This window comes from Lentzea sp. NPDC006480, from assembly GCF_040611995.1.
Taxonomy (GTDB): Bacteria; Actinomycetota; Actinomycetes; order Mycobacteriales; family Pseudonocardiaceae; genus Lentzea.
The window spans coordinates 1-51,914 of sequence record NZ_JBEXPJ010000048.1 but is presented as its reverse complement, the minus strand read 5'-3'; the positions used below and the strand labels follow the sequence as shown (position 1 = coordinate 51,914).

At 67.4% G+C, this 51,914-nt stretch carries 59 protein-coding genes; 31 read left to right on the top strand and 28 right to left on the bottom strand.

Translation table 11 applies throughout. From position 1 onward, the window contains the following. Nucleotides 1-89: 89 nt before the first annotated feature. The 3 genes from ABZX92_RS20800 to ABZX92_RS20790 all read right to left on the bottom strand — a co-directional run bounded on the left by ABZX92_RS20800 (nucleotide 90) and on the right by ABZX92_RS20790 (nucleotide 1,810). A complete protein-coding gene (locus ABZX92_RS20800; RefSeq protein WP_355561637.1) occupies nucleotides 90-722 on the bottom strand; it encodes a lamin tail domain-containing protein in 633 nt (210 codons plus the stop codon). A 113-nt stretch (nucleotides 723-835) separates the two neighbouring features. After that, on the bottom strand, nucleotides 836-1,342 hold the full coding sequence (locus ABZX92_RS20795) for a lamin tail domain-containing protein (protein ID WP_355561634.1): 507 nt from the start codon (nucleotides 1,340-1,342) through the stop codon (nucleotides 836-838). A 159-nt stretch (nucleotides 1,343-1,501) separates the two neighbouring features. Next, nucleotides 1,502-1,810: a helix-turn-helix transcriptional regulator gene (locus tag ABZX92_RS20790; RefSeq protein WP_355561631.1), complete on the bottom strand. Its 309-nt coding sequence runs from the start codon at nucleotides 1,808-1,810 to the stop codon at nucleotides 1,502-1,504. 254 nt (nucleotides 1,811-2,064) lie between these two features. Between ABZX92_RS20790 and ABZX92_RS20785 the strand changes: the two genes are divergently transcribed. The 5 genes from ABZX92_RS20785 to ABZX92_RS20765 all read left to right on the top strand — a co-directional run bounded on the left by ABZX92_RS20785 (nucleotide 2,065) and on the right by ABZX92_RS20765 (nucleotide 6,260). Beyond that, nucleotides 2,065-2,475 carry a nuclear transport factor 2 family protein gene (locus tag ABZX92_RS20785; RefSeq protein WP_355561628.1) on the top strand — a complete coding sequence of 137 codons (411 nt, stop codon included), beginning with the start codon at nucleotides 2,065-2,067 and terminating at the stop codon, nucleotides 2,473-2,475. Beyond that, on the top strand, nucleotides 2,472-3,089 hold the full coding sequence (locus ABZX92_RS20780; protein WP_355561625.1) for a ScbR family autoregulator-binding transcription factor: 618 nt from the start codon (nucleotides 2,472-2,474) through the stop codon (nucleotides 3,087-3,089). The genes ABZX92_RS20785 and ABZX92_RS20780 overlap by 4 nt, the downstream gene beginning before the upstream one ends. A gap of 98 nt (nucleotides 3,090-3,187) precedes the next feature. After that, complete coding sequence (locus ABZX92_RS20775) at nucleotides 3,188-4,420, top strand: ATP-grasp domain-containing protein (RefSeq protein WP_355561622.1); 1,233 nt, start codon at nucleotides 3,188-3,190, stop codon at nucleotides 4,418-4,420. A gap of 69 nt (nucleotides 4,421-4,489) precedes the next feature. Beyond that, complete coding sequence (locus ABZX92_RS20770; RefSeq protein ID WP_355561620.1) at nucleotides 4,490-5,770, top strand: serine/threonine-protein kinase; 1,281 nt, start codon at nucleotides 4,490-4,492, stop codon at nucleotides 5,768-5,770. Nucleotides 5,771-5,849: 79 nt separating this feature from the next. Further along, on the top strand, nucleotides 5,850-6,260 hold the full coding sequence (locus tag ABZX92_RS20765; protein WP_355561617.1) for a DUF1232 domain-containing protein: 411 nt from the start codon (nucleotides 5,850-5,852) through the stop codon (nucleotides 6,258-6,260). Here ABZX92_RS20765 and ABZX92_RS20760 read toward each other — a convergent pair. From ABZX92_RS20760 to ABZX92_RS20745, 4 genes are all read right to left on the bottom strand, one after another. Beyond that, nucleotides 6,257-6,922, bottom strand: coding sequence for an HAD family hydrolase (locus ABZX92_RS20760; RefSeq protein ID WP_355561614.1), 666 nt, complete (start codon nucleotides 6,920-6,922; stop codon nucleotides 6,257-6,259). The two genes, ABZX92_RS20765 and ABZX92_RS20760, sit on opposite strands and share 4 nt — an antisense overlap. Before the next feature lie 22 nt (nucleotides 6,923-6,944). Next, nucleotides 6,945-8,246, bottom strand: a complete 1,302-nt coding sequence (locus ABZX92_RS20755; RefSeq protein ID WP_355561611.1) for a wax ester/triacylglycerol synthase family O-acyltransferase — start codon at nucleotides 8,244-8,246, stop codon at nucleotides 6,945-6,947. A gap of 61 nt (nucleotides 8,247-8,307) precedes the next feature. Continuing rightward, nucleotides 8,308-9,207 (bottom strand): anti-sigma factor RsbA family regulatory protein, encoded by a 900-nt coding sequence (locus tag ABZX92_RS20750; protein WP_355561608.1) that lies wholly within the window; start codon nucleotides 9,205-9,207, stop codon nucleotides 8,308-8,310. Nucleotides 9,208-9,312: 105 nt separating this feature from the next. Beyond that, on the bottom strand, nucleotides 9,313-10,131 hold the full coding sequence (locus ABZX92_RS20745; RefSeq protein WP_355561605.1) for a hypothetical protein: 819 nt from the start codon (nucleotides 10,129-10,131) through the stop codon (nucleotides 9,313-9,315). Between the two features lie 163 nt (nucleotides 10,132-10,294). Here ABZX92_RS20745 and ABZX92_RS20740 point away from each other — a divergent pair, with 163 nt between their 5' ends. Then, nucleotides 10,295-11,032: an alpha/beta fold hydrolase gene (locus ABZX92_RS20740; RefSeq protein ID WP_355561602.1), complete on the top strand. Its 738-nt coding sequence runs from the start codon at nucleotides 10,295-10,297 to the stop codon at nucleotides 11,030-11,032. Here ABZX92_RS20740 and ABZX92_RS20735 read toward each other — a convergent pair. The 3 genes from ABZX92_RS20735 to ABZX92_RS20725 form a co-directional block, all read right to left on the bottom strand. Next, nucleotides 11,029-11,205 (bottom strand): DUF397 domain-containing protein, encoded by a 177-nt coding sequence (locus ABZX92_RS20735; protein ID WP_355561599.1) that lies wholly within the window; start codon nucleotides 11,203-11,205, stop codon nucleotides 11,029-11,031. The two genes, ABZX92_RS20740 and ABZX92_RS20735, sit on opposite strands and share 4 nt — an antisense overlap. Further along, complete coding sequence (locus ABZX92_RS20730; protein WP_355561596.1) at nucleotides 11,180-12,031, bottom strand: helix-turn-helix transcriptional regulator; 852 nt, start codon at nucleotides 12,029-12,031, stop codon at nucleotides 11,180-11,182. The genes ABZX92_RS20735 and ABZX92_RS20730 overlap by 26 nt, the downstream gene beginning before the upstream one ends. Nucleotides 12,032-12,096: 65 nt before the next feature. Then, the gene (locus ABZX92_RS20725; protein ID WP_355561593.1) at nucleotides 12,097-12,636 is read right to left on the bottom strand and encodes an MOSC domain-containing protein; all 540 of its coding nucleotides are present in this window, start codon (nucleotides 12,634-12,636) and stop codon (nucleotides 12,097-12,099) included. 264 nt (nucleotides 12,637-12,900) lie between these two features. On the opposite strand from ABZX92_RS20725, the gene ABZX92_RS20720 reads away from it, so the two are divergent. The 9 genes from ABZX92_RS20720 to ABZX92_RS20680 all read left to right on the top strand — a co-directional run bounded on the left by ABZX92_RS20720 (nucleotide 12,901) and on the right by ABZX92_RS20680 (nucleotide 22,212). Beyond that, nucleotides 12,901-13,896 (top strand): LacI family DNA-binding transcriptional regulator, encoded by a 996-nt coding sequence (locus tag ABZX92_RS20720; protein ID WP_045315121.1) that lies wholly within the window; start codon nucleotides 12,901-12,903, stop codon nucleotides 13,894-13,896. Between the two features lie 118 nt (nucleotides 13,897-14,014). Then, on the top strand, nucleotides 14,015-15,655 hold the full coding sequence (locus tag ABZX92_RS20715) for an ABC transporter substrate-binding protein (protein WP_355561590.1): 1,641 nt from the start codon (nucleotides 14,015-14,017) through the stop codon (nucleotides 15,653-15,655). Then, the gene (locus tag ABZX92_RS20710; protein WP_355561587.1) at nucleotides 15,655-16,557 is read left to right on the top strand and encodes an ABC transporter ATP-binding protein; all 903 of its coding nucleotides are present in this window, start codon (nucleotides 15,655-15,657) and stop codon (nucleotides 16,555-16,557) included. Before ABZX92_RS20715 ends, ABZX92_RS20710 begins: the two co-directional genes overlap by 1 nt. Further along, nucleotides 16,554-17,534 (top strand): ABC transporter permease, encoded by a 981-nt coding sequence (locus tag ABZX92_RS20705; protein WP_355561585.1) that lies wholly within the window; start codon nucleotides 16,554-16,556, stop codon nucleotides 17,532-17,534. Before ABZX92_RS20710 ends, ABZX92_RS20705 begins: the two co-directional genes overlap by 4 nt. Before the next feature lie 3 nt (nucleotides 17,535-17,537). Next, complete coding sequence (locus ABZX92_RS20700; protein WP_355561582.1) at nucleotides 17,538-18,356, top strand: ABC transporter permease; 819 nt, start codon at nucleotides 17,538-17,540, stop codon at nucleotides 18,354-18,356. Continuing rightward, nucleotides 18,353-19,309, top strand: a complete 957-nt coding sequence (locus ABZX92_RS20695; RefSeq protein WP_355561579.1) for an ABC transporter ATP-binding protein — start codon at nucleotides 18,353-18,355, stop codon at nucleotides 19,307-19,309. The genes ABZX92_RS20700 and ABZX92_RS20695 overlap by 4 nt, the downstream gene beginning before the upstream one ends. Beyond that, on the top strand, nucleotides 19,302-20,630 hold the full coding sequence (locus ABZX92_RS20690) for a GH1 family beta-glucosidase (RefSeq protein WP_355561576.1): 1,329 nt from the start codon (nucleotides 19,302-19,304) through the stop codon (nucleotides 20,628-20,630). The genes ABZX92_RS20695 and ABZX92_RS20690 overlap by 8 nt, the downstream gene beginning before the upstream one ends. Nucleotides 20,631-20,758: 128 nt before the next feature. Next, the gene (locus ABZX92_RS20685) at nucleotides 20,759-22,003 is read left to right on the top strand and encodes a SidA/IucD/PvdA family monooxygenase (RefSeq protein ID WP_355561573.1); all 1,245 of its coding nucleotides are present in this window, start codon (nucleotides 20,759-20,761) and stop codon (nucleotides 22,001-22,003) included. A gap of 14 nt (nucleotides 22,004-22,017) precedes the next feature. After that, nucleotides 22,018-22,212: an MbtH family protein gene (locus ABZX92_RS20680; RefSeq protein ID WP_045313450.1), complete on the top strand. Its 195-nt coding sequence runs from the start codon at nucleotides 22,018-22,020 to the stop codon at nucleotides 22,210-22,212. Here ABZX92_RS20680 and ABZX92_RS20675 read toward each other — a convergent pair. Together ABZX92_RS20675 and ABZX92_RS20670 are read right to left on the bottom strand one after the other, a co-directional pair. Continuing rightward, nucleotides 22,202-22,882 (bottom strand): SDR family oxidoreductase, encoded by a 681-nt coding sequence (locus tag ABZX92_RS20675; RefSeq protein ID WP_355561570.1) that lies wholly within the window; start codon nucleotides 22,880-22,882, stop codon nucleotides 22,202-22,204. The two genes, ABZX92_RS20680 and ABZX92_RS20675, sit on opposite strands and share 11 nt — an antisense overlap. Beyond that, entirely contained in the window at nucleotides 22,879-23,697 is an 819-nt protein-coding gene (locus ABZX92_RS20670; protein WP_355561567.1) for a hypothetical protein, read from the bottom strand. The genes ABZX92_RS20675 and ABZX92_RS20670 overlap by 4 nt, the downstream gene beginning before the upstream one ends. Nucleotides 23,698-23,762: 65 nt before the next feature. Here ABZX92_RS20670 and ABZX92_RS20665 point away from each other — a divergent pair, with 65 nt between their 5' ends. From ABZX92_RS20665 to ABZX92_RS20655, 3 genes are read left to right on the top strand one after another with little or no spacing between them, the layout of a single operon-like run. After that, nucleotides 23,763-24,128 (top strand): GntR family transcriptional regulator, encoded by a 366-nt coding sequence (locus ABZX92_RS20665; protein ID WP_355561564.1) that lies wholly within the window; start codon nucleotides 23,763-23,765, stop codon nucleotides 24,126-24,128. Continuing rightward, nucleotides 24,128-25,003 carry an ABC transporter ATP-binding protein gene (locus tag ABZX92_RS20660; protein WP_355561561.1) on the top strand — a complete coding sequence of 292 codons (876 nt, stop codon included), beginning with the start codon at nucleotides 24,128-24,130 and terminating at the stop codon, nucleotides 25,001-25,003. Before ABZX92_RS20665 ends, ABZX92_RS20660 begins: the two co-directional genes overlap by 1 nt. Continuing rightward, nucleotides 25,000-25,659, top strand: coding sequence for a hypothetical protein (locus ABZX92_RS20655; protein WP_355561558.1), 660 nt, complete (start codon nucleotides 25,000-25,002; stop codon nucleotides 25,657-25,659). Before ABZX92_RS20660 ends, ABZX92_RS20655 begins: the two co-directional genes overlap by 4 nt. On the opposite strand, the gene ABZX92_RS20650 is transcribed toward ABZX92_RS20655, so the two are convergent. Further along, the gene (locus ABZX92_RS20650; RefSeq protein ID WP_355561555.1) at nucleotides 25,646-26,125 is read right to left on the bottom strand and encodes a hypothetical protein; all 480 of its coding nucleotides are present in this window, start codon (nucleotides 26,123-26,125) and stop codon (nucleotides 25,646-25,648) included. The two genes, ABZX92_RS20655 and ABZX92_RS20650, sit on opposite strands and share 14 nt — an antisense overlap. Continuing rightward, nucleotides 26,098-26,895 (bottom strand): DUF1996 domain-containing protein, encoded by a 798-nt coding sequence (locus ABZX92_RS20645; protein ID WP_355561552.1) that lies wholly within the window; start codon nucleotides 26,893-26,895, stop codon nucleotides 26,098-26,100. Before ABZX92_RS20645 ends, ABZX92_RS20650 begins: the two co-directional genes overlap by 28 nt. Nucleotides 26,896-27,131: 236 nt before the next feature. On the opposite strand from ABZX92_RS20645, the gene ABZX92_RS20640 reads away from it, so the two are divergent. Further along, complete coding sequence (locus ABZX92_RS20640; protein ID WP_355561549.1) at nucleotides 27,132-28,835, top strand: discoidin domain-containing protein; 1,704 nt, start codon at nucleotides 27,132-27,134, stop codon at nucleotides 28,833-28,835. Here the strand turns inward: ABZX92_RS20640 and ABZX92_RS20635 are convergent. Together ABZX92_RS20635 and ABZX92_RS20630 are read right to left on the bottom strand one after the other, a co-directional pair. Then, nucleotides 28,819-30,762, bottom strand: coding sequence for a hypothetical protein (locus ABZX92_RS20635; protein ID WP_355561546.1), 1,944 nt, complete (start codon nucleotides 30,760-30,762; stop codon nucleotides 28,819-28,821). The two genes, ABZX92_RS20640 and ABZX92_RS20635, sit on opposite strands and share 17 nt — an antisense overlap. A 4-nt stretch (nucleotides 30,763-30,766) precedes the next feature. Further along, nucleotides 30,767-31,954, bottom strand: a complete 1,188-nt coding sequence (locus tag ABZX92_RS20630) for a CoA transferase (RefSeq protein WP_355561544.1) — start codon at nucleotides 31,952-31,954, stop codon at nucleotides 30,767-30,769. An 89-nt stretch (nucleotides 31,955-32,043) separates the two neighbouring features. On the opposite strand from ABZX92_RS20630, the gene ABZX92_RS20625 reads away from it, so the two are divergent. Continuing rightward, a complete protein-coding gene (locus ABZX92_RS20625) occupies nucleotides 32,044-32,871 on the top strand; it encodes a dienelactone hydrolase family protein (RefSeq protein WP_355561542.1) in 828 nt (275 codons plus the stop codon). A 45-nt stretch (nucleotides 32,872-32,916) separates the two neighbouring features. On the opposite strand, the gene ABZX92_RS20620 is transcribed toward ABZX92_RS20625, so the two are convergent. After that, entirely contained in the window at nucleotides 32,917-33,351 is a 435-nt protein-coding gene (locus ABZX92_RS20620; protein ID WP_355561539.1) for a VOC family protein, read from the bottom strand. A 55-nt stretch (nucleotides 33,352-33,406) separates the two neighbouring features. Between ABZX92_RS20620 and ABZX92_RS20615 the strand changes: the two genes are divergently transcribed. Beyond that, entirely contained in the window at nucleotides 33,407-34,042 is a 636-nt protein-coding gene (locus ABZX92_RS20615) for a helix-turn-helix domain-containing protein (protein WP_355561536.1), read from the top strand. Here the strand turns inward: ABZX92_RS20615 and ABZX92_RS20610 are convergent. The 4 genes from ABZX92_RS20610 to ABZX92_RS20595 all read right to left on the bottom strand — a co-directional run bounded on the left by ABZX92_RS20610 (nucleotide 34,033) and on the right by ABZX92_RS20595 (nucleotide 39,034). Then, the gene (locus tag ABZX92_RS20610; protein WP_355561533.1) at nucleotides 34,033-36,552 is read right to left on the bottom strand and encodes an ABC transporter permease; all 2,520 of its coding nucleotides are present in this window, start codon (nucleotides 36,550-36,552) and stop codon (nucleotides 34,033-34,035) included. The two genes, ABZX92_RS20615 and ABZX92_RS20610, sit on opposite strands and share 10 nt — an antisense overlap. Further along, nucleotides 36,545-37,318 (bottom strand): ABC transporter ATP-binding protein, encoded by a 774-nt coding sequence (locus ABZX92_RS20605; RefSeq protein WP_355561530.1) that lies wholly within the window; start codon nucleotides 37,316-37,318, stop codon nucleotides 36,545-36,547. The genes ABZX92_RS20610 and ABZX92_RS20605 overlap by 8 nt, the downstream gene beginning before the upstream one ends. Nucleotides 37,319-37,581: 263 nt before the next feature. Beyond that, nucleotides 37,582-38,010, bottom strand: a complete 429-nt coding sequence (locus ABZX92_RS20600; RefSeq protein WP_355561528.1) for a hypothetical protein — start codon at nucleotides 38,008-38,010, stop codon at nucleotides 37,582-37,584. A gap of 46 nt (nucleotides 38,011-38,056) precedes the next feature. Further along, on the bottom strand, nucleotides 38,057-39,034 hold the full coding sequence (locus tag ABZX92_RS20595) for an LLM class flavin-dependent oxidoreductase (RefSeq protein WP_355561525.1): 978 nt from the start codon (nucleotides 39,032-39,034) through the stop codon (nucleotides 38,057-38,059). A 38-nt stretch (nucleotides 39,035-39,072) separates the two neighbouring features. On the opposite strand from ABZX92_RS20595, the gene ABZX92_RS20590 reads away from it, so the two are divergent. The 5 genes from ABZX92_RS20590 (at nucleotide 39,073) to ABZX92_RS20570 (ending at nucleotide 41,922) form a co-directional block, all read left to right on the top strand. Then, a complete protein-coding gene (locus tag ABZX92_RS20590) occupies nucleotides 39,073-39,342 on the top strand; it encodes a GNAT family N-acetyltransferase (RefSeq protein ID WP_355561522.1) in 270 nt (89 codons plus the stop codon). Between the two features lie 19 nt (nucleotides 39,343-39,361). Further along, nucleotides 39,362-40,375: an MBL fold metallo-hydrolase gene (locus tag ABZX92_RS20585; RefSeq protein ID WP_355561519.1), complete on the top strand. Its 1,014-nt coding sequence runs from the start codon at nucleotides 39,362-39,364 to the stop codon at nucleotides 40,373-40,375. Further along, on the top strand, nucleotides 40,362-41,087 hold the full coding sequence (locus ABZX92_RS20580) for a lysophospholipid acyltransferase family protein (RefSeq protein WP_355561516.1): 726 nt from the start codon (nucleotides 40,362-40,364) through the stop codon (nucleotides 41,085-41,087). The genes ABZX92_RS20585 and ABZX92_RS20580 overlap by 14 nt, the downstream gene beginning before the upstream one ends. Beyond that, nucleotides 41,084-41,236 (top strand): hypothetical protein, encoded by a 153-nt coding sequence (locus ABZX92_RS20575; RefSeq protein ID WP_355561513.1) that lies wholly within the window; start codon nucleotides 41,084-41,086, stop codon nucleotides 41,234-41,236. Before ABZX92_RS20580 ends, ABZX92_RS20575 begins: the two co-directional genes overlap by 4 nt. A gap of 245 nt (nucleotides 41,237-41,481) precedes the next feature. Continuing rightward, a complete protein-coding gene (locus ABZX92_RS20570; protein WP_355561510.1) occupies nucleotides 41,482-41,922 on the top strand; it encodes a ClpX C4-type zinc finger protein in 441 nt (146 codons plus the stop codon). On the opposite strand, the gene ABZX92_RS20565 is transcribed toward ABZX92_RS20570, so the two are convergent. The 3 genes from ABZX92_RS20565 to ABZX92_RS20555 are packed head-to-tail and all read right to left on the bottom strand — an operon-like array spanning nucleotide 41,897 to nucleotide 44,980. Continuing rightward, nucleotides 41,897-42,337: a response regulator gene (locus ABZX92_RS20565; RefSeq protein WP_355561507.1), complete on the bottom strand. Its 441-nt coding sequence runs from the start codon at nucleotides 42,335-42,337 to the stop codon at nucleotides 41,897-41,899. The genes ABZX92_RS20570 and ABZX92_RS20565 overlap by 26 nt on opposite strands. Continuing rightward, entirely contained in the window at nucleotides 42,330-43,838 is a 1,509-nt protein-coding gene (locus ABZX92_RS20560) for an ATP-binding protein (RefSeq protein ID WP_355561504.1), read from the bottom strand. Before ABZX92_RS20560 ends, ABZX92_RS20565 begins: the two co-directional genes overlap by 8 nt. After that, nucleotides 43,835-44,980 (bottom strand): SpoIIE family protein phosphatase, encoded by a 1,146-nt coding sequence (locus tag ABZX92_RS20555; RefSeq protein ID WP_355561501.1) that lies wholly within the window; start codon nucleotides 44,978-44,980, stop codon nucleotides 43,835-43,837. Before ABZX92_RS20555 ends, ABZX92_RS20560 begins: the two co-directional genes overlap by 4 nt. A gap of 62 nt (nucleotides 44,981-45,042) precedes the next feature. On the opposite strand from ABZX92_RS20555, the gene ABZX92_RS20550 reads away from it, so the two are divergent. Next, the gene (locus tag ABZX92_RS20550; protein ID WP_355561499.1) at nucleotides 45,043-45,531 is read left to right on the top strand and encodes a GNAT family N-acetyltransferase; all 489 of its coding nucleotides are present in this window, start codon (nucleotides 45,043-45,045) and stop codon (nucleotides 45,529-45,531) included. Here ABZX92_RS20550 and ABZX92_RS20545 read toward each other — a convergent pair. The 4 genes from ABZX92_RS20545 to ABZX92_RS20530 all read right to left on the bottom strand — a co-directional run bounded on the left by ABZX92_RS20545 (nucleotide 45,466) and on the right by ABZX92_RS20530 (nucleotide 47,750). Beyond that, nucleotides 45,466-45,936 carry a DUF1232 domain-containing protein gene (locus tag ABZX92_RS20545; RefSeq protein WP_355561496.1) on the bottom strand — a complete coding sequence of 157 codons (471 nt, stop codon included), beginning with the start codon at nucleotides 45,934-45,936 and terminating at the stop codon, nucleotides 45,466-45,468. The genes ABZX92_RS20550 and ABZX92_RS20545 overlap by 66 nt on opposite strands. A gap of 12 nt (nucleotides 45,937-45,948) precedes the next feature. Next, nucleotides 45,949-46,359, bottom strand: coding sequence for a hypothetical protein (locus ABZX92_RS20540; RefSeq protein WP_156213572.1), 411 nt, complete (start codon nucleotides 46,357-46,359; stop codon nucleotides 45,949-45,951). Nucleotides 46,360-46,440: 81 nt separating this feature from the next. Next, complete coding sequence (locus ABZX92_RS20535) at nucleotides 46,441-47,184, bottom strand: zf-HC2 domain-containing protein (protein ID WP_355561493.1); 744 nt, start codon at nucleotides 47,182-47,184, stop codon at nucleotides 46,441-46,443. Further along, nucleotides 47,181-47,750 (bottom strand): sigma-70 family RNA polymerase sigma factor, encoded by a 570-nt coding sequence (locus ABZX92_RS20530; protein ID WP_045315736.1) that lies wholly within the window; start codon nucleotides 47,748-47,750, stop codon nucleotides 47,181-47,183. The genes ABZX92_RS20535 and ABZX92_RS20530 overlap by 4 nt, the downstream gene beginning before the upstream one ends. Before the next feature lie 114 nt (nucleotides 47,751-47,864). On the opposite strand from ABZX92_RS20530, the gene ABZX92_RS20525 reads away from it, so the two are divergent. From ABZX92_RS20525 to ABZX92_RS20510, 4 genes are all read left to right on the top strand, one after another. Continuing rightward, entirely contained in the window at nucleotides 47,865-48,470 is a 606-nt protein-coding gene (locus ABZX92_RS20525) for a hypothetical protein (RefSeq protein ID WP_355561490.1), read from the top strand. A 37-nt stretch (nucleotides 48,471-48,507) separates the two neighbouring features. Beyond that, nucleotides 48,508-49,242 (top strand): DUF4142 domain-containing protein, encoded by a 735-nt coding sequence (locus ABZX92_RS20520; protein WP_355561487.1) that lies wholly within the window; start codon nucleotides 48,508-48,510, stop codon nucleotides 49,240-49,242. A gap of 161 nt (nucleotides 49,243-49,403) precedes the next feature. Continuing rightward, a complete protein-coding gene (locus tag ABZX92_RS20515) occupies nucleotides 49,404-50,231 on the top strand; it encodes a ferredoxin (protein WP_355561484.1) in 828 nt (275 codons plus the stop codon). Beyond that, complete coding sequence (locus ABZX92_RS20510) at nucleotides 50,228-51,607, top strand: FAD/NAD(P)-binding oxidoreductase (protein WP_355561481.1); 1,380 nt, start codon at nucleotides 50,228-50,230, stop codon at nucleotides 51,605-51,607. The genes ABZX92_RS20515 and ABZX92_RS20510 overlap by 4 nt, the downstream gene beginning before the upstream one ends. The last annotated feature ends 307 nt before the right edge of the window (nucleotides 51,608-51,914 follow it).

Sequence of the window (51,914 nt, the reverse complement as noted above, 5' to 3'; positions counted from 1 at the left end):
ACGAAGTTCTTCTGCAGTGAGTCTTGAAGTGCCCTGGCCGTCGAGGGGTGACGGCCAGGGCACGTGGGTGCACCCGGTGGATGGATCTCTTAGAAAGTGCGTTCCTGCAGCGAGAAGTCGCGCTGGTTGTTGTTGGTGTCCTGGTTCAGCAAGTTGCGCGTGTTCGAACCGGCGAGTTGCGCGGTGCGCTGGTTCTCCGGCTGCGCGTGCACGCCTTCCTTGGCGGCGTTGACGGGCGCCGAGAACGCGACGCCGTCGATCTTGAATGCGGTCGGCGAGGTGCCGCCGAAGATCGCGACGCCGCCGAGGGTCGGAATGCCCTCTGAGCCGAGGAAGCGCACCGGGAGAACGTTCGGCGTGGACGTCGTGCCGGAGAACTCGGCACCCGTCAGCACCAGCGTGTCACCGACGTTGTTCATCGGCGCCAGCGTGAGCGCCTGGCCGGTCACGTCGGTCAGCGGAATCGTCTGGATGACCTCGTTGCGCTGGTTGTAGATCCGGACCACCCAGTTGGTCAGCTCGATCTGCTCGCTCGTGGTGTTGATGATCTCGATCGCCTCGTCGAGCTGGCCGTTCGGCCCCATCGTGGAAACCTCGTTGATCAGCACTGCCGGCAGCTGCATGACCTCGGGAGCCTCGGGCTCGTCCGCGGCCGCCAGACCTGCGAACGCGATGGTGCTCGCGATTGCGAGTGCAGCGGCTCCGCCCAGCAGTTGACGCATTTCACTGTCCCTTCGAGAAGACAATCTCGGTGATTTCTCATGCGGCGTGTCTCGCCGCCGGGACTGACTTTGCTCGTTTTCCTTCGGCCCCGAAAGGGGCCACTAATGTTTAGCTACTGATTGGTTTCGCCGGGAGAGGGAATTCGGCAGGCGAAGTCGTCGGCGTTGTGATCACTGTCCCTGGAGGCGCTGTCGCGGCCGAGTGAAGAATCAGCACACGGTTTAGCGGGGCTGTCTTCGCGGCACGGTGAGGACGACGTCAGGCCCACGCTGTCCGTGTGCGCGCCGTGCCGGTTTCGAGTGATTACGCCAGAGCCGTCCACGGTGTCCACCACGAGACCCGCAGGAACGGTTCCGCTGAACGCGGCGCCCGCTATCACGAAGTATTCACCCGGAGGTAGGACCGTGTTAGGTGGGATGGTGGCGAGGATTCGCGCGGTGCCGCCCGAGCACGTCTGGACAGACCAACCTCCGACGTCTGCCGCGGTCGCGCCGGTGTTGCGCAGTTCGACGAATCCAGCGCTCCCGAACGAGATCTCGTTGACTTTGACGGCCGAGACGCCCGGCGAAGTGCCGACTGCGGTACCGGCGAGTAGCAAGAAGGCCAAGAAAGGTGTCACAAGACGAAGTCTGGCCCCCTGTACGTGGTCGCACAGGGGGCCAACAAGGGGCCAAAGACCCTTCCAGCCTGGGACTTATGGGGAGGGGCGGCGCCACGGCGCCCGCTGGCGCCGCCCCTCCCGCGGGCGGGCAGACCCCTGCCGTCTGCCCGCACTCCGCTAGTGGGAGTGGTCTTCGTGCCGTGTTCTGCGGGATTCCCGTTCGATCATCGCGGCCCGGTCGACCTCGGTGTGCGGCACATCGAGTGCCGCGCTGATCCAGGCACGCCAGTAGGGGCCGGGAATGCGTTTACCGCGTTCCCATCTCGACACTTCTTCACGGGTGACGCTGTCGTTTTGTGAGATCTCGCACAACAGGTCCGCGAGTTCGCGCTGGGTGAGGCCCTGCTCTCGCCGCGCCTGTGGAATCAAGGCGGTAATCGGCGGGACGTCCTGGTGCTCGCGGGCTTCACTGACTGCCTTGAGCACGGTTCTGCTCCGTTTCGGTGTGATGGCGGGTGCGTCAACCACCCTGCCCGATAGCTTCAGAGTTCGGTCCGTGCAAAGTGGTGATACCGACGGTCGTTGAAAGTTCAGGTACCACTGGAATCGCTCGATCGGATGTTTGGGGTAAACGCTGCTGGTCCATCGGGGTGTGTGGTCTCACATTTCGAGCACCTCGCTAGTGTGACCGCAGCCGGGATCGTTGCCGCAGCAATGACCGGGATGAGAAGGTGGAGAAAATGCTCTCGACGGTCGAAGTTGTGCAGGTGTTCCTGGCGCGTCTCGCGGCTCAGGACGCGCCAGGCATCGCGCGGTTGTGCGCACCGACCGTGGAATGGGAGGCGCCCGAACCCGGTGGCGCCAGATGGGCACTCGGCTCGCGTACCCGCCGTGAGGTCGAGGCCCGGTTCCTGACCCTCTTCGCCACCTTCGAGCTGGAGCAGCTCTCGGTGCGCCAAGTGATCGTCGACGGAGGTGACGCGGCCGTGGTCGGCTCGACGCGGTGGCGGGTCCCCGCCACCGGTGAACAGGCGGACGTGCGTTTCGTCGCCGTGCTCTCGGTGCACCTGGGGGAGATCGAGCAGTACTGGCAGATGCCGGACACGCTGGCCGTCGCGCTGGCGACCGGTGGCGCGCGGACAGAGGCATGAGCGTCAAAAGAGCGAGATCGACGCACACGAGGGCGAAGCTGCTGCGCGCGGCGGCCGAGGTGTTCGACCGCGACGGGTTCTCCGGATCCAGCCTCACCGCCGTGTGCGCGCGTGCCGATGTGTCGAAAGGTGCGCTGTATTGCCATTTTCGCTCCAAGGAAGCCCTTGGCGTCGCGATCATCGAGGAGCAGTCGCTGCTGTGGCACCGGTTGCGCGACGAGCAGATGGCGCTGCAGCCGTCCCCGATGCAGGCGCTGATCGCGATGTCGTTCGAGTTCGTCCGCATGCTGGAATCCGACCTCACCGTGCGGGTGAGCGCGAAGCTGTTGCGGGAGGCCGTGTTCTTCGACGTCGCGGCCGCCGCGCAGGTCGTCGGCTGGATCGCCGTCGTGCGCGAGCTGCTTTCGCTGGCGCAGCAACGCGGTGAGGTGAAGGCCGAGGTGAACGTGCGGCACGCGGCCGAGCAGATCGTCGCGGAGCTGCTCGGGCTGCAGTTCGTGGCGCAGGCGTTGAGCGGCGGAACGGACCTGCGCCTGCGGCTGCAGCGGGTGTGGCGCGCGTCCTCTGGCTGTCTGGTGACAACTTCCGTCTACGAGACGTTGCGATTCGAGTGACGGTCGTCTCGACCCAATCGAGACAGGAATGCCTGGTCACGCCGTTGCTGTTGTGCTCCTCGTTCGGAAGATTCCTTTACGATCTTGGAGGAGCAGCGGTGGCGCACATCGTCGTGGTGGATCCGTACTCGGCCGGCCAGGGCATCGCGCCCGCGTTCGCCGAGCGTGGCGTCGAGGCGATCGCGGTGCTGACCACCCCCGAGCCGCCCGCGGGGCTCGCCAAGTCGTGGGTCCCGGAGAACTACCGCGAGGTGCACGTCCTGTCGGACCTCGACGAGCTGGCCGCGAAGCTCGCCGTGCACTCGCCGATCGCCGTGGTGCCGGGAACTGAGACCGGTGTCGAGACGGCCGAGGCGCTGTCCGAGCTGATCACGCCGGGCCGTTCGAACGTGCTGTCGTTGTCGTCCGCCCGCCGCGACAAGTGGCAGATGGCCGTGGCGTTGCGGTCGGCCGGTGTCCCGCATCTGCGCCAGATCAGCTCCGACAACGTCGACGAGGTGGCCGCGTGGCTGCGGCGGGAGGAGCTGCTCGGCTCGCCGATCGTGCTGAAGCCGCAGGAAAGCGGTGGCACGGACGACGTGTTCGTCGCGCAGCCGGGTGAGGACTGGCGGGCGAAGTTCGGCCGGATTCTGGGCAGCGTCAACAAGCTCGGCCTGCGCAACGATCGCGTGCTGGTGCAGGAGCTCGCCGTCGGCACCGAGTACGAGGTCGACACCTACTCGATCGACGGCGCGCACGGGCTGGCCGCGGTGTGGCGTTACGCCAAGGAGTGCCGGGGCGATCGGCTCGGCATCTACCTGTCGAACACGCTGGTGCCCGCGGACGATCCGGTGGTCGACGTGTTGTTCGCCTACGTCTGCCAGGTGCTGGACGCGACCGGGGTGCGCAACGGGCCGGCGCACGTCGAGGTGATGATCACTCCCGACGGCCCGCGGTTGATCGAGATCGGCGCTCGGCTGGCCGGTGCCGAGCAGCAGGAGCTGACTCTCCTCGGTGCTCGGGAAAGCCAGATCACCCGAATGGTCCGCCACCGAGTGGATGACTCGTCCGACGTGTCTCGGTACACGCAGCATCAGCACGTGAAGTCGGTCTACCTGTCCTCACCCGCGGCCGGTGAGCTGGGCAACGCGGTGCGGCTCGATTCGCTGGACTCACTGCTGCCGAGCTTCCAACGTGCGGTTTTGCCGTACGGCGAGGGCTCGCAGGTGCCGCACACCATCGACCTGTGGACGTCGCTCGGTTACGTCGTGCTCGCGAACACCGATATCTCGGTACTGGAACGCGACGAGGCTCTCGTGCGCGAGATCGAGGCCGGGCTGATCGTAGTTTGATCTTCAGGTCGGCCGGGTAGCCGGAATTCCACGCGACCCGTTAGGTTGCTGCGCGACGAGCGGAGGCCAATGAGCGCACCTTGGGACGGCGACCTGACCGGCGCGGTGATCGACGACCGGTATGTCGTCGGCTCGCTGCTCGGCTCCGGTGGCATGGCCGAGGTCTACCGCGCCTTGGACCGCTCGACCACGTCCTCAGTTGCGATCAAGATCTTCAGCGGGCCCGGCCTGCCCGACGACGAGCTGCGGTTGCAGCGCGAGGCGTCGATGCTGCTGACGCTGGACTGTCCCGGCGTGATCCCGGTGTACGACTCGGGGATGCTCGCGCGCCGGCCGTACTTCGTGATGCGCGAGATCACCGGCGGCACGTTGCGGCAGCGCATGCGCGAGCCGCTGCCGCCTCGGTTCGTCGCGCGGATCGGTGGTCAGATCGCTTCGGTTCTGCACCACGTGCACGGGCTCGGCGTGGTGCACCGCGACATCAAGCCGTCGAACATCCTGCTGGACGACGAGGAGAAGCAGGCCTACCTGGCCGACTTCGGGCTGGCGCTGGTGGCCGAGGTGACTCGGGTGACCACCTCTGGCGTGCTGGTCGGGACCGCCGGGTACCTGTCGCCGGAGCAGGTGCGCGGCTCGACCGTCGGGCCTGCGTCTGATGTCTACGCCCTGGGCCTTGTGCTGCTGGAGTGTCTGACTGGACGGGCCGAATATCCCGGTGGCGATGCCGAGGCCGCGTTGGCCCGGTTGGCGCGGTCGCCCCGGATTCCGATCGACCTGCCGCTGGCTTGGGTGTCGTTGCTGTCGGCGATGACCGAGATGGATCCTCGCCGTCGTCCCACCGCTGAGATGTGTGCCCAGTCGCTGGCGGCCGCGCACGAGGTGAGCCGCGGGTTGCCGGCGTTGCTGCCGGACGCTGCGGTGTCGGCTGATCCGCTGGAGGTGCCGGAGCCGCGGGCTCAGTCCCGGTCTCGGCGGGGCAAGCGCTTGGCGATCAGCGGGGCAGCGGCGGTGGCTGTCGCGGCCGTGGCTGTCGCGGTGGCGAACTTCGGCGGGGGCGGGCCCGAGGCCCCTGCGGCGGACCAGCCGGTGGTGCCCGATGCGCAGACCCACGTGGTGACGGTGGGGGCCTCGACCGTGACGGTGACGCAGACGCCTGGGGCGCCTGGTGCGCCGCAGCCTGGGAACTCGTCGGTGGGGAGCACTTCGCCGAGTGCCCCTGGTTCTGCTGCGGCTTCGGAGTCGAGCGTGGTGCCGACGCAGGAGCCGACCAAGACCACGGACACGACCAGGCCGACCAAGGACCGGGACCCCGGCAAGCCGACCAAGAAGTCGGACGCCCCGAAGCCCTGAGCCCTGAGCGCGCCCACCACACACACGGGTCGCGCCGGGTACCCCCAATTTCGATTCTAGTGAGCAGGTCTGACAGCCGATGACCGGTTCGTTCTGGTGGGACCTGCTGATCGGCATCGCGGTCGCGCTGCTGGTGACCTGGCTCGTCCTGGTGATCGCGTTGGTCGTCGTCCGGCCGCGCGGTGGGCTGCTCAAGGAAGCGTTGTGCGTGCTTCCGGACGTGATGCGGCTGGTGCGGAGGCTCGCCGCGGACCAGGAGTTGCCGCGCGGTGTGCGGGTGCGGCTCTGGCTGTTGCTGCTCTACCTGGCCGTCCCGATCGACCTGATCCCGGACTTCATCCCCGTGCTCGGGTACGCCGACGACGCCATCATCGTCACGGCGGTGCTGCGTGGCGTCGTGCGGCGGGCCGGGCTCGAAGCGGTCCGAAAGCACTGGCCCGGCACCGACGACGGGTTCGCGGTGGTCGTGAGGCTGGCGGGGCTGCGTTAGGCGTGCGGGTCGGTGACCTCGGCGAAGGGCAGGTCGGACAGCTCGGCGCGCAGTGTGTCGAGGTCCGCGTAGACCGCTGAGGCGCCGCGGTCGACCAGTTCGTCCTCGCCGAAGCCGCCGGTGAGCAGGCCGATCGACGGCAGACCGGCGCGTCCGGCCGCCTCGCAGTCCCACACCGAGTCGCCGATCACGACCGCGCGCGAACCGTGCGCCTTCCGGAGGGCCACCTGGATCAGGTCCGGGGCCGGCTTCGAGTCGTCCACGTCGTCGGAGGAGGTCCAGTCGATGTCGCCGGGGTCGAGGAGCTTCAGGTAGTGCTCGACGTGCTTGCGCTTGCCCGACGACGCCAGCACCACCGCAAGACCCAGATCAGTGGCGGCGCGGATCAGGCGGTGCGCGCCTTCGAAGGGCTGGATCTCGTCGATCATCTCGTCGAAGTACCGCTCCCAGGCCGCGCGCAGCGCATCTCCGTGGTCCCGTTCCACCTGGTCGCCCGCTACGGCGGCGACCAGCTTGTCGCCACCCATGCCGATCGAGCGGTGCACCCTCCAGCCCGGCACGGTGACGTCGACGCTGCGGAAAGCGCGCAGCCACGCCACCGTGTGGTGGTAGTTGGTGTCGACCAGGGTGCCGTCCACGTCCAGGACCACGGTGTTGCTCATGGCCCAGGGTTTGCCCGGGCTCCTACCTCGGCAAACCCACCAGCTCGCGGGCGTCCTGAAGGGACGACACCTCGCGGCGCAGCACACCGTCGAGCCACTGCGCGTCGGACATCCACGACTGGTTGGTGTTCAGGCAGACGTGAACGGACGACCGGTACACGGACAGTGCGACGCCCACGGCGTGACCAGGGGCGACGGGCGCGACCGGGTACATCTCGCACAGAGCGGCGCCGTCCAGCGACAAAGGCACGGAAGGCAGCGGCACCGACGTCACCAGCGTGTCGAACAGCAGCGGCGCGCAGCGGGCGGCGACTGGCGCGGCCAGGCGGTGGACCAGTGGCGGCACCTTGTCGGCGAGCAGCGGCAACGCACCCGCGCCGCGGTCGGGACCGGCAGCCTTGGCCGACTCCATCTGGGCACGAACGCTCCGCAGCCGCTCCACCGGATCCGCGATCCCGACCGGCAGCGACAGCAAGAACCCGGAGATCGAGTTGCCGGACGAACCGTCACCAGAGCGTGAGCGCTGGTTAACCGGAATCAACGCCCGCACGACCGAGTCAGCGGAGGCGCTGTTGTGCGCGGAAAGCCAGTGCCGCAACGCACCCGTGACCAGCGCGAGCAGCACGTCGTTCACCGTGCCGCCGTGCGCACGCCGGATTCGGTGCACGTCCGCGAGATCCAGGCGCGACATCACCACCCGGCGTGGCCGCGTGGAAGCGGTGAGCACCGGCGAGTTCAACGTCGGCGGCCGCGTGTTCATCAACACCGACGAGGCGATGTCGATCGTGTCCTTGATCCCGCGCAACGACGGCAGCGAAGGAATGATCGACTTCGCGACCACCGGCGCCGAAACGTCCGCATTGGACAGACGCGACGGGTCGAACAGCTGAATCCCCAGGCCAACGGCCTTCATGCCGTCGCAGAGCGAGTGGTGCAGCTTCGCGACGACGGCGAACCGGCCGCCCGCGAGACCGGTCACGACGTGCAGCTCCCACGGCGGGCGCGCGAGGTCCAGCGGCTGCGCCATCAGGTGCGAAACCAAGGTGGCGAACCGTTCCCGGCCGCGCACGTGGTGGGTGAAGACGTGATCCTCAGGCGCGAAGCCGGGATCCTCCACCCAGCGCGCCCCGCCCAGCAACGACGTGCGAGCTCGTTGGCGCAGGCGAGAAATCTCGGAAGCGCGTTCGCAGAGCACGGCGGCGATGCGGGCCGGATGCACCGCAGTGGACGGTGCGAAGGTCGCGACCGCGCCGAGGTGCAACGGGTTCGCGTTGCCCTCCATGGCGAGGAAGGCGATGTCGAGGGGGGAGAGGTGGTCTGTCATAGGTGTGCCAGGTAAACAGGTTCGCGTGTCGAATGCATTTCGATGAGATGGCGGTGACTCTCTACCCGCCCAGATACACTCGAACGGTGGTACCGCTGTGACTCGTGTGGGTGCGAACCAGGTCACACAAGAGGTTCACCATCACGATCCCGAAGCCTGACAGGCCGGTGAACGACGGCGGGAAACCAGTGCCCGAGTCGCTCACCTCACACACGATGGTGTCGCCCTCGCGCCACATCCGCAGCACCCCGCGCCCCGACGCGTGCAGGATGCTGTTCGTCGCCAGCTCGTTCACCGCGAGCACCAGATCGTCGACCTGTTCGCGGCGCAGCCAGTTCGCGTACGCCGTCACGAGCTTGCGCATGTGCGCGAGCGATCCGATGGAGAAGCTGTGCTCCTCTGCGGAGGAGGGCGGCGGCGGTAACGGCACGTTGTAGACGTCGACGAGCCCGGCCGGATCGGTGTACCACTCGCTCGCGATCCGCCGGGACCCGTCGATCACCACCGGATGCGTGCGCCGCGCGTCCTCCAGCACGTGCTCGGGTAACAGGCGAGCGTCGTACGGGCACAGCAGAGTGCCGCTGCGCCCCTCGAACGCCGTGTTGATCAACGCCTCGTGCTGCACGCACGCCGGGTACTCCAACTCGCTGCGCCCCGGCCACACCGGCTCGCCCACCATGCGGACGCGCAGTGAGGGGGCGCTCGCGCTGAACGCCATCAGCACGCCGGGGATGATCCGGCCCGGGTTGCGGCCGGCCTCGGTCATGTCGATGAAGTGCACCTGGTCGGCCTCGACACCCAGCTCCCCGCGCAGCAGAGCGATGCTCGCCTCCGGTACCGCCACCAGCACGGGCTCGCCGCTGCGCACGCCGTCCGCGACGAATCTGGCCGTGCCGGCGAGGAAATCGTCCTCGTCCCGGTAGAACAGGGCCTCGTGTGCGAACGGAGTAGCGGAGTTCATCGGCTTCCCGGTGGGGTCGGCGGCTGAGCAAGCCTTCATTCTGCTACTCGTAACGGTGTTACGGCGGGGGCCAGGCCGGTGGTTTGTGGTAGCACGCGAAGCGGGTCAAAAGGTGAACGTGAAGTCCGCCGGACCCCCGTTCAGGCTGTTGCGCAGCTGCCATTCGCGGGTGCCGCCGACGATCCGCACGACGCCGATCGTGTCGATGCCGTCGCCGTTCCAGTCGCCGGTGAGCTGACAGTCGGTCTTGCCGTTGCCGAAGGTGAAGTTCCGGTTGGCACTTCCGGCGCTCGCGCTGTCGCGGAGCTTCCACTCCAGCCCGGTCGCGCGGTGCGTGGACCCGATGCCGTCCCCGTTCTTCCCGTCCCAGTCACCGGTCTGCGGCCCGTCGCCCTTCGCGCCGTGGCTGAAGATCGCGAACGGCGACCCGGCGTCGGGTGTCTGGCGCAGCTGCCACTGCAGGTTGTTGCCCGAGTTGCGCACGGCCCCGATGCCGTCCGGCCCCTTGCCGTCCCAGTTGCCGGTCACCGGGATGTCGGCCGCGCTGGTGCCGAACGAGAAGTCGGCGTCCGGAGCACCGAGCTCCAGTTTGTTCTTGAGCTGCCAGCGCAGGTTCTTCGCGGTGTTGAGCACGGCCCCGACGCCGTCCCCGCTCCTGCCGTCCCAGTCGCCGACGACCGGCATGGCGCCCTTGGGCCCGAACGAGAACTGGACGTCGGCGGCGCCGGAGCCGGGATCGTTGCGCAGGAACCACTCCAGCCCCGCGTCGGACTCCTGCACGATGCCGGGCCCGTCGACGCCGTCACCGTCCCAGTCGCCGCTGATCATCCACTGGTTGCCGAACCTGCAGAGACTGCTGAACGTGCTCACGTCGTCGGCCGGGGTGGGCGCGATGAGGATCATGGCCAGGATCAATGCTTTCATGGCCCTCATCAGAGCGCGTCTCAAGCGTCTTGCTTGGAGCTCTGGACGTAGGTGACACCCCGTCACGCGTACGGCCGAAGCCGTTCGGTGCCGTCTCATGTGGATTCAGAATGCGGCCTGGGGAAACTCCCATCAGACTCGCACAGTTGGGAGGTGGCGGCCGATGATCCCGCATCACACGCTGACCGGCCCGGACGACGCTCCGGTGCTGGTGCTGGGCAACGCACTCGGCACGACCACCGAGCTGTGGCGCGAGTTCTCGCCGCCGTTCCGGTTGCTGCGCTTCGACCACCGCGGGCACGGACTCTCGAACGCCGTGCCGGGCCCGTGTTCCATCGAGGCGCTGGCCGGCGACGTCGTGGAGCTGCTGGACCACTTGGGACTGCGCCAGGTGTACTACTGCGGCGTGTCACTCGGCGGCATGGTCGGCATGTGGCTCGCGGCGCACACCGATCGCGTTTCGCGGCTGGCGCTCGTGTGCACGGCGGCCTGGTATCCGGACAAGACCATGTGGGACGAACGGATTTCGCTCATCCGTTCGCTCGGGATGGAGCCGGCCGCGGACGGGATCGTGTCGCGCTGGTTCACGCCCTCGTTCTCGCCCGCGGTGGTCTCGCACTTCCGCTCGGAACTGCTGAAGGTCGACGTGCCGTCGTACCTGGCTTGTGCCGAGGCGATTCGGGACATGGACCTGCGCGCGGACCTGGCGAAGATCGACGTGCCGACCGTGGTGATCGCGGCGGCGCAGGACCACGCGACGCCGCCGGACGTGGTGCGGCACATCGCGGACGAGCTGCGCGACTCGGATCTCTACATCGTCGGGGATGCCGCGCATCTGGCCGTGGTCGAGGCACCGAGAACGATCTCGGTGATCCTCGACGGGCACTTCGGCACGGACTAGACCAGCCAGTTGACCAACGCGCGCCAGGCGGGAGTGGAGAACGCGAGCGCGGGACCTGTCGCGTTCTTGGAGTCCCGCACGAGGGCGTCCTGCGCGAGTGACACCTCCACGCAGTCGTCGTCGATCGTGCCACCGCTGTAGGTGCTCTTACGCCAGGTCCGGCATTGGGGCATGAGGTTCCTCCCGCAGTTCGCTGACGTACTCCATCAGCATCCTCCGAGATTGTTCCTCATCCAAGGCGACGGCATCCAAGCGCTCGAACACCTTCCGTGTCCGCTCGACGGCGGAGGTGTCCTGCGCGAAGACCTTGGCGGTGTCCGTGGAGCTGAAGACCACCGGGGATGCCTTCTTGAACTCGTACAGCGTGCACTTCGACAGCAGGGCCGTTTTCCTGTCGCTGGCAGGAACCACCCGCAGCACGTGTGTTTTGAAGAGCAGACGCAGGTACTGTTCCTCCATCAACTTGGCGTCGCCGAGCCGCGTCTGGAGCGCGAGCTCGTGGATGTAGAACACGCACTCGGGGCGGTTGTGCCGCCGCATGATCGCTTGCCGCTGCGCGCGGAACTCGACCGCCTTCTTGATGTTCTCCGGCGTCTCGATGCCGGTTGCGACGAAGAGTTCGTGCGCGTAGGCCTTTGTCTGCAGCAGACCTGTGATCCTGTGGATGTCGTAGACCGTGATCTTGGTGGCCATCGACTCCGTCATCGCGAGCGTGCGGAGGTTGTCCGGCACCTGGGCGAAGTACAGGTCGAACGCGTACCGGTAGCGGCGCTTGAACTCGTCGTAGTAGTCGTAGTCCTTGCCGCACGCTGTCAGGTACTGGATGAGGTCGAGCTCGTTCGCTCGGGCTTTGCCGTGCTCGATGGTCGACACCTTGCTTGGATCCCAGCCAAGTCGCGCGGCGAACGCGCGACCGTTTACGCCGGTGCAGGTTTCGCGCAGCAGCCGTAGTTCGTCGCCCAGGTCCCTGCTGTACGCGGTGGAGGTGATGGCCGTCATGACCTTGGACGCTAAGCCTTGGATTCAGTTCAAGGACCAGCTCGTTCGGGTGAAAACGGCTGCGGCTAAACCTTTTCGAGCGGCCGGTGCGGCTCGGGTGGCAACTCCACCCGGATCTCGTCACCGGGACTGACCACACCGCCGACGAGCACCACGGACATGATCCCAGCGCGCCGGACCAGCTCACCGTCCGCCCCCTTGCCCACGACTTCCCTGAGCAGCCCCTTCGAGAACCCGTCGATCTGCACGCACGGGTTGCGCAGCCCGGTCACCTCGACCACAGCGGTTGGTCCCAAGTGGAGCAACGTCCCGGTGGGCAGACCGAGCAGGTCGATGCCGCGCGTCGTGACGTTCTCGCCGATCTCGCCCGGCTCGACCGCGAACCCCTTGCCGCGCAGCTCGTCGAACAGCTCGGCGTGCATCAGGTGCACCTGCCGCAGGTTCGGCTGCGTCGGGTCGACCGCGACCCGGGAGCGGTGCTTGACCGTGACGCCCTGGTGGACATCGCCCTCGACACCGAGCCCTTCGAGCAGTGTGATGCTCTCTCGGACGGGCTTGGTGAACGTGTACTCCTCGCTGCGGCTTACCGCCGTGACAACCCCCATGCCCACGATTGTGCACGATCAGCGCGGAGCAGCTGAAGTGCTCCGTTCGGCGCAGCGATACCGGAAACGCGGACTCGATCAAGACGTCTTAATTCAGGTCACCGGATCGGGTCCCACCTGCGAGAACGACCACAGCCGTGGAAACGCTCCCACGAAGTTCCGGCAAGAGTCTTGACTAATACTCACGTCAGGCTGTTGACTCCGTCACACCTCGTCGGAACCGGTACCGAAACCGGTTTCAGAGGCGGCGGAAGGAAGTTCGGCATGCGTGTCACGATCGCAGAGGTCGCCCAACGCGCCCAGGTGTCCAAAGCGACCGTGTCACGTGTGCTGAACGGTAAGCCGGACGTGGACGCCTCCACCGCGCAGCGGGTTCGCAAGGTCATCGACGAGATCGGGTACGTGCCGAGTGCGCGTGCCGTGGGTCTGGCGCGGGGCCGGACTCGGACGGTCGGCATGCTCGCGCCGAGCCTCACCTGGCCGTGGATGGGCGAGGTGCTGCAGGGCATCGTCGACACGCTCGAGGCCGACGGGTACGGGCTGCTGCTCTACACGATCAACCGCGGGCCGGAGTCGCTGAACCAGTTCGCGAACCACGTGTCCGCCAACGCTTTCGACGGCCTGCTGGTGATAGAGCCGCCGGACACCCTGCACTACATCTCCACGCTCTACCGGGCGGGCCTGCCGGTCGTCATGATCGACGATCGCGGCTCGCACCCGGAGTTCCCCTCGGTGACGACGACCAACCGGCAGGGAGGCGCGGATGTCGCGAGGCATCTCGTCGCGGCCGGTCGCCGCAGGTTCGCCGTCGTCACCGGGCCACCGCACTTCGGGTGCACTCAGGCGAGGCTGGACGGGTTCCGGCTCGCTTTGGCGGAAGCGGGCCTGACGCTGCACCCGGACCTCATCGTCGACGGCGACTTCACCACCGAGGGCGGAGAGGTCGCCGTCGACAAGCTCCTCGCGAGCGGAATCCCGTTCGACGCGGTGTTCGCGCACAACGACCTCTCCGCGGTCGGCGTGCTCAGGGCACTGCGCGAGGCAGGCCGGTCCGTCCCCGAGGACGTGGCGGTGGTCGGCTTCGACGACGTCCCGGTCGCGGGACACACCGAACCCCGGCTGACGACGATCCGCCAGCCGTTGCAGGAGATGGGCGCCGCCGCCGCGCGGATGCTGCTCTCCACGCTCGAGGGACAGCCGATGCCCGACCACCCGCTGGTGCTGCCGACCTCGTTGATCGTGCGCGAATCCGCGCCCTGACCCACCTGCAACACCTCCACAACTGAACGGACCCGCCAGGCCACCGCACGCGGCCTGGCGAGTTCGCCGTACGTGTGGGAGAGCGCTCTCACACGCCGTCGTATCGGGAGATTCCCCCATGCGCAGAACAATCATCGTCGCAGTAGCACTGGCGCTCGCGGCGACAGGTTGCTCCTCCGGAAGTGCTACCAAGGCTTCCGGGGTGTTGACCGTGGGCATGCCCAACGGGCCGCTGACCGAGAACCACAACCCGTTCCTGCCCACGTCGGCGGCGGGTTCGCTCGGCTACCGGTACCAGATCTACGAGCCGCTCGCGTTCGTGAACAACACGCGGCCGGCCCAGGAGCCGGTGCCGTGGCTCGCGACGAAGTGGGACTGGTCGGACAACTACAAGAAGGTCACCTTCACGATCCGGGAGAACGTGAAGTGGTCCGACGGCAAGCCGCTCACGGCAGCTGACGTCGCCTTCTCGTACGAGATCCTGAAGAAGTGGCCGGCGCTCAACAACCGCGACTCGCTCAAGGTCGACACCGCGACGGCGACGCCGGACGGCAAGGTCGAGGTCACGTTCGCGAACCCGCAGTTCGTGACGCGCAACAAGGTCATCAGCGTGATGGTCGTGCCCCAGCACATCTGGAGCGGCGTCGCGGACCCGACGACCTTCACGAACCCGAACCCGGTCGGCACCGGTCCGTACCAGGTGAAGTCGTTCACCTCGCAGACCGTCACGATCGCGCGGCGTTCCGAGTACTGGCAGGACCTGCCGAAGGTGCCGGAGATCCAGTACACCTCGTACAACGACAACACGGCGCAGACCACCGCGCTGGCGTCGGGTGCGTCGCAGTGGTCGTACGTCTTCATCCCGGACTACCAGAAGCTTTACGTGGACAAGGACCCGAAGAACCACAAGCTGTGGTTCCCGGCCGGTCTCGGCATCCACGGCCTGTGGCTGAACAACACCGTGGCTCCCTTCGACAACCCGGCGTTGCGCGCGGCGATGAGCGACGTGATCGACCGCGAGGCGATCTTCGTCCGCGGTGAGGCCCGCCTGTTCCCGAAGCTGGAGTCGCCCACCGGCATGCCGTTGCCCGCCGGTGACTCATTCCTCGCGCCGGAGTACAAGGACGCGCGGTTCAAGGTCGACGTCGACAAGGCGAAGCAGAAGCTCGCCGCGGCCGGGTTCAAGCTGGAGGGCGACGTGCTCAAGGCGCCCGACGGCAAGCCGGTGACGCTGGAGCTCACCAACCCGTCCGGCTGGTCGGACTACCTGACGGTGCTGGACATCATCAAGAGCGACCTGAAGAAGATCGGCATCGAGGCGACCGTGCGCACGCAGACCGCGGACGCGTGGACCACCGACTTCGCGAACGGCGCGTTCCAGGGATCGCTGCGCTGGACCAACACCGGTGCCACGCCGTACGAGATGTACCAGAACATCATGGACGGCGCGGAGATCAAGGCGGTCGGGCAGACGGCCGCGGTGAACTTCGGCCGCTACAACAACCCCGAGGCGACGGCCGCGCTGGCCGAGTACGCGAACGCCACGGACGACGCGGCGCGCACCAAGAGCCTCGCGACGCTGCAGAAGATCATGGTCGAGCAGGTGCCGATGATCCCGACCTCCGCCGGGCCGATCGGTGCCGAGTACAGCACGAAGAGCTGGGTCGGCTGGCCGTCCGACGAGGACCCGTACGGTCCTCCGCAGGCGACGCTGCCGAACGCGCTGCAGATCGTCATGAAGCTGAAGCCGGCCGCGTAATGAACGAAGTCGCGCTGGAAGCGAAAGGTCTGGTCAAGACCTACAAGCGCGTGCGCGCGGTGCAGGACGTCTCCCTCGTCCTGCGCCGCGGGCGCGTGACCGCCCTCGTCGGCGAATCCGGTTCTGGCAAGTCGACGGTGGCGAAGCTGCTGGCGCGGCTGGTGGAGCCCACCGAGGGGGAGATCCTGCTGGACGGCAGGAAGGTGCGACGGGTCCGGGAGTACCGGCGCAAGGTCCAGATGGTGTTCCAGGACCCGTTCGCATCGCTCAACCCCGTCCACACGATCCGCTACCACCTGACCCGGCCGTTGAAGATCCACAAGCGGCCGGAGACGGTGGAGCAGTTGCTGGAGCGGGTGAACCTGCCCGCCGACTTCGCCGCGCGGTACCCGCACGAGCTTTCCGGTGGGCAACGGCAGCGCGTCGCCATCGCGCGAGCGCTTGCGGCCCATCCGGAAGTGCTGCTGGCGGACGAGCCGGTGTCCATGTTGGACGTCTCCATCCGACTTGGTGTGCTGAACCTGTTGCTGGACTTGAAGGAACGGCTGAAGCTCGCCGTTCTGTACATCACGCACGACATCGCGTCGGCGCGCTACTTCGCCGACGAGACGTTCGTGATGTACGGCGGGCAGATCGTCGAGGGCGGCGACAGCGAGTCCGTGACGCAGCAGCCTGCTCATCCCTACACGCAGCTGCTGATCGAGTCCGCGCCCGATCCGGAACGCGCGGTGGTGGCATTGGACGCACCCGTCGAGGAGGTCGCGGCGGTGTCCGCGGGCTGCCAGTTCGCGGCTCGGTGCCCGAAGGTCCAGGACCGGTGCTGGACCGACGCGCCACCCCGATCGGACGTCGGTGAGGGCCACTGGGCGGCCTGCTGGTTGTATGTGGAGGCGGCGGCATGACGTTCCTGCTGCGCCGCGGGTTGTTCTACCTGATCACGCTGTGGGCGGCGATCACGGCGAACTTCCTGCTCCCGCGCCTGCTGCCGGGCGACCCGGTGCAGGCGATGATCACCAAGCTCGGCGGTCGGCTGAACAGCGATGCGATGGCCTCGCTGTACATCCTGTTCGGGCTGGACGAGAAGAAGTCGATCTGGGAGCAGTACGTCGACTACTGGGGTGCGCTGGCCCGCGGTGACCTCGGGCTGTCGTTCACCTTCTTCCCGACGCCCGTCGCCGACGTGCTGTCGCAGTCGCTGCCGTGGACCTTGGGCCTGGTCGGCGTCACGACGGTCATCGCGTTCCTGCTGGGCACCCTGATGGGCGTCTACGCGGGGTGGAAGCGCGGTTCGTGGATGGACTCGCTGATCCCGGTGACGACGTTCCTGTCGTCGATCCCGTACTTCTGGCTCGGGCTGATCGCGATCTCGGTGTTCTCCGTGACGTTCCCGCTGCTGCCGGCCTCCGGCGGTTACGCGGCCGGGCTGGTGCCGGAGTGGTCCGGCGAGTTCATCGGCAGCGTGCTGGAACACGCCGTGCTGCCGGGGATCACGATCGTCGTGAGCTCGGTGGCGGGCTGGATCCTGGGCATGCGCAACATGATGGTGACCGTCACGGCCGAGGACTACGTGCTGGTCGCGCGGGCCAAGGGGCTGTCGCAGAAGCGGATCATGTTCGCCTACGCAGCGCGCAACGCCGTGCTGCCGTCGATCTCGGGTTTCGCGCTGTCGCTCGGGTTCATCGTCGGCGGTGCGCTGCTGGTGGAGATGGTGTTCTCGTATCCCGGCCTGGGCTACGTGCTGTTCCAGGGCATCGGTGCGAAGGACTATCCGCTGATGCAGGGAGTGTTCCTGGTGATCACGCTGGCGGTGCTGGTGGCGAACCTGCTCGCGGACATCGGCTATCTGCTGCTGGACCCGCGCACGCGGCGGGAGGGCTGACTCGTGAACTTCAAGACTCGGTTGGGCCTCGGGATTCTGGCCTTCTTCACGTTGATCGCCGTGATCGGTTCGTGGATCGCGCCGTACGACCCGTCCGCGATGGGCGACGACCTGCTGTCGCCGCCTTCCGGTGCGCACTGGTTCGGCACGACGATGACCGGGCAGGACATCTTCTCGCAGGTGCTCGTGGGCACTCGCGGGGTGATGGTCGTCGGGCTCGTCTGCGGTGTGCTGGCGACTTTTCTGTCCATTTTGGTCGGTGTGACCGCCGGGTTCCTCGGTGGTGCGGCCGACGAGGCGTTGTCGATGCTGTCGAACGTGTTCCTGGTGATCCCGGCGCTGCCGCTGATCATCATCGTGGCCTCGATGCTGCCGTCCGCGGACACGGTCCTGATCGCGGCGGTGATCAGCCTGACCGCGTGGGCGTGGGGCGCCCGGATCCTGCGCGCGCAAACGATGTCGTTGCGGCGCCGCGACTTCGTGGAGGCCGCGCGGGCGTCCGGTGAACGGACCTGGCGCATCATCGTGTTCGAGGTGCTGCCGAACCTGCTGGCCGTGATCGGCTCGGGCTTCGTCGGCACGGTGATCTTCGCGGTGATGCTGCAGATCACGCTGTCGTTCGTCGGCGTCGTGTCGCTCTCGACCTGGAACTGGGGCACGATCCTGTTCTGGGCGCAGAGCAACCAGGCTCTGGGACAGGGCGCTTGGTGGTGGTTCGTCCCCGCCGGCCTGTGCATCGCGTTGCTGGGCACCGCGCTGGCTTTGATCAACTTCGGGATCGACGAGTACGCGAATCCCCGGCTGCGGAAGGTGCGCGCATGAGCCCGGTGCTGGAGATCCGCGATCTCTCGGTGGACTACGGTTCGCTGCGAGCCGTGCACAACGTGTCGTTGTCGCTGGAGGCCGGGGAAGTCCTCGGCCTGGCGGGGGAGAGCGGCAGTGGCAAGTCCACTTTGGCCTATGCGGCTACCCGGTTGCTCCAGGCGCCCGGACACGTGCCGTCCGGTCAGGTGCTGTTCAAGGGGCAGGACCTGCTGGCGTTGACCGAGAAGCAGCTGCAGGTGCTGCGCTGGAGCGAGATCGCGATCGTGTTCCAGGGTGCGATGAACGCCCTGAACCCGGTGATCTCGGTGGCCACGCAGATCGACGACGTGCTGCGCACCCATCGGCCGGCGATGAAACGGCCGGAGCGCGTTTCTCGTGCCCGTGAGCTGCTGTCGCTGGTCGGCATTCCGGTGGATCGGCTGTCGGCGTACCCGCATCAGCTGTCCGGTGGCATGCGGCAGCGGGTGATGATCGCGATGGCTTTGGCGCTGGAGCCGGAGATCGTGATCATGGACGAGCCGACCACCGCGCTGGACGTGGTGGTGCAGCGGCAGATTCTCGGTCAGATGATGCGGCTGCGGGAGACGCTGGGCTTCTCGGTCGTCTTCATCACGCACGACATCTCGCTGCTGGTCGAGTTCTCGGACCGGATCGCGATCATGTACGGCGGTCGGGTGGTGGAGGAGGCGCCTGCCGCCGAGATCTACCGGGCCGCCAAGCATCCGTACAGCCAGGGGTTGCTCGGGTCGTTCCCGGCGTTGCGCGGGCCGCGGCGGGAGTTGCGGGGGATTCCCGGGTCGCCGCCGGATCTGCGGTCGATGCCGACCGGGTGCCCGTTCCACCCGCGTTGTCCTTCCGCCATGGATGTCTGCTCGGAGCGGATGCCCGCACTGGACGTGGTGGACGAGCGGCGCCGGGTGGCGTGCTGGCTGGAGGGCGTGCATGTCTGAGGTGACCGCTGGACTGCCTGCTGACTTCTTCTGGGGTGTCGCCACGTCGGCGTACCAGATCGAAGGGGCGTTCGACGAGGACGGACGGACACTGTCCATTTGGGACACCTTCGCGCGGCGGCCCGGGGCGGTCGTGAACGGCGAGACCGGTGACGTGGCCTGCGATCACTACCACCGGATGCCCGCTGATGTGGCGATGATCGCGCGGTTGGGCGTCGACAAGTACCGGTTCTCGGTGTCCTGGCCGCGGATTCAGCCGGGTGGGCGCGGGCCGGTCAATCCCAAGGGAATCGACTTCTACTCGCGGCTCGTGGACGAGTTGCTGGAGAAGGGGGTCGATCCCTGGTTGACGTTGTACCACTGGGACTTGCCGCAGGAGCTGGAGGATGCCGGTGGGTGGCCGCGGCGGGACACCGCCTACCGGTTCGCCGAGTTCGCCGGGCTGGTGCATGACGCGTTGGGCGACCGCGTGCCGACGTGGACGACGCTGAACGAACCCTGGTGCTCGGCGATGCTCGGGTACGACGTCGGCAGGCATGCTCCTGGCCGTACGAATTTCGGCGAGGCCATGTGGGCTGTTCACCACTTGCTGCTGGGGCACGGGCTGGCGGCTCAGGAGCTGCGGTCGCGCGGTGTGGCGTCGCTGGGCATCACGTTGAACATGGGCACGCACTCGGCCGCTTCGGACGACCCGCGCGACGTCGACGCGGCCCGGCGGGCGGACGGGCTGGGCACCCGGATCTACCTGGACCCGTTGGTGCACGGCCGATATCCCGAGGACGTGCTGGTCGACATCGCCGCGCGCGGTGCCGATCTCCCGGTCCGCTCCGGCGACCTGGAGATCATCTCCACGCCGATCGACGTGCTCGGGGTGAACTACTACACGTCTCATGTGCACAAGGCGACCGATGACCCGGCGGTGTCCGAGATGGTGTCGCAGGGACGACCGGTGACCGCCATGGGCTGGGAGATCGTGCCGGAAGGCTTCACGTCCCTGCTCGTGAGGTTGCAGCAGGACTACGGCGTGCCGATGGTGATCACCGAGAACGGGGCGGCGTTCGACGACCTGGACGTCGAGGACGGGTACGTCGCCGACGCCGACCGGGTCGCCTACCTCGCGTCGCACATCTCGGCTGTCGCGGCCGCGGTGCGGGCCGGCGCTGACGTGCGCGGATACCTGGCTTGGTCGTTGATGGACAACTTCGAGTGGGGATACGGGTACGCCAAGAGGTTCGGCATCGTCCGGGTCGACTACGGGACTCAGGAGCGCACGTTGAAGCAGAGCGCGCAGTGGTACCGGGAGCTGATCAGCCGGAAGTGACCTCGCATGGCTCTTGAGCCGTTGCCGAAGTACGCCCCAGCGACGTGGATCACGTCCGAATGCACTAGCTAAGGTATGCCTTAGTTAAGTTAGGGTTACTTTGGCTGCTGGTGCTTCGGGAGGATGCGATGGAACCGGTGTTGGACCTGGCCGGGATCGGCTTCGGGCCGTCCAACCTCGCTCTCGCGATCGCCGTGGAGGAGCATGCCAGGCCTGTGCGGGCGCGGTTCTTCGAACGGCAGGCACGGTTCGGGTGGCATCGGGGGATGCTGCTGGAGGACGCCACCATGCAGGTGTCGTTCCTCAAGGACCTGGTCACGCTGCGCAACCCGACCAGCGCCTTCAGCTTTCTGTGCTACCTGCGAGATCGCGGGCGGCTGATCGACTTCGTCAACCACAAGAACCTGTTTCCGCTGCGCAAGGAGTTCCACGACTACTTCGAGTGGGCGGCGGAGCGGGTGGGGCATCACGTGTCGTACGGGGCCGAGGTTTCGGCGGTGCGTGCGGACGGTGACGGGTTCGAGTTCAGTGCCCGTGGGGAGACGGTTCGGGCGCGGAACCTGGTGCTGGCCACCGGGCTCGAGGCGAACTTGCCTGAAGGGGTTGAGGCCGGTGAGCGGATTTGGCACAACAAGGACCTGCTGACCGAGGTCGACCGACTCAAGGATCCCCGGCAGGTCGTGGTGGTGGGGGCTGGGCAGAGTGCTGCTGAGGCGGTGGCGTTCTTCCACGACCGGTTCCCCGAGGTCGAGGTGCACGGGGTGTTCGCACGGTACGGGTACAGCCCTGCCGACGACAGTTCGTTTGCGAACCGGATCTTCGATCCTGCGGCCGTGGACGACTTCTACGGGGCGCCGGAGGAGGTCAAGCAGCGGCTGATGGGCTACCACGCCAACACGAACTACGGGGTGGTGGACGGGGAGCTCATCGAGGAGCTGTATCGGCGGGTGTACCGGGAGAAGGTTGTTGGGCGGCAGAGGTTGTTGCTGCACAACACATCCAGGCTGACGGACGTGAACGCGGACGGCAAGTGCGTGATCGAGTCGCTGGCTGATGGTGGACGGGTGCCGGTCGATGCGGACGTGATCGTTTATGCGACCGGGTATCGGCCGGCTGATCCGGTTCGGTTGCTCGGGGACCTCGCCGGGCATTGCGAGCGGGATGAGCGTGGGCGGTTGCGGGTGACGCGTGACTACCGGGTGGTCACGGATGACTCGGTTCGGGGTGGGATCTACCTGCAGGGCGGTACCGAGCACACGCACGGGATCACGTCGTCGTTGTTGTCGAACACGGCGGTGCGGGTGGGGGAGATTCTCGAGTCGGTGGTGCGGCGGGTGCGGCAGGCCGAGCCGGAGCTTCAGGTAGTCAAGTGAAGGGAGGAAGTGTCATGACCAACCCGTTCGAGGACCCGCAGGGGCGGTTCTTCGTGCTCGTCAACGAGGAGCAGCAGCACTCGCTGTGGCCGACGTTCGCGGAAGTGCCTGCCGGGTGGACGAAGGTCTTCGGTGAGGACGACCGCGAGGCGTGCTTGGCGTACGTGGAGGAGAACTGGACGGACCTGCGGCCCGCGTCTATCCGTTGAGGTAGTCGGCGAAGGTTCGTTCGCCTACCGCGCGGTCGGGGGTGAGGTTGCCGCCCGCGCGGTAGGCGCGGTAGGTGGCTCCGGGGGCTTTCAGAGGTACCAGCGTGCGTTGTTTTCCCGTTGCGGCCAGGTACGTGCGCGCGAAGTCGATCGCTTCGCGGATCTCGGGGCCGCCCATTTCAGGGGCCAGGCCCGCTGGGGCGGACTGGGCCAGTGCGGCCAGTTCCAGGGCGACCTCGGCCTCGTCCACCGGCTGGAAGCGGAAGCCCGGGACGAGCATCAGCGGGAGCTTGGAACTGCGGTCGAACATCTTGCGCAGCAACGAGTGGAACTGGGTGGCGCGCAGGATCGTGTGCGGCGTGGCGGAGTCGATGATCAACCGCTCGGTGAGCAGTTTTTGCTTGTAGTAGGGGAGCGGGACCTCGTTGCAGCCGACGATCGAGATGTAGACGAGATGGGCGGGCTTGGCTGCGAGTACCGCTCTGGCCATGGCCACCTCGTGACGGAACGAGGTGGCGCAGTGCACCACGACGTCTGCTCGCAGGGCGCCCAGGCCCTTGCCTCGCACCAGGTCTGTGCCGGTGGAGCGGGAGACTGAGCGGGCTCCCGGGAGCGCGGCTACCACGTGGCGGCCCAGCGCGCCGGTGCCGCCGGTGACTGCGAAGGTCATGCCTCCACCCTGACACGGTGGTAGTAGGCGAGCACGACGGTGCCGGTGACGGCGGCGACGGCGCTGATGACCAGGCCCGCTTGGGACAGCCCGCTCATGCCGGTGCCTTCGCCCACCAGTGTGATGCCGATCCAGGCGGCGACGATCGGGTTGACCACGGTCTGGCCCGCGACGACGAGGTCGGGTGGGCCGGCGGCGTAGCCGAGCTGGATGAACCAGGCGCCGGTCAGGAACGCCACGGCCAGGCCCGCCAGCGAGATCCATTCGACGATCGGCAGGGATGTGGTCACGTCCCGGACCAGCACTGCCACCAGGCCGTAGAGGATGCCCGCGCCCATCGACAGGGCGAAGGCGCGGATCGTGCCTGTGGTGAAGGTCGCGGCGACCACGCAGACGAGGACGCCGGCGACCACCAGCTGGCCCGCTTGCAGGGCGACTTTGGGGGAGATGACCGTGGGGACGGCGTGGCCCGCGGTGATGGAGACGAAGACGATGATGCCGGCGGTGGCGACGACTACCGCGACGGCCAGCAGGCCGGTCAGTTTGCGGGCGCGAGCCACGGCGATGATCGGGATGGCCAGGGCGTTCAACGGCGCCACCACTGAGACCGGGGCCAGTGCCAGGGCCAGGACCTGCAGGATCGCGCAGGCGACCAGGATCAGGAAGCCGTAGACCCAGCGTCTCGACGAGACCAGGCGGTGTGCCGAGGTCAGTTTCAGGCCTGGGGTTTCGCGGACGCCGGCGTGTTGCAGCATCGCGCCGAGTGCGCCGCACCCGGCCGCGAGCATCGCGCACAGGATCGCGACCCCGACCACGTGCCAATCGTACGCTCGCGCTGCTATGGTCCATTACATGAGTAACGAACCAAGGAAGTAACGCCATGTTCGACGACCGGAGCCCGATCTACCGGCAGATCGCCGACCGGATCAAGGCGGACGTGCTCAGCGGGGCGTTGCAGGCGGACGAGCAGGTCATGTCGACCAACCAGTACGCGGCGTACTACCGGATCAACCCGGCGACCGCGGCCAAGGCCTTTCAGCAGCTCGTGGACGAGAAGGTGCTCTACAAGAAGAGGGGGATCGGGATGTTCGTGAGCACGGAGGCTCGCGACATGCTGCGGACACAGGGGCGGGAGACCTTCTTCGGCGAGGTCGTGGACGCGATGGTGGCGGAGGCGCGGGCGATCGGCATTCCGCTCGCGGACGTCATCCGGCGGATCGAGCAGCACGAGAACGGGGGCGTGTGATGCGGGTCGACGTGCGGGGGCTGTCGGTGCGGTACGGGTCGGTGACGGCCGTGGACGACATGAGCTTCTCCTTGAGCGGCAACAAGATCTACGGGTTGCTCGGGCGCAACGGGTCGGGCAAGACGAGCCTGATGTCGGCGCTGGCCGGGTATCGCAAGCCGCTCGGGACGGTGACTTTGGACGGCGCGCCGGTGTTCGAGAACGCCGATGCGATGCGCCAGGTCTGCTTGGTGCGCCACACCGCCGATGCCGCGGAGAAGGGCGACAAGGTCTCGTACGTGCTGGAGTACGGGGCGGCGTGGCGGGAGACGTGGGACAACTCCTATGCGCTGGAGTTGGTCGACTTGTTCAAGATTCCGTTGAAGAGCAAGGTCGGCTCGCTGTCGCTGGGGCAGCGGTCGGCGCTGGGCGTGGTGGTCGGGCTGGCGAGCCGGTCGCCGTTGACGATGCTCGACGAGTCGCACCTGGGCATGGACACGCCGACCCGGTACGCGTTCTACGACACGCTGCTCAACGACTTCATGGCGCACCCGCGCACGATCATCATCTCCACGCACCTGATCGAGGAGCTGTCCTCGTTGCTGGAGGAGGTGGTGATCATCGACTCCGGCCGGTTGGTGCTGCAGGAGGAGGCGGACGTGCTCCGGTCGCGCGGCACCGAGGTCACCGGAAACGCCGCTGACGTAGATGAGTTCACGGCTGGGCTGACGGTGCTGAGTGAGAAGTCGTTGGGGCGCACCAAAGCCGCGATGGTCTACGGCGCGTTGGACGACTCGCGGCTGATCCGCGCGCGGCAGCTCGGGCTGGAGCTGGGGCCGATCGCGTTGCAGGACCTGTTCGTGCACCTCACCGAACCGGTCGGGGGGAAGCTGTGAAGATCTTCCGGCACCTGACGACGACGCTGGTCACGTACGGCGCGATCGTGGCCGCCTGCGTCTTCCTCATGAACCTCGCCGTGGCGTTCGTGATCTCGACTTTCGCCGAAGTCTCGTTCAGCGGGTGGATGCTCGTCACCGTGCAGATCGCGCGCTGGTTCGTGCTCTGGGTGGGCGTGTACACGATCCACAACGTGCTGCCGATCGCGGTCGCGCACGGACGCACCCGCCGCGAGTTCCTGGTCGCGGCGACCGGTTTCACCGCGGTCTTCGCTCTGGTGATGACGTTGCTGACGTGGCTCGGGTTTCTCGTCGAAGGTGCCGTCTACGCCGTGATGGACTGGAAGTCCACCCCGCACGGGTCGCCGCTCGCGTACTTCCTGATGTTCCTGGTGTGGAGCGCGGTCGGCATGTTCGTGACGGCGGCGTTCGATCGGTGGGGCTACGGCGGTGTCCTCGCGTTGCCCGTCGGACTGGCGCTGGTGCTCGTACCGGGCGTCACGATGCCCGGCACCGGGGACATGCCGTTCGTCAGGGACCTCCCGCTCGCGCTGGGCGACGGCTGGCACGTGGTCTCGGTGTTCGCGTGGGTGGTGGCCGTGGGCGTCACCTGGGCGATAGGACGAGCCATGCCGGTGCGGACTAAGGCCCTGTGAGGGTCAGCTCGGCCGTGCGGTGCTGTTCCATCAGCTTGACGACCTCGGCGGTCGGCGGGTGGGTGATCGCGGCGCCGGCCGAGCGCAGGACCTCCAGCTGTTCGGTGAGGTGCGCGTGCACGAACTGCTTGCGCGCGTCCGGGCTGGTAGCGGCGAGCTGGATCTCCGCATCCGTTGGCATGCCTGGCATGTCGTGCCCGGCGTGGTTGTTCACGTAGGGCGCGTCCAGCAGTGTGCGGAGCGCGGCGAGCTCGGCTTCCCGGTTCTCGACCAGCGAGGGGTTGTCGTCGAGGGTCACGAGCTTGAGCGCCTGTTCGTCGGTGGCGATCGAGAGTTCGACGAACGCGCGTTCCGTTGCGCCGTAACCGTTCTGGGGTGGCGGTGAGGGTGGTGCCTGCTGGCAGGCCGTGAGTGTCAGGCCTGCCAGCAGGAGCGCTGCTATCCGTGGTTGCCGTCGTGATCGCACTTCAGCACCACGTTGATGCAGTTGCGGACGCGGCGTTCCATCTCGGCGCGCGGCCACACGTTGAAGAAGTCGCCGTGCATGGTTTGGCCTGTGCCGGAAGAGAGCCTCAGTCCGGCCGGGTTGCCGTTGACCGGGTAGCGCAGGACCATTCGCAGTTTCGGCACCGGAACCGGGTGCGACGTCGGACATCCGCCCGCCACCGGGTAGGACATGTGGGACTTGTGGTCGGCGCTGTCCAGGTCGCGGCCGTTCCAGCACTGCGGGAAGTCCAGGTAGGTCTCCAGCATCGTGCCGGCCGGGCACTCCACGAAGTTCTTGGACGGGTTGACCTGCCCCGCGTGCAGGCACGACCAGCGGGCGATGCTGTCCGCGTCACCGGTGGCCTTCGCGTTGCCCGCCACGATCTTCAGCCCGTAGGGCGTCGGCTGGATCGCGGCTGGATTGTTCACGCCCTCGCCCAGGTAGTAGAAGGTGATGCCGGTCGGGGCGATCTCGGTGTTGTTCCGGTACATCGTCGGCACCCAGTACGAGGAGATGTCGACGGCCGGGTTGCAGTTGCCCGTCTGGCCTTCGAGGGACTGCTGGGTGGAACGGGCGTTGGTCGAGTGGTTGCCGAAGAAGTCGTGCGAGTGCGAGGCACCGGCCAGGTTCGGCAGGACGATCGGGTCGTCCGGGAGGCGGTGGCTGAGCTGGCAGTCCGCGACGAACTCGGCGACGCGGACCGGTTCTCCTTGCGCCGCAACGGGGATGCTGAGGGTGGCGGCGATCATGCTCAGGACGGCGGCTAGCTGTAAGGCTGGCTTCCTCATTGAAGCTTTCCTCTCCGCAGCAGGATTGGGGAGAGCGCTCTCACGCAGGTCGAGCATGGCGCAAGGCAACTTTCGTCGTCAATCCGCAAGAAACGTTCAGTAGTACCGGTTTTCTTGACAGCGCGTGCCTGCTGCGTTGACGCTCAGGTGCGGAGGGCGCTCTCACGGTCCCGTTCTCCGGCCCCAGGAGCACACTCATGTCAGGAAGCCTTCAACGCGGAAGACTCCCGCTGCTCGTCGCCGCGGTACTCGTGGCGGCCACCATCACCCCGGCGCACGCTGCCGGGCCACTGCTCTCGCAAGGTCGACCGGTCACCGCTTCCACCAGTGAGAACGCGGTGTTCGCGGCGACCGCCGCGGTCGACGGTGATCTGGGCACCCGCTGGTCCAGCGAGTTCCGCGATCCTCAGTGGATCCAGATAGATCTCGGCACCACGGCGAAGGTCGACCAGGTCGCGCTGGCCTGGGAGACCGCGAGCGCCAAGGCGTACACGCTCAGCATCTCCCCGGACGGCAACACGTGGCAGGAGCTGCGCCGGACGACCACCGGGCCGGGCGGCACCGAGACGCTCGCCGTCACCGGCACCGGCCGGTACGTGCGGCTCGACCTGACCCAGCGCGCGACGCAGTGGGGTTATTCGCTGTGGGAGTTCCAGGTGTTCGGCACCCGTGACACCGGCAACGCCGAAACCCTGCTCTCGTACGGCAAAACCGGTGCCGCGTCGACGTTCCAGGACGACGGCGCGTGCCCGCAGTGCAGTCCGGCCAAGGCGTTCGACCGGGATCCTGCCACCCGGTGGGCCACCAGCGCGACGAACGGCTGGGTCGATCCCGGCTGGATCTCCGTCGATCTCGGCGCGACCGCCACGATCTCGAAGGTCGTGCTGCAGTGGGATCCGGCTCATGCGACGGCTTACAAACTGGAAGTGTCCGACGACAACGCGAACTGGCGCCAGATGTACTCGACCACCACTGGACGCGGCTTCAAGGAGACGCTGACGGTCAGCGGCACCGGCCGGTACGTGCGGATGTACGGCACGGCCAGGTCGAACGGGTACGGCTACTCGTTGTGGGAGTTCCAGGTCTACGGCACCGGCGGCAACCCGACTCCCGCGCCGCCGCTGCCGCCGAACCCGACGTTCCCCGGCCGGCTGGTGTGGGCGGACGAGTTCAACGCGCCCGCGGGTACGGGGCCGGACGCCTCGAAGTGGCAGCCGGAAACGGGACCGGGCGTGAACAACGAGCTGCAGTACTACACGAACAACAACAACGCCCGGCACGACGGCAACGGCAACCTGGTGCTGCAAGCACGGCGCGAGGTCACGCCGGGCAGCGCGTGCCCGGTCGACCCGGTCAGCGGCAGCGGGACGTGCCAGTACACGTCAGCACGCCTCAACACGCACGGCAAGTTCGACTTCACCTACGGCCGGGTCGAGGCGCGGATCAAGGTGTCGTCGACGCAGGGGCTGTGGCCCGCGTTCTGGTTGCTGGGCGCGGACTTCTTCGACAAGCGCACGCCGTGGCCCGCGTGCGGCGAGATCGACATCATGGAGCACGTCGGGAAGGAGCCGAACAACGTCTACTCGACGCTGCACGCGCCCGGCTACTACGGCGCGGGCGGGTTCGGGTCGCCGCTCACCCTCGGGCAGCCCGCGTCGAGCGCGTTCCGGACGTTCGCGGTCGAGTGGGACTCCAGCCACATGACGTTCAGCGTCGACGGCAACAGGTTCTTCACCGTGGACCGCAACCAGCTGGAGTCGACCCGCGGGCCGTGGGTGTACGATCACCCGTTCTTCATCATCATCAACAACGCGGTCGGCGGCGACTGGCCCGGCCCGCCAGGAGCCGGGACGCAGTTGCCGCAGGACATGGTTCTCGACTACGTCAGGGTGTACCAGTGATCGACGCGCGGGCAGGCGGTGAGACGTCGAACGCCTCGCTGACGGCCTCGACCTCGATGCTCGCGGTCTCGCCGGCGTTGAGCGGGATCGCGGGCACGAAGTACGCGTCGTTCGTGGTGCCGCCGAGGAAGATCCGCTCGGTGCCGGTCCACTTGTAGACCCGGTACTGCCGCACCGTTCCGGGAGCGCGCGTCCAGGTGAGCCGTGCCGACACCGTCGTGGTGTCGGTGCGGCTCACCTGCTCGACCTGCACGTGCGACGGCGCCACCGGTGACGTCATCACCGGATCGGTGACGCTGATCCGGCCGATCGACGCCGTGACCGGACCACCTGGCAGCACTCGCAAGGAGATCTCGGTCAGCGTGGCGCCCGCGTGCTCGGCGAGCGGGAAGACGCTGCGCCGCCATGCACCCGAGACTCCGCCGAGGTCGAGGACCTTCTCGGTGGCGCCGATGCGCAGGATCGCCTGCAGCCGGGACGGGCCGGCGCCGGTGCGGTGGACGATCTCGAACTGGCTGTTGCCGGTCAGCTTCAACGAGGTCGCGAACAGCCGGACGTCGTTGGCGGACAAGGGAGTTCCGGTGATCTTGAGCGCCGTGCCGCCGTCGTACGGGTCGTCCCAGTCCAGTGACGGGGTCACCTTGGTGCCGGTTCCGGAGACGCTCCACCGCCAGGTCGGCAGCACGTCCTGCAGCGAGAGGTTGTTCCAGGCCTGCGTCGACCGCACCGCGCCGCCGATCGCGAACTTCTTGCCGTGCCCGGTGTTGAAGTTCGTCACGAACGGCAGAGTGGTGATCGGCGTCAGCTCGGTGATGTAGTGCGCGATGCCCTTCCAGTTCGCCGTCGTCGTGGTGTTCGACGGGTCTCCGTTCGGGCCGACCCAGAACCGGTTGTCGCGCGAGTAGAAGTCCGCCGGGCTGGACGCCGACTTGAAAGTCCACTCCGGACGGTAGAAGCCCAGCGACGTCGTGTGCGGCTTGCCCTCGGGGAACACCGAGGTCCAGCCGACGCTCGTGTTGTAACCGTTCGCCTCGACGTCCACACCGGACGCGAGGTCGTAGGGGCTGCGGTTCATCTGCTTCGCCAGGGCGGCCGAGTTCGCCAGCCCCTGCGTGCTCCACCAGAAGTTCAGGAACATCTCGTCGGACTGCTCGAAGAACATCTTGTTCCGCGCGGTCAACGCGTTCTGCCAGGAGACGCTGCCGGAGTCGGTCATCGCGTCGTACCAGATGACCCGCAGTCCGCTCTTGCGCAGGTAGACGATGAAGTCGCGCATGTCGTTCGCGAGCTGGGTGTTGCCGCCCGCGGTCTCCTGGTTGAGGAACCAGCCGTCGAACCCGTAGTGCTTCGCGACCTGGATCATCTTGTCCGCCACCGGGAACCGGTCGCCCTCGCGCTTCACGAAGTCGCGGACCCACTGGATCTGGCCGCCGTACGCGGTCGGCGGGAGGAACACGTTGCCGATCACGCGGACACCGTTGCGGTGCGCGGCATCGGTGACGGTCGGGTTCGGCGCGAGGATCAGGCCCTCGGACGCGGAACCGCCCCAGAACACCAGTTCGTCGATGTACTGCCAGTAGTTCGTGGCGTAGTAGTTCATGTCGAGCGAGCCCTGTGACGGGTTGTTGCTCGTCGGCGCGTACGCCACCAGCGCCTGCACGCGTGCCTCGTTGGCATGAGCGTGTGCGTTGGCCGGTCGGGCCGGGGTGACACGCTTGGCCAACGGAACCGTGCTGCGGTTGTACCGTGCGTCCCGGTCCGTCGCCGGATCCCAGTTGAGGATCGTCGCGGGGTGCCAATAGGACGCATAGGGCTGTGCCGGTCCTTCTTGGGCGACAGCCTCGGCGGCTGAGGCAGGGGTCTCGGACAGCAGGCTGGTCAAAGCCGCCGTCGAGCTCAGAACGAGGAACTGTCTCCGAGTGGCCACGCGATCACCCTTGTGTGCCACGAGATTCGCCGTATACCGCCTCTACGGTGACTAGATCGGACGACAATTCCTCGATCTGCTGCGCTGTGTAACCGAGTTCGGTCAGGATCTCGGTGTTGTGCTCACCCAGGCACGGCGCCTGCCTCCGAACGGACGCAGGCGTGTCCGAGAAGCGGACAGGCGGCGGCACAACGCGAATCGTGCCCTCGGTGGGATGCTCGGCCGTGTCCAATTGAGACACGGCTTCCTTCAGTGAGGTCACGCGTCCGAAGGGGATGCTGTACCGGGAACACAGCTCCTCCCACTCGTCGGTCGTGTGCTCCAGGGCGAGCTCCGCCATCAGCTCGTAGAACGCTTCGAAGTTCTCGTACAGCGCGTCGGGGGAGTCGAACCGCGGATCCACCGCCAGGTCGGGACGTCCGGCCACGGTGAAGAAGTCCGCGACGTTGCGCGCGCCGTACGTGGCGATGCAGGCGTACCCGTCCTTCGTGCGAACCGCGCGGTGGTTCGGCTGCAACGACCGCGCGAACCCCAACGGGCCGTGAGCGGGCACGAACGTTTCGCCGCCGACGTGTTCGAGGAGGTTGAACGCCAGCATGGTGTCCGTCATCGGCACCTCGACGTGCTGGCCGCGCCCGGTCCGTTCGCGGTGCATCAACGCCGCCAGCACGGAGTAGGCGATCGTCAGCGAGCTGACCTTGTCCGCCAGCACGGTCGGCACGTAGTCCGGAGCGCCCGTGGCCCGCATCATGAGGTCCACGGTTCCGGACGCGCCCTGCACGATCTCGTCGTAGGCGGCCCGGTCCCGCAGCTCCCCGGAGAATCCCTGTGCCTGGCAGTAGACGAGCCGGTCGTGCCCGATCGACTCGTAGTCGAGCCCGAGCCGTTCCAGCGCTTGCGGGCGCAGGTTGGTGACGAGCACGTCGGCTGACTCGATGAGGTCGCGGAAGATCTTCTTCCCGCGTTCATCCTTGAGATCAACAGCGATCGACCGCTTGTTGCGGTTGAGCGCGAGGGTCAGCGAGCTCATGCCGACGTGCTTGTACGGGGGAGGCACTCGCAGCGAGTCACCGGACGGGGACTCCACCTTGATCACGTCGGCACCGAGGTCACCGAGGATCTGGGTCGCGTACGGACCCATCACGACAGTCGAAAAATCGATAACACGAATGCCGTCAAGAGCACCATCCATGTGGCCGAACCCTAGTGCGGCTACTGAGCGGTAGCGTTAACACCGCTGTCGCAATTGGTACCCCTGCAACCAATTGAGGTGGATTCGTCGTGCGCATCAAAGTCGTGCTTGCGGCGCTGGTCCTGGCGCTGATCCCAGGCACCGCAAACGCTGTAGCCAACCCCTACGAACGAGGCCCTGCACCCACGGCCGCCTCCGTCGAGGCCTCCAGAGGCACCTTCGCCGTCACGTCCGCGGCCGTCGCCCGCCAGTCGAACTTCGGCGGCGGCACGGTCTACACCCCGACCAGTGATCTCAAGTTCGGCGCTGTCGCCATCTCGCCCGGCTTCACCGCCACCCAGTCGTCCGTCGCGCACTTCGGCCCGCGGCTCGCGTCCTACGGGTTCGTGGTGATCACCATCAACACCCTGTCCACCTGGGACGACCCGGACAGCCGGGGCGCTCAGCTGCTCGCCGCCCTCGACTACGTGGCCCGCACCAACCCGCGCGTCGACGCCTCACGCCTCGCCGTGATGGGCCACTCGATGGGCGGCGGCGGAGCGTTGCGCGCCGCCACCAGCCGTCCGACGCTGCAGGCCTCGATCCCGCTGGCCGGCTACCACACCACGAAGAACTGGTCGGGAGTCAAGGTGCCGACCATGCTGCTCGGCGGCCAGAGCGACCCCACCGCCCCCGACTCCCAGCACTCGATCCCGTTCTACAACTCGATCACGGCCGCGCCGGACAAGGCGTTCCTCGAACTGCGCGGCGGCGACCACTCGGCGCCCCGCAGCGACAACGTGACGGTGCGGAAGTACACGCTGTCGTGGCTCAAGCGGTTCGTGGACGACGACCTGCGCTACGACCAGTTCCTGTGTCCGGCCCCGACGCCGAACACGCTCATCTCGGCCTACAAGGACACCTGTCCGCACGCGTGATCTCGTGATGGTGCTGTGCCGGCGCGCGACAGCCCGGCACAGCGCTCACGACTCCCTGGTGAACGGGCGGGGCAGGCCCTCGGGCATTTCGAGCGGCACGGTGTAGAAGCGGACCTCGTGGCCGTCCGGGTCGTGCACGTCGAGGAGAACCCAGCCGACCGGCGTCCTGATGACCCCGCCGTGCGCGACTCCGCGGTCGGTGAGGTGCGCCGCGAGCGCCTCGATGGCCTCCTGGCCCGGCACGCCGATGGAGAAGTAGTCGAAGCCGGCCGACGCGGCCGCCTGGCCGGGGTTGAGCCGTAGTGCCAGCGGTGGCCCACCTCTGGCGTGGTCCATCGACACGCCCATCCGCACGCCCTGCTCGACGAAGTTCACCATCAGCTCGTAGCCGAGGTTCGTGGTGTACCAGTCCAGCGACTTGTCCAGGTCGGACACGGGCAGCTTCAGGTGGTGGATGCCGTCCAGCAACGGTGCGCTCATGATCGTTACCTCCTGGTTGCAGTGAGACTGCACTTATGCAGTTAGACTGCAACATGTGCCAGGAGACGTCAACAGGGATCTGCGAGCGGCGCGGCGGGCGGACACCGAGGTCCGGATCATCGAGGCGGCCACCGAGCTGTTCACCGAACGCGGTTACGTCGCCACGACGCTCGCCGATGTGGCGAAGCACGCGGGTGTGGGGGCCCGCACGGTGTACGTGCGGTTCGCGACGAAGGCCGTGCTGTTGCAGCGTTGCCTGGACGTGGCGATCGCGGGGGACTACCACCGCGTGGCCGTACCCGATCGGGACTGGTTCCAGCAGGCGATGAACGCGCCGACGGCGGAGGAACGCATCGCGCGCATGGCGGGGATCAGCGGGCAGCTGATGGCCCGCACGGGGTCGCTTCTGCAAGTGGCACAACAGGCCGAGGCGCTCGAACCCGAGATCGCCGAACGTGCTCAGGCGGCGCGCGAGATGACGCATCAGGCCATCGGCGGCTTCTTCCGGAAGCTGGCCGCCGATGGCCTGATCTCCAGCGAGAACATCGAGTGGGTGGCGGACACCGGTGCGGTGCTCGGTCAGGCTGAGACCTACCTGCTGCTCACCAAGACCACCGGGCAGACGATTGAGGCCTACGAGTCGTGGCTGGTCGAGACCTGGACACGACTCGTAGGAAGCACTCACTCGTAGGCGATCGCGTCCAGGACGTTCAACCGAGCAGCGCGGATCGCGGGCAGGATCGCCGCGATCACACCGACGAACGCCGCCACCACCAGGTACTGGACCATGGTCAGCCAGGGGAACCCGATCTCCGAGATGCCCTGGTCCTTCAGCGCCTGCACGGTCGCGAGCCCGAGCGCCACGCCGACCGCGAGGCCGAGCACCGCGCCGAACACCGAGATCACCACCGACTCGACGGTGATCATCCGCATCACCTGCGACCGCCGCATGCCGATGGCCCGCAGCAGGCCCAGCTCGCGGGTCCGCTCGATCACCGACAGCGCCAGGGTGTTGATGACGCCGAGGACCGCGATGAGGATCGCCAGCGCCAGCAGGATCTGGATCATCAGCAGGACCGTGTCGAACTGCGAGGTCGTCTGCTTCACGAACGCGCTGCGGTCCTGGACGGTGATCTCCGGGTTGTCGGAGAACAGCGGCTCGATGCGCTTCTGCACGTCCGTCGCCGACGCGCCGGGCTTGAGCTGCACGAACGCCTGGTTGATCTGGTCGGACCGGAAGCCCTTCGCCGCTGACTCCGGCAGCACCATCGCGCCCTGCAGCACCTGCGACTTGGCCCAGATGAACCCGACCGTGTAGGTCTTCGGCTGGGCCTTGGCCAGCTGCAGGGTCACCGTGGTGCCGGTCTGCCAGCCCTTCTCGGTCGCGAGGCCCTCGGGGATCGCGATCTGGTCGTCCTTCAGCGGCGCGATGTCACCGGACAACGGCTTGAGGCCGAACATCGTCTTCATCGCGGGCACGTCGGTGACCGCGACGGCGAACATCTGCGAGTCGCCCTGCAGCACCCCGTCCGAGGCCCAGCCGAACGCCGAGCTCACGCCGTCGGTCTTCTCGACCTGCGTCAGCACGTCCCGCTTGAAGCTCGCCTGCGCGCCCTCCATCTGGCCCTCGCCGGAGATGATCAGATCGGTCTGCAGCTGACCGGCGGCCAGCTTCTCGATCGACTTGGTCGCCGACGTCAGCACCACGCTCACGCCGGTGATCAGCGAGATGCCGACCATCAGCGCGGCCGCGGTGATCGCGGTGCGCCGCGGGTTGCGAGCGGAGTTCCTGCGCCCCAGCAACCCCGGCATCGACCACGACAGCAGCCGGCCGATCAGCGACACCATCGGCTTGGACAGCAACGGTGTCAGCAACGCGACACCGACGAACGCCACCAGGATGCCGCCGAAGATCAACGTCAGTGACTGCTGCCGGAACCCGAAGAGCAGGCTCGCGCCACCCAGCGCGGCCACGGCGGCACCGATGATCGTGATCTTCGTCAGCGGACGGTCCGGCGTCGCCGCCTCCCGCATCGCCGCGACCGGCGCGATCCGCGACGCCCGCAGCGCCGGCATGACGGCCGCGATGACCGTGACGATCATGCCCACCGCGAACGACGAGATGATCGCCGACAGCGGTACGCCGATGCCCGCCAGATGCAGGTTGCCACCGCCGAGCGTGCTGAAGATGTTGGCCAGCAACGCACCCACGCCGATGCCCGCGCCCAGGCCGACGATCGACGCGATCAGGCCGATCACCAACGCCTCCAGCACCACGGACCCGATGACCTGGCCGCGGGACGCACCCATCGACCGCAGCAGCGCGAGCTCGCGCGTGCGCTGGGCGACGATGATGGAGAACGTGTTGAGGATGATGAAGATGCCGACGAACAACGCGATGCCGGCGAACCCGAGCAGCACGTAGTTGAAGAACTTCAGGCCCTCGTTGATCTGGTCGGCCTGCTCCTTCGCCAGCGCGGCACCGGTCTTCACGTCGTAGCCGGAGCCGAGCTTGCTCGCCACGGCGTCGCGCAGCGCGTCCTCGGACGTGCCCTGCGCCGCCGTCACGGTGATCGACGAGTAGACGTCCTTCTTGCCCAGCAACAACTGTTGCGCCACGGGCTCGGTGAACGCCACCGACAGCTCGCCGCCCAGCGAGTCCCGGCCGCCCGCGTACTCGTAGACACCGGTGATCTTGAAGGTCTTCTTGGGCTCCAGCGTGAGCAGCGCGATGTCGTCGCCCACTTTGAAGTCGCCGGTCTTGGCGAGGTACGCGCCGACCACGACCTCGTTGTCCGCCTGCGGAGCCTTGCCGTCGCGGAGCTTCTCCAGGCCGGCGCCCGTCCAGTTGGAGCCGAACCGCGGCGCCCCGGACGTGGTCATGACCTTGCCGTTCTTGCCGATCGGCCGCGCTGACCCCTGCACGTCGCCCACGGCCTTGGCCACGCCCGGCACCGACTTCACGTCGGCGATCGCCTGGGGCGTCAGCGGTTCGGGCTGCTTGCCCTTCTCCTGGTGCGGCGACACCGAAACGTCCACATTGGCGTAAGCCGACGAGAACAAGTCGGTGAACGAACGCTGCAGCGTGTCGGTCAGCACGAACGAACCGGACACGAACATCACGCCCAGCACCACCGCGAGCGCGGACAGCACCAGCCGGAGCTTGCGCGACAGCAAGCTCTTGATGGTCGCCTTAAACATGGCGGCTACCACTGCTTTCGATCACCTTGACGGAGTCGAGGTGCTTCATGGTGTCCAGGACCTCTTCGGCGGACGGCGCCAGCAGCTCGCGGACGACGTGGCCGTCCTTGAGGAAGATGACGCGGTCGGCGTACGAAGCGGCGTTCGGGTCGTGCGTGACCATCACGATCGTCTGCCCGAACTCGCGGGCGGACCGCTGCAGGAAGCCCAGCACCTCGGCGCCGGACTGCGAGTCCAGGTTGCCGGTCGGCTCGTCCGCGAACACGACGTCGGGCCGCGACACCAGCGCCCGCGCGCACGCCACGCGCTGCTGCTGACCACCCGAGAGCTGTGTCGGCCGGTGGGTCAGCCTGTCCCTCAGACCCACCGTGTCGACGACGACGTCGAACCAAGCCCTGTCGATCTTCTTGCCGCCGATCGAGAGCGGCAGCGTGATGTTCTCCTCCGCGGTCAGCGTCGGCAGCAGGTTGAACTGCTGGAAGATGAAACCGACCTTGTCGCGCCGCAGCTCAGTGAGACCGCGGTCCTTCAGCCCGGTGACCTTCGTGTCTCCGATCCACACCTCGCCGCGGGTCACGTCGTCCAGCCCCGCGAGGCAGTGCATCAACGTCGACTTGCCCGAACCCGACGGCCCCATGATCGCCGTGAAGCGGGACCTCTCCAGCTCGACGCTCACCCCCGCGAGCGCGGTCACGGCAGCGTCGCCGGACCCGTATTCCTTCCACACGTCGACGGCTCTCGCCGCGACACCTTCGGACGCGCTCACTCTCGTTCCCCTCCTGTGGGCCTTTGTGCGCACCATCTTCGGCGACGCCAGCACACCGAAGGGTCAGGTTCTCCCCTGAGAGAACCCTGAAACCAGTGTGCACCTACCCCCGAGAGGACACGCTGAGAAACCTCTCAGCTTCACCGCGTGTGCGTCGTGCCGTGGTGGCGAGGAGAACGGTATTTCACTGCGGCGACAGCGTCTTGACACTTCCGGATCCGATTCGGTCAACTTCCGTCGCGATCGGAGGAACGCATCAGTCCTCAATGGATTCCAAGACGGGTGGGCTCCACCACGCGCAGTCCCGCACGGACCGCGTTCTCGGTGAGCCACGTGACGAGTCCGTCACCGTACGCACTCGCCGGCCGGATCCAGTCGTACATCCGCCGCGCGAACGAAGAGTTGAACGCGATCACGTCGTCCAGGACGAGCGTCGGGTCCTCCTCGGTGGCGACGTCCCGGAAGCCACCGAAGAGAACCCGACTCGCACCCAACTCACGGGCTTTGTCCGCCACCCCGAAAAAAGCCGACCCGCGCCCGTGTGCGCGCACCACCAGCTGATGCGCCCGGAAGTCGGTGTCGAGGAACTCATCGGCGTACGTGCCGTCATCGGCCAGCACCAGCACGTTCGTGCCGTCGGGGAGCGCCCCGACCTGCCCAGGATGCGTGATGCCGATGACGTTGATGCCCACGAAGCCGATCCTCGCGGAGTTGTGTTAACCCTCGGCAGCGCTGGCGTTAAACAAGTTTCGGCAGTACTTCCGCGCCGAACACGCGGATCGTCTCGACGACCGATTCGGGCGGCATGCCCCCGATGTCCACCATCACCAGATGCGTGTCGATGGTCAGCAGCTCGGCCAGCGCGTTCAGCCGGTCCGCCACCTCGTCCGGCGTCCCGCACACCGCCGCGCCGTCCATGATCGCGTCCACGTCGATGTCGCCGTCGCCGCGCCACGGGTCCGCGAACCGCGCGTACTCGGCGAGGTGCGGCCGCCAGCGTTCGCGAGCGTCTTCGTGCGCCACGAACACATGGCTCGGCACGCCGACGCGCCCAAGGGGAAACCGTTCGCGGTACCGCTGCACGACGTCCGCGTAGATCGACGGGTCCCGCAGCGTCGACGGCAGCATCAGCGGCATCTGCAACTCGGCCCCGAGATCGGCCGACACCGCCGACCCGGACCCGATCCACACGGTCGGTCGTGGCGTCTGCACCGGGCGTGGCGTCGTGGTCACGTGGGAGAGCGGGCCGCGGAACCTGCCGTCCCAGCTCACCTCCGGCTCCTCCAGCAGCTTGATGAGCAACCGCAGGTGCTCCTCGAACCGTTCCCGCAGCTGGCCCGGCTGCACCCCGAACGCCGCGTCCGTCTGCTGGTCGACCCCGCGCGCCACGATCAGCTCGGCGCGGCCGTTGGACAGCACGTCCAGCGTCGCCAGCGACTCCGCCACGAGCACCGGGTCGCGGTGGGCCAGCAAGGTCACGCCGGTCGAGAGCTTCAGCGTGGACGTCCGCGCCGCCACGCCCGCGAGCAGCAGTTCGGGTGCGGACACGATGTAGCGGGTGAAGTGGTGCTCGCCGATCGCGACGCCCGCGAACCCCGCCTCCTCGGCCACGACCGCCTGCTCCACCATCGCCCGCAGCCGGTCGGCCTGGGACACCTCCTCGCCCGTGCACGGGTTGGGCAAGTGGTCACCCAGGATCAGGAGGTAGACGTCCATGCGGGCCATTTTCCCTCTTCCGAGGCAAGATGGTTGACGTGGTCACCAACAACGAGGCCGAGAGCCGCTACGAGGTTCACGTCGACGGCGCGCTCGCCGGGTTCCTGGAGTACCGGATGATCGGGGACGTCATCGCCCTCGTGCACACCGAGGTCGACGAGGCCTACGCCGGGCAGGGGCTCGCGGGGCAGCTCGCGAAGTTCGCCCTGGATGACGCCATCGCCCGTGATATCAAGGTTTCGCCGCTGTGCCCGTTTGTGGCGAAGTACATCGACAAGCACCCCGAATACCGTGTTACCGTGCGGTAATTAGTTGCCATCGCTAACAATGAGGTGGGCGAGCGTGTGGAGTGAACCGGGCGCGTTCGAGGTGGCACCAGGAGTGCACCGGATCCCGCTGCCGCTGCCGAACGACGGCCTGCGCGCGGTCAACGTGTACGCGATCGAGGACGGCGACGGGCTGGTGCTCGTCGACTCCGGCTGGGCGCTGGACGAGGCCCGTGACCAGCTGGAAGCCGCGCTCGGCACGCTGAACAAGGGCTTCGAGGACATCAAGAGGTTCCTCGTCACGCACGTGCACCGCGACCACTTCACCATGGCCGTGGCGCTGCGCAGAATGTTCGGCAGCAAGATCGCGCTCGGCCTCGGCGAGCAGCCGTCACTGCGGCACATCCTGCACGGTCAGGAGGACCAGCACGTCGCCGACCTGCGCAAATGGGGTGCGGGCGAGCTGGCTGAGACGTGGATCAAGATCATGCACCACGTCAACCGCGACGACGCCCTGCGGGACTACGAAGAGCCGGACGAGTGGCTCGAACGCAGCACCGTCGAGCTCGAACACCGCACGCTCGAGGTCATCCCGACGCCCGGCCACACCCGCGGCCACGTCGTGTTCGTCGACCACACCGCGAAGGTGCTGTTCTCCGGCGACCACGTGCTGCCGCACATCACCCCGTCCATCGGCTTCGAGCCGCTGCGGCCAGAACTGCCGCTCGGCGACTACATGACGTCGTTGAAACTCACCCGCGAACTGCCGGACCTCACGCTGCTGCCCGCGCACGGGCCGGTGACGGACAGTTCGCACGCCCGCGTCGATGAGCTGCTGCACCACCACGAGCAGCGCCTGGAGGAGATCCTCAAGGCGGTCAGCGGCAGCGCGTTCGAGACCGCGCGCAAGATCGGCTGGACCCGCCGTCAGCGCCGGTTCGACGACCTCGACATGTTCAACCAGGTGCTGGCGATCGGTGAGACGGCCGCGCACCTCGACGTTCTGGTCGAACGTGGTGAATTGACCCGAACGGTGAACGCCGGCGTGCTCGAATACCAGAGTGACACCGCTTGAGCTGGCCGCCTGGACCTGGAGAATGCCCCGCAGAGGCCGGGGGTTCTGGTTCTCGCTGGCGATCGACGTGCTGTGGCCGATCGTCGTGCTGTTCGTGCGCCTCAACGTGCGCGGCAAGCAGCACGTGCCCGGCAACGGCGGCGTGATCCTCGCGTTCAACCACCTGTCGAACTCGGACACCGTCGCGGCGGTGGTGTTCGCGCTGATGTCGAACCGGGTGCCGCGGGTGCTGGCCAAGGCATCGCTGTGGCGCACGCCGGTCATCGGCTGGGTCATGCGGTCCGGCGGGCACATCCCGGTCGAACGCGGCTCGGTCAAGGCCGCCGAGGCCCTGCGGCCAGCAGTGGAAGCGCTCCAGGCGGGGGAGTGCGTGATGGTGTTCCCCGAGGGCACTTTCACCAACGACCCGGACAACTGGCCGATGAAGGGCAAGTCCGGCGTCGCGCGGATGGCCCTGGAGGCCCGCGTCCCGGTCGTGCCCGTCGCCGAGTGGGGCACGCAGGACCTGTTGCCCAGGGGCACGGTCCTGCCGAGGTTGTTGCCGCGCAAGAAGGTCGAGGTCGTGGCCGGTGCGCCGGTGGATCTGTCCGACCTGTACGACAGCGAGCTGACCGCGGAAGTGCTGGACGAGGCCACCAAGCGGGTCATGGAAGCCATCACGACCATGTTGTCGGGCATACGTTCCGGGCGAACGGGTAGCCCGAAGGCATGACTGCGTTAGAAGAGTTACTTGCCGCCAAGGAAGTTTCCCGCCCCGGTGGAGCCGGCATGTGGGCGCCGGTGATCCCGCCGCGCCGCGGTGACGAGGAATGGGTGGTCCAGGCCGACGAGGACCCCGCCATCGTCCGTGGTGCGGACTAGCGTCCAGCTGGTTGCTTCCAAGGCGCTGGCTCTGCCGGCGTCTGCAAGTACCACCAACTCTTGATCAAATCGAGAGCGCTCTCGGTGGGCAACCTGCCTGATGTGCCGGTATGCGCGGTCTGGCTGGTTCATGAAGGGAACCTTCATGAACCTGAGGCGGATGAATGCGCCGTTCATGGACGTGGGCCGGGCCCTTGGAATCAACTGTCTAGACGCACTAGACGCGTCTAGCTACCCTAGACGGTATGACCCTCGACGACGAACTGCTGGCGGCCGCGCGCAAGGCGGGCACTGCCTCGGCCTCTGCTCAGGAGCAGGCCGACATCGCGAAAGCCGCGTACCACCACAGCGTGCTGCGCCTGCACCGCGCCGGCGGGTCCATGCGCGAGATCGCCGAAGCGCTGAAGATGAGCCACCAGCGCGTGCACCAGATCGTCGAGCAGTCCAAGCGCACCGAGAAGTGCTGGTTCTGCGGTCGCGTCGCCGACGAGGTCGACAAGATGGTGGCCGGTCCGGCGGCGCTGATCTGCAACGTGTGCGTCGCGCAGGCTCAGGTCGGCGGGGTCGGCGACTGCTCGTTCTGCAGCGAGACCCGGCCTGTCCACGAAGGCGCGGACGCGAAGATCTGCCGGTCCTGTCTGGACTTCAGCGCTGCCGTGATCAGCGCGGCAGCTTCACCACGGTGACGAAGAAGTCGTCGATCTGACGGACGACCTCGATGAACCGGTCGAAGTCCACCGGCTTCGTGACGTAGGCGTTGGCGTGCAGGCTGTAGCTGCGCAGTATGTCCTCCTCCGCCTCCGACGTCGTCAGCACCACGACCGGGATGTGCCGCAGTTCCGGATCGCCCTTGACCTCGCTGAGCACCTCGCGCCCGTCCTTGCGCGGCAGGTTGAGGTCCAGCAGGATCAGGCCCGGCCGCGGCGCGTTCTCGTACTGGCCCTCGCGCCGCAGGAACTCCAGCGCCTCGACGCCGTCCTTCACCACGTGCAGGGTGTTGCGGATCTTGTGGTGCTCGAACGCTTCCTGAGTCATCAGGGCGTCGCCCGGATCGTCCTCGACGAGCAGGACGTCGATCACGTTCAGCGATGGATCAGACATGTACTTCCTCAACGTCGGCAACGAGTTCGGGTACCACGGGAAGGGTGAACTCGAAACTCGTGCCCGAGTCCACATCGGTTTTCAGCCAGATCGTGCCGCCGTGGTACTCGACGATCTTCCGGCACATCGCCAGTCCGATGCCCGTGCCCGGATACGCGTCCTTGGGGTGCAGGCGCTGGAAGATGACGAAGATCCGGTCAGCGTACTCCGGCTCGATCCCGATGCCGTTGTCGCGCACGGCGAACTTCCACATGTCGCCATCGCGTTCGACGTCCACGTGGATCACCGGGGCCTCGGCGCCCTTGAACTTCAACGCGTTGCTGATCAGGTTCTGGAAGACCGCGCTGAGCAGGGACGCCTCACCGCGCACGGACGGGAGCTCGGCGATCTCCACCCGCGCGCCGGTCTCCTCGATCCGGTCGGAGTAGCTGTCCAGCAGCTGGCGCACGACCTCGTTGAGATCCACCACCGTCTGCTCGCGGGTGATCCGGCCGACGCGGGAGAACGCCAGCAGGTCGTTGATCAGCACCTGCATGCGTTTCGCGCCGTCCACGGCGAAGTCGATGTACTGGTCGGCGCGTTCGTCGAGCTGCCCGCCGTAACGCCGTTGCAGCAGCTGGCAGAACGACGCCACCTTGCGCAGCGGCTCCTGCAGGTCGTGCGAGGCCACGTAGGCGAACTGCTCCAGCTCCGCGTTGGACCGCTGCAGCTCGGTCTTGGCCTCGTCGAGCGTCGCGAGCTCCTGCACGATCCGGTGGCGCATCAGGTCGACGTCCTCGCCGAGCATGACCGTCTCGCGTGGACCGTGCGCGTCGATCTCGTGCCGGAAGTCGCCGGACGCGACCTGCCTGACCTGTTCCGCGAGGCCTTCCAGCGGCGCGATCAGCAGGCGGTACAACAGCAACGTCAGCCCGCCGATCACCGCGACCAGCAGCACGCCCATGCCGATCACCAGCCACAGCACGAGTTTCGCCGCGTGGTCCAGGTCCTCGCGGGCCTGCCTGCCGAGTTCGCCGATGTCGGCCTGCAACATGTCGACCTCGGCGCGCAGCTGGTCGAACAGCTGCTTGCCCCGGTCGATGTCCTGGACCGGCGCGGACTTCCGGATGCCGGTGATCGTGGGCTCCGCGTACTGGTCCCGCCACTGCCGCGACAGGCCCTCGATGCGGTCCACGCGGCCGTTGACGTCGCGGAGGAGGGCGTGCACCGAGTCGGCGGCCTCGACCTCGGCCTTGCGACCGTCCAGATAGGGCTGGAGGAAGCTGTTCTCGGTGGTGAGCACGAAGCCGCGCACACCGGTCTCCTGGTCGAGCAGCGCGCGGCTCAGGTCCTTCGCGCGGCGTGCGGCCGGCTCGATCTGGTCGACCGACCGCGAACGTGCGTCGCCGAGCGCGTCCAGGGCGAGAACCGTCGACGCGATGGCCATCGCGGTCATGGCCAGCAGGATCGTCACGACACCGATGAGCACCCTGCCAGCGGGCAACCGGTCGGGCAGTTTCACTTTCCGTCCCTCAGCAGCAGAATGGCCACGTCGTCGTCGAGCGCGCCTCCGTTGAGCTCCGTCACCTCCGCGATGACGGAGTCCATCCAGTCGGGGCCCTCGGCCAGGTGCCTGCGGAGGATGTCGCACAGCCGCTCGACCCCGAGCCGGTCGGTGTCGCCGGGTACCCGGCCCTCGATCAGTCCATCCGTGTAGCAGGCGATCGCCCAGCCGGACGGCAGCGGCACGTCCACCCCGGTCCACGCGTAGTCGGGCAGCACGCCGAGCGGGACGCCGATCTTGGACTGGGGCAGGTCGACGATCTGGGTGCCCACCAGCAGCAACGGCTCTGGGTGCCCGGCGAGGAAGTAGCGCGCCGAACGCCGGTCCGGAGCCACGGTGACCATGCAGGCGGTGGTGAAGATGCCCTCGCCGTGCCGTTCCGCGACCAGCACCTGGTCCAGCGTCCGCAGCACCTTCTCCGGCGGCTCGCCTGCCAGCACCAGCGCGCGCCACGCGATCCGCAGGCAGACGCCCAGCGCGGCCTCGTCCGGGCCGTGCCCGCAGACGTCGCCGATGATCGCGTGCACGGTGCCGTCCGGCATGCCCACGGCGTCGTAGAAGTCGCCGCCGAGCAGCATCCGCTGGCCGCCGGGCTGGTAGCGGACCCCGAGGTTCACGTCCGAGTTCTGCAGCAGCGGGGGAGGCAGCAGGCCGCGTTCCAGGCGCGACCGTTCCGCGGCGAGCAGCTCGGCCTCGCGGAGCTGGCGCTGGGCGTCCTCGGCACGGCGGCGTTCGACCGCGTACCGGACGCCGCGCAGCAGCAGCTCGCCGTCGACCTGGCCCTTGATGAGGTAGTCCTCGGCGCCGGTGGCGACCGCGTCGATGCCCTCGCGCTCGTCGTCGAGGCCCGTCAGCACCAGGATCGCGGGCGCGTTCGGCTTCTTCAGCAGGCGGTGCAGACCGTCGAGGCCCTGCGAGTCGGGCAGGCCGAGGTCGAGCAGCACGCACTCGGCGTCGGCGAGCAGGCGCTCCGCCTCCGCCAGGGTGCGGGCGCGCGACAGGATGAACGGCGCCCTCGCCTCTTCGAGCAGCGCCTCGACGAGCAGAGCGTCGCCATCGTCGTCCTCGACGAGGAGGACGCGCACGGTCTTGGTTCGCATCAGGTCGGACTTTAACGTTATTCAGGTGCGGGGTTCGCGCCCGACCTACCAGGATTGCGGGCGTGTTGATCCGTCTCGCCCAACCAGCCGAACTCCCGTACCTCCAGGAGATCGAAAACGCCTCCGGGGAAGTGTTCCGCGAGGCCGGCCTGCCCGAGATCGCCGACGATGACCCGATGTCCCTGGAAGCCCTGGCGGACAACGAGGTCTGGGTCGCGGTGGGGGAGCGGGGCGTGCCCGTGGCGTTCATCGCGGTCGGTGACGTGGACGGTGGCGTGCACGTCCACCAGGTCAGCGTGCACCCCTCACACGCGCGCCGGGGAATCGGTGCGGCGTTGATCGAGCACGTCAGGCGGGCCGGGCGCGCGGTGACGCTGACGACGTTCCGGGACGTGCCGTGGAACCAGCCGTACTACGAGCGGCTCGGGTTCCGCGCCGTCACCGAGACCTCGCCCGGCGTGGCCGAAATCATGCGCGAGGAGGCCTCAAGGGGCCTCGATCCCGCGACTCGGGTCGCGATGGTCCTTCTCCCAGCGCAGGTACGACCCTGACGCGATCGAGAGGCTGCTGAGCAACCAGACCAGCACGCCCGCGTCGTCGGTCACACCGATCACCGGCAGGAACTCCGGCAGCACGTCGATCGGCGACACGAGGTAGACCAGCGACACCGCCCACAGCAGCACCTGGCTCTTCGGCAGGTCCGGGTACCGGCCGCCGCGCCAGGCCTTCCACAGGCGCGGCAACGCCTTCGCGCGCTGGATCGGGTTGCCGACCGGGCCGGGGCCCTTCAGGGCGCGCTTGCGCCGGTTGCGCAGCACGCCCACGCCGACGGACACCAGTCCGAGCGCGATCATCACCCAGCCGACGAGGGCCGGGCTGAGCCCGCCGATGTCCGCGGTGCGGAACAGCAGAACGGCCAGGCCGGACAGCGAGATGAGTGACCCGAAGACGACCATCTGCGGCTGCTCCTAGCTCGGCTCCTGGAAGAGCATCGTCGGAATGGCCTTGTGGGGCTGCTTGAGCTCCTGTGGTTCCGGTTCCCTCAGCTCGATCACGGCTTCGGGTTCCTCAACCGGCACCTCTTCAACCTTCGGTTTGCGCACTGCTTTGACCGGAGCCGGCGTGGGCTGGTCCAGGGCGGCGCGCGCCTTGGAGATCCACACCTTCTGCATGGCCTCGTCCTTGCTCCCGGCCGCCGTCGCGGTGAGTCCGGAGAGGACACCGCGAATGCGTGGAACCAGAGCTGGATGACGCCGGATCGCCTGCCACACAGCGTGATCACCCGGTAGCCGGGCGGACACGAGCCGCGTGACCTGAGCGCGCAGCTCCTCTGTGGACAGATCGAGCCAGCGCTCGACCGCTGACGGGCCTATCGCCACGTGCAAGCCTCCCCAAAACGACAACCGCCCCTACAGGATCTCACGGATCCCGCAGGGGCAGCCCTCTGGTGCCGGGAAGCGTCAGGACGCGACGACCTCGAGCAGGATCTTGCCGCTCTCGTCCTGGATCCGGAACGTCGCGATCTCGTGCCAGCGCATGGCCACGTTCGCCTGGAGCCGGATGGTCTTCCTGTCACCCGCGACCGGTTCGGGCGCGTACCAGGAGGTGACCTGGGCCACGCGGCCCGTGCGTCCGACGGCGACGAGAGATCCCTTGGTGGGGCCGGACATGCCGCTGACCTCGATGTCCATCGAGGTGCCCCACGCTTCGTCGGAGGCGGTGATCTTCGTGAAGACACCGCTGTTCGGGTCCTGCTGCTGCACCTTCATCGACGAGTCGGTGGAGTTCTGCGCCACCGGGGTCTGCGACGTCGTCGTGTTGGTGTTCGGGGGTGCGGCCGTGTTGGACCCGTCATCAGTGCCGCGCACGACCAGCGTCGTGACGACGGCCGTCACCGCCACGATGCCGGCGGCGGCGGCCGCGACACCCTGGGCGACGAACCACCGGCGGCGCTTCCTGCGCGCCGACACGGCGTCGAGCATGACCCGGACCGACTTGCCGTCCGGGCGTTCCGGAGCTGTTCCGCGCAGCATGCCGCCCGCGTCGGCCTCGTCGATCAGGTCTGGCACCACCGCGAAATCGCGCAGGTCAAGGGCACACCGCCGACATTCGGTCAGGTGGTTCTCGAACGCCTCCACCTCATCGGCATCGAGGATGCCGAGCACGTAGGCGGCGACGTCGAGGTGATCTGGTGCCGTTGTCACCGCGTCTCTCCCCGATCGTGCAACGCGCGCCGCAGCGCACGGAGCGCGTAGTACACCCTCGACTTGACCGTTCCCGGTGGCACACCCAGTGCCGCCGCGGCCTCACCGACGGTGCGGTCCCGCAGGTATGTCTCGAGAATAGCCTCCCGGTGTTCTTCAGAGAGACCGTTCATCGCCTCAGCGACGACGATCGCTGCGAGGGTGCGATCCTCCTCGCTGCCCGAGGGCGACTCGTCCGAAGGGGTCAGTTCGAACTCCTGCGGACGGACGCTTCTCTTACGCCTGTCGTCAATGACCAACCGCCTTGCCACCGTGAACAACCACGACCGCAAGAGCACGGGGTCACGTTCGAGTTTCTCGGCGTTGCGCCATGCCCTGACCAGGGTTTCCTGCACGATGTCCTCTGCCCACTGACGATCATGGCCAGTCAACCTCATGCAGTGTCCCAGCAGGGCGCTGCCGAATTCCTCGTACAGCCGACGGATCAACTCTTCCTCGAGGGATCCCGGTCTTGGTGATTGTTCGTCTAACTCGCGTTGACGTCTATGCCGCGCCACGGGGGACATCCTTGCCTCATGAAGCGTCTCAAGTCGAGAGGCAAATATTCCTCACGAAGTTCGTGAACCGTTGCCGGATCGTGTCCGTACTCCTCGGTACCCAAGCCGAGAAAGGACCTGCCGATGCGACGTGGTCAAGCCATCACCGCCCTGGCGGCACTGGCTGTGAGTCTCACGGCGTGCGGCAGTGGGTCGACTCCTCCCGGAGGGGCGGCCGCTCCTGGCGGCCTGCAGGCCAAAAACGCTGATCTGAGCGGTGTGAACAACTACTTCATCGCGAACACCGAGCAGATGGGCTGGTTCATCACCGACGCCGAAGGACTCCCGCTCTACCGCTTCGACAAGGACGTTCCCAAGCCGTCCAAGTCGAACTGCGAGGGGGAGTGCGCGAAGGCCTGGAAGCCGGTCCTCGCGGACAAGACCCCGATGGCGACCGGCGTCGATCCGATCTCCATGGGCGTTCTGACCAGGCCGGACGGCACCAAGCAGCTCACCATCGCGGGTTATCCGCAGTACACCTACGCCGAGGACAAGGTGGCCGGTGACATGAAGGGGCAGGGGAAGGGCGGGACCTGGTGGGTCACCGCTCCGAACGGCGCCAAGATCACCGGCGGAAAAGCCCAGAACAACACGCAGAACAAGAGCAGCGGTACGCCGAGCACGTCCCCCACCTCGCCGGCCGGGCAGACACCGTCGTCCGCAACGCCACCGGCAGCTCCCGGCTACTGAGCCCACTGCTCTCTCTTCAGCCCCCTACCGACCTCCCTTGAACAACGAGGACATCAAGACGATGACCAGAGCCCTCGCCACCGTCTTGGCGATGTTGTTCCTCTTCTTCGCCGCCCCGTTCGCCGCCATGGCACAACCTGCGGACACCGGTGGAGTGCAGGACACCCCGTCCGGTCCGTTGACGGCGAACGACCGAGACCTGCTGAACAAGGTGCGTCAGGCAGGCCTGTGGGAGATGCCCATGGGTGAGCTCACGGCCACCAAGGCGTCGAACGCGCGGGTCAAGCAGATCGGCAAGATGATCATGCTTGACCACATGATGCTGGACAACCTGACGAAGAAGACGGCTGCCCAGTTCAACCTGACCACGCCCGACGTGCCGAACCCCTCGCAGCAGTCCTGGATGGACGAGCTGAACGGTCTCGAAGGAGACGCGTTCGACCAGGCGTTCGTCGCCCGGTTGCGGGCCGCGCACGGCCAGGTCTTCAACTTCATCGCGAAGGTGCGCACGCAGACCCGCAACGACGTCATCCGCGGGTTCGCGCAGGCCGGTATCGACGTGGTGATGAAGCACATGACGTTGCTGGAGAGCACGGGTCTGGCGGGCGATCCCGCCTTCGCCGACCCGCAGCCCGCCGGCGGCATCATCAACGCGACCTTGGCCTCCGGTGAGGGGCCGAACATGTGGGTGATCCTCACGGTCACCGCCGCGGGAGCTGTTCTCACAGTGCTCCTGCTCCGAGTACTCCGCCCGCGACGACCGGTGCGGTGATTCTGCAAGACCCCGTTGTGCGACGGGAAACGGAGGTGGTGTCCCAAGGTCAGAGGCACTCCAACGCGGACCTGTTCCCACCCGCCCGGCCCTGAAGTGTCCACTCCTGCACCAAGGACCGGGCGGGTTCCCGCGAGTAGTACTTTCCGGAGGAAGAGTTGTTGTCGAGCCAGATTCCGCTCCTGGTGGCCCAGGCGACCGAGTTCGACTCGGGCGTCAAGAAGATGGCCCAGATGTCCGCCAGGCTGGCTTACGTCCTGATGTGCGCCACCTTGTCCTGGGGCGTGCTGATCGCGACCGGCTGGGCCGAGAAGCTCACCGGCCGTGAGGGCCTGAAGAACGGGCACATGGTGCTCGCGTCACTGGCGATCGCGTTCGGCACCCTCCACGCGTTCGCCTTCTCCTTGCTGCAGGGAGCCCCGCTCAGCATCATCAAGCTGATCCTGCCGTTCGTCGACGGCGGCCTGCTCCGGCACGCGTTCGGCATCCTCGGCCTCGAGGTCATGCTCGCGATCGCCGTGCTCGCCTCGATGCGGCACAAAGTCTTCTACCGCAAGTGGTTGCGGTTCCACCAGACCGCCTACATCGCGGTGGGCATCACCGTGGTCCACTCCTGGTTCGGCGCCATCGCCAACGGCAACCTGTCCGTGCTGTGGCTCGCCGGCCTCACGATTCTCGTCCCGACCGCGACCCTGGCCCTGGCCCGGTTCCTGCCGTCCGAAGCGTTGGTGCGCATCGGCATGCTCGACTCCGAGCGCGGCAAGGAACCCGGCGTCGGCGAGGGCGACGCGATGGACGTGAGCGTCAACAACGAGAAATGCCACCGCTACGGCACCTGCCAGGCGGAGGCACCGGATGTCTTCCAGCTGATCGAGGACAACCGCCTGACCTACAACCGCCGACCGCCGGAGGAGCACTTCGCTCAGGCCCGGGCGGCACAGCGCGCGTGCCCGATGCGTGCGATCGAGATCAGGGAGCGAGTGAAGTGAGCGAACGGATCGTGGTCGTCGGCGGCGGGCTCGGAGGAGTCCGTTCCGCGGAACGGCTGCGGGAGATGGGTTTCGACGGTCAGATCACGATCCTGTCCGCCGAGCGGCACCTCCCGTACCACCGCCCTTGTCTGTCGAAGCAGATCATCACCGGTGAGTGGACCCCGGACGACTCGCTGTTGTCGTTCTCGGGTGACCTCGACGCCGAGTGGCGGCTGAACTCCCCGGCCCTGCACCTGGACCCGAAGAAGCAGTCGGTGTGGGTGCCCGGCGGCGAGGAGATCAAGTACGACGGCATGATCATCGCGACGGGCGTCGACGCTCGTGCGATGGGCGGCGCACCACGCCACGACCCGCGGGTGCACGTGCTGCGGACGTTGGACGACGCGATCGCGATCCGCAGGAACATCCGGCAGTCGCAGGGCCTCGTCGCCGTCATCGGCGGTGGGTTCATCGGCTGCGAGCTCGCGTGTTCGGTTCGTCACATGGGCCGCGACGTGGCTCTGATCGTGCGCTCGCCCGCACTGCTGGGCGGCGTCGTCGGTGACGACATCGGCAAGAAGATCACCGAGGCGCACGTCGAGCACGGTGTGCGGCTGGCCACTGGTGTCGGCATCAAGCACTGGGTGCGTCAGCCCGGTGGCATCGGGATCCACTTGTCCGACGGTCAGGTGTTCTTCGCCTCGTGCGTCGTCCTGGCGGTCGGCGCGTCGCCCGCCACCGACTGGATGCGCGGCTCCGGCCTCGACATCTCGGACGGCGTGCTGTGCGACGAGACGAACCACGTGGTCGGCGCCGAGAACCTCGTCGCCTGCGGTGACGTGGCCCGCTGGCCCAACCTGCGCTTCAACGGTGCCGTCCGGCGCGTCGAGCACTGGCTCAACGCCGTCGAGGGTGGTCGCGCCGCCGCCGAGAACCTGCTGGTCGGCCGCAACCACGCCAAGTCGTACACGCCGGTGCCGCGTTTCTGGACCGAGCAGTACGGCATGCGCGTCCAGGGTGCCGGCCTACCCGTGCTGGGTACCGACACCACCGACGTCAACGGACTGACCGGCTTCATCGCCAACGGCAAGCTCGTCGGCATCGTCGGTCTGGAAGAGCCCGGCAAGATCATCACGGAGACCCCGGAACTCTTCCGGCAGAACACCGTCGAGGAGAACCGGACGGTGTGGACGCAGCCGGCGGAACCCGCTGCCGCCGCCGTCCCGGAAGTTCTTCCCACCACCCAGATGCCAGTTCCCGAACCGGTCGCCGCCCGCGCATCATCCGTTCCCCCGTCCGTCTCGTCGTCGATGTCCCCGCCATTGCAGCGGCGGCGGCATTCACGCTCGAGGCCGGAGATGGTGCGAGTGGGCGGAGGACGCGCGAGGCCTTAACCAGGTCAGGAGGTATTTGCTGTCGGCACAGGGCAAGCGGTGACGAGCGAACTCCGACGTCGCTGTCGTGGCCAGGTGGCGGACCGATGGCGTCACGCGGCGATGCGCTCGATCCCGCGCCGGCAAGCTGAACCTCCTTCTCGTGCGTCACCAACGGTGTGGCGGCTCGGCGGGCTCCCGAGCCGCCACACCGGCCGAGGGCACCCAGGACCTGCGCGACCGGCTGGACGTGCCGAAGATCTTCGCGAACCCCGCTGCGAACGCGCCGAACACCGCACCCGCCGCGAGCCCGAAGACGGTCATGCGC

Excerpts from the sequence above, each read along its gene's own strand:
- ABZX92_RS20800 (WP_355561637.1), bottom strand. The coding sequence starts at position 722 with ATGCGTCAACTGCTGGGCGGAGCCGCTGCACTCGCAATCGCGAGCACC.
- ABZX92_RS20785 (WP_355561628.1), top strand. The coding sequence starts at position 2,065 with ATGCTCTCGACGGTCGAAGTTGTGCAGGTGTTCCTGGCGCGTCTCGCG.
- ABZX92_RS20780 (WP_355561625.1), top strand. The coding sequence starts at position 2,472 with ATGAGCGTCAAAAGAGCGAGATCGACGCACACGAGGGCGAAGCTGCTG.
- ABZX92_RS20770 (WP_355561620.1), top strand. The coding sequence starts at position 4,490 with ATGAGCGCACCTTGGGACGGCGACCTGACCGGCGCGGTGATCGACGAC.
- ABZX92_RS20765 (WP_355561617.1), top strand. The coding sequence starts at position 5,850 with ATGACCGGTTCGTTCTGGTGGGACCTGCTGATCGGCATCGCGGTCGCG.
- ABZX92_RS20760 (WP_355561614.1), bottom strand. The coding sequence starts at position 6,922 with ATGAGCAACACCGTGGTCCTGGACGTGGACGGCACCCTGGTCGACACC.
- ABZX92_RS20755 (WP_355561611.1), bottom strand. The coding sequence starts at position 8,246 with ATGACAGACCACCTCTCCCCCCTCGACATCGCCTTCCTCGCCATGGAG.
- ABZX92_RS20750 (WP_355561608.1), bottom strand. The coding sequence starts at position 9,207 with ATGAACTCCGCTACTCCGTTCGCACACGAGGCCCTGTTCTACCGGGAC.
- ABZX92_RS20745 (WP_355561605.1), bottom strand. The coding sequence starts at position 10,131 with ATGAAAGCATTGATCCTGGCCATGATCCTCATCGCGCCCACCCCGGCC.
- ABZX92_RS20740 (WP_355561602.1), top strand. The coding sequence starts at position 10,295 with ATGATCCCGCATCACACGCTGACCGGCCCGGACGACGCTCCGGTGCTG.
- ABZX92_RS20735 (WP_355561599.1), bottom strand. The coding sequence starts at position 11,205 with ATGCCCCAATGCCGGACCTGGCGTAAGAGCACCTACAGCGGTGGCACG.
- ABZX92_RS20730 (WP_355561596.1), bottom strand. The coding sequence starts at position 12,031 with ATGACGGCCATCACCTCCACCGCGTACAGCAGGGACCTGGGCGACGAA.
- ABZX92_RS20725 (WP_355561593.1), bottom strand. The coding sequence starts at position 12,636 with ATGGGGGTTGTCACGGCGGTAAGCCGCAGCGAGGAGTACACGTTCACC.
- ABZX92_RS20720 (WP_045315121.1), top strand. The coding sequence starts at position 12,901 with ATGCGTGTCACGATCGCAGAGGTCGCCCAACGCGCCCAGGTGTCCAAA.
- ABZX92_RS20715 (WP_355561590.1), top strand. The coding sequence starts at position 14,015 with ATGCGCAGAACAATCATCGTCGCAGTAGCACTGGCGCTCGCGGCGACA.
- ABZX92_RS20710 (WP_355561587.1), top strand. The coding sequence starts at position 15,655 with ATGAACGAAGTCGCGCTGGAAGCGAAAGGTCTGGTCAAGACCTACAAG.
- ABZX92_RS20705 (WP_355561585.1), top strand. The coding sequence starts at position 16,554 with ATGACGTTCCTGCTGCGCCGCGGGTTGTTCTACCTGATCACGCTGTGG.
- ABZX92_RS20695 (WP_355561579.1), top strand. The coding sequence starts at position 18,353 with ATGAGCCCGGTGCTGGAGATCCGCGATCTCTCGGTGGACTACGGTTCG.
- ABZX92_RS20690 (WP_355561576.1), top strand. The coding sequence starts at position 19,302 with ATGTCTGAGGTGACCGCTGGACTGCCTGCTGACTTCTTCTGGGGTGTC.
- ABZX92_RS20685 (WP_355561573.1), top strand. The coding sequence starts at position 20,759 with ATGGAACCGGTGTTGGACCTGGCCGGGATCGGCTTCGGGCCGTCCAAC.
- ABZX92_RS20680 (WP_045313450.1), top strand. The coding sequence starts at position 22,018 with ATGACCAACCCGTTCGAGGACCCGCAGGGGCGGTTCTTCGTGCTCGTC.
- ABZX92_RS20675 (WP_355561570.1), bottom strand. The coding sequence starts at position 22,882 with ATGACCTTCGCAGTCACCGGCGGCACCGGCGCGCTGGGCCGCCACGTG.
- ABZX92_RS20665 (WP_355561564.1), top strand. The coding sequence starts at position 23,763 with ATGTTCGACGACCGGAGCCCGATCTACCGGCAGATCGCCGACCGGATC.
- ABZX92_RS20660 (WP_355561561.1), top strand. The coding sequence starts at position 24,128 with ATGCGGGTCGACGTGCGGGGGCTGTCGGTGCGGTACGGGTCGGTGACG.
- ABZX92_RS20645 (WP_355561552.1), bottom strand. The coding sequence starts at position 26,895 with ATGATCGCCGCCACCCTCAGCATCCCCGTTGCGGCGCAAGGAGAACCG.
- ABZX92_RS20640 (WP_355561549.1), top strand. The coding sequence starts at position 27,132 with ATGTCAGGAAGCCTTCAACGCGGAAGACTCCCGCTGCTCGTCGCCGCG.
- ABZX92_RS20630 (WP_355561544.1), bottom strand. The coding sequence starts at position 31,954 with ATGGATGGTGCTCTTGACGGCATTCGTGTTATCGATTTTTCGACTGTC.
- ABZX92_RS20620 (WP_355561539.1), bottom strand. The coding sequence starts at position 33,351 with ATGAGCGCACCGTTGCTGGACGGCATCCACCACCTGAAGCTGCCCGTG.
- ABZX92_RS20610 (WP_355561533.1), bottom strand. The coding sequence starts at position 36,552 with ATGTTTAAGGCGACCATCAAGAGCTTGCTGTCGCGCAAGCTCCGGCTG.
- ABZX92_RS20595 (WP_355561525.1), bottom strand. The coding sequence starts at position 39,034 with ATGGACGTCTACCTCCTGATCCTGGGTGACCACTTGCCCAACCCGTGC.
- ABZX92_RS20585 (WP_355561519.1), top strand. The coding sequence starts at position 39,362 with ATGAGGTGGGCGAGCGTGTGGAGTGAACCGGGCGCGTTCGAGGTGGCA.
- ABZX92_RS20575 (WP_355561513.1), top strand. The coding sequence starts at position 41,084 with ATGACTGCGTTAGAAGAGTTACTTGCCGCCAAGGAAGTTTCCCGCCCC.
- ABZX92_RS20570 (WP_355561510.1), top strand. The coding sequence starts at position 41,482 with ATGACCCTCGACGACGAACTGCTGGCGGCCGCGCGCAAGGCGGGCACT.
- ABZX92_RS20565 (WP_355561507.1), bottom strand. The coding sequence starts at position 42,337 with ATGTCTGATCCATCGCTGAACGTGATCGACGTCCTGCTCGTCGAGGAC.
- ABZX92_RS20555 (WP_355561501.1), bottom strand. The coding sequence starts at position 44,980 with ATGCGAACCAAGACCGTGCGCGTCCTCCTCGTCGAGGACGACGATGGC.
- ABZX92_RS20545 (WP_355561496.1), bottom strand. The coding sequence starts at position 45,936 with ATGGTCGTCTTCGGGTCACTCATCTCGCTGTCCGGCCTGGCCGTTCTG.
- ABZX92_RS20530 (WP_045315736.1), bottom strand. The coding sequence starts at position 47,750 with ATGTCCCCCGTGGCGCGGCATAGACGTCAACGCGAGTTAGACGAACAA.
- ABZX92_RS20525 (WP_355561490.1), top strand. The coding sequence starts at position 47,865 with ATGCGACGTGGTCAAGCCATCACCGCCCTGGCGGCACTGGCTGTGAGT.